The sequence below is a fragment of the Klebsiella sp. HMSC09D12 genome (assembly GCF_001808475.1).
GTDB lineage: Bacteria > Pseudomonadota > Gammaproteobacteria > Enterobacterales > Enterobacteriaceae > Klebsiella > Klebsiella oxytoca.
This window is the reverse complement of sequence record NZ_KV793495.1, coordinates 56538-113568: the sequence shown is the minus strand read 5'-3', so window position 1 is coordinate 113568 and position 57031 is coordinate 56538. Positions and strand designations below refer to the sequence as shown.

Below are 57031 nucleotides of genomic sequence, written 5' to 3'. Positions count from 1 at the left end.
CGGACGGAAGCTGGCGCTGAAATCGCTGCCGCTGAAGGTGATCTATCACACGCCCTGCCATATGGAGAAGATGGGCTGGTCGCTGTATACCCTTGAGCTATTGCGGCTGATCCCCGGCTTGCAGCTGGAGGTGCTCGACTCGCAATGCTGCGGTATTGCCGGCACCTTCGGCTTCAAGTCGGAGAATTACGACTCATCGCAGGCGATTGGCGCGCCGCTGTTCCGACAAATTGAGGAGAGCGGCGCGGACCTGGTAGTGACCGACTGTGAAACCTGTAAATGGCAGATAGAGATGTCCACCAGTAAACGCTGCGAGCATCCCATCACTCTGCTGGCGCAGGCGCTGGCCTGACGCCAGCGCCAACACCGGGGGGCTAGTAGCTCCCCTTGCCCTCCGCCTGTTCGGCTACCGGCCTGAACATCGCCAGTCGTTTATCCAGCGCGCTGGTATAGAGGTTGGTATCGACGCCAACGGCAACGAAATTCGCCCCCCACGCCAGCGCTTTGTGCGCCATCTCCGGATCGACGGCCAGGAATCCGGCCGCCTTTCCCGCCGCGCGAACGCAGCGGATGCTCTGTTCAATAACCCGCTGCACTTCAGGATGACCGGCGTTATCCGGGTAGCCCAGCGAGGCCGACAGGTCCGCCGGGCCGATAAAGACGCCGTCAATCCCCTCGACTTCAAGGATCGCATCCAGATTATCGAGGGCGGTTTTGCTCTCAACCTGAATCAGCAGGCACAGCTCATCGTTGGCCTGCGCCATATAGTTCTCTACCCTTCCCCAGCGCGCGGCGCGAGCTACCCCGGCGCCGACGCCGCGGGTCCCCAGCGGCGGATAGCGCGTCGCCGAGACAATGTCCCGCGCCTGTTCTGCGGTATCGACCATGGGGATCAGCAGCGTTCTGGCGCCAATATCCAGCACCTGTTTAATCAGGCTGCGATTGCCCTCTACCGGACGAATCACCGGCTGGCTGGCGTAGGGCGCAATGGCCTGTAGCTGATGATAAAGATCCTGAATGGTATTCGGCGCATGTTCACCGTCAATCAGCAGCCAGTCGTAACCCGAGGTGGCGGCAATCTCAGCCATATAAGAGGAGGTCGAGCTCAGCCACAGGCCAATTTGTGCTTCCCCTTGCAATAACCCAGCTTTAAATGGGTTCGATAAAATTGCGTTCATAGTTCTCCCTTAAATTAATGCTGTACGCTGCCGGCCTGCGGTACCGTGCGGCTCACGCGCAGTGAAAAGATAATAACAACCCCGACAACCGCCACGCAGGCGAGCGTCAATAATCCGGCAGAATTATTGCCGAACATCGTTTCAGCCTGGACGCGTATAATCGGCGCTAAAAATCCGCCGATCGCACCAAACAGGTTGACGAAACCAATGCCTGCGGCCAGCGCCGTGCCGGATAACAGCTGCGTCGGCATAGTCCAGAAGACCGGCTGTACGGCAATGACGCCGACGGCGGCAACGCACAGCGCGATGATGGCCAGTACCGGCGACACCAGCCCGGAGACCGCAATGCCAATTGCCGCCGCCAGCAGGGTCAATGCCGCAATATTACGCCGCTCGCCGGTGCGGTCGGAGTAGCGAGGAATCAGCCAGGTACCGAACAGCGCTGCCACCCACGGGATCGCGGTCACCACCGATGCCACAAACCCCACTTTAGTGCCGAGCAGCGCCGCAACCTGGGTCGGCAGGAAGAAGATCAGGCCGTAAACCGCCACCTGAATGGTGAGATAGATAATCGCCAGCTGCCAGACGCGGCCGTTGCGCAGCGCATCGGACAAACGCGAAGTAATCTTTTTCTGCTCTTCGCTGGCCAGCTCGCTGATGAGCGCCTGCTTTTCGGCAGCGGTCAGGAAGCGGGCGTTTTGCGGCGTGTCGTCAAGCCAGAAGAAAGTGAAGAAACCCGCGCCGACCGCCAGTAAGCCTTCAATAATAAACATCCAGAACCAACCGGGATGCCCCATAAAACCGTGCATTTCCAGCAGCGCGCCGGAGAGCGGCGACCCGAGGGTCAGCGCCAGCGGCGCGCCCATATAAAATAATCCCATAATGCTGGCGCGGTTTTGCTGCGGAAACCACTGTGAGGTCAGGTAGATCATGCCCGGAAAGAAACCCGCTTCGGCGGCGCCAAGCAGGGTGCGTACCAGCAGAAATTTCGCTTCCGTATCCGCCCACGCCATCGCCGCTGAAAGAATGCCCCACAGTAAGGTGGTGCAGCCAATCCATTTTCTCGCGCCGAATTTGCGCATCAGCAGGTTGGCCGGTACCCCAAGAAAGGCGTACACCACAAAGAAAATCCCCGCCCCCAGCGCGTAAGCTTCATTGCTGAGGCCGGTATCCAGTTGATAGGTCTCTTTCGCAAAGCCGATATTCGAACGGTCAAGAAACGCCAGCACGTACAGCGCCAGCATAAAGGGGATCAAACGGGCGCGGTTTTTCTTCACCACGCTCTCAAGCAAGGTGTTGCTCATCGTAATATCCTCAACAATAGGCCGCACATCAGCGCTGTGCGGCACGACGGGATCAGTGGCTATAAGGACGTTTCAGGTTGCAGTCGCGGTTCAGCTCGACGCCGAAACCCGGTTTATCCAGAACGGTTTTATGAATGCGCCCGTTCACCGGTACCGGCTCATCAACCAGAATCGGGTCAAACTGTGGACGCATCGTTGAACAGTCCGGGCTGGTCATCAGGAATTCGCTGAACGGCGTGTTGGTAAAGGTAATGACCGCATGATGCGAATAGACCGACGAACCGTGCGGCACCACCAGCTGGCCGCGCGATTTGGCGATCGCCGCAATCTCCACCAGCGTGGTCAGACCGCCGCACCAGCCTACGTCAGGCTGCATAATATCGATGCCGGTTTCCGACAGCGTGCGGAAGGATTGCAGCGTGCCGTGGTGCTCGCCGCTGGTGACCATCATTCCGGCCGGGGCATTGCGTTTCAGCTCGCGATAGCCTTCATACTGCTGCGGCGGCAGGCACTCTTCGATCCACTTAAGGTTATAGGGCGCGCAGGCGTGGGCCAGTTTAGTGGCGTAGTTAACGTCCTGGCTCATCCAGCAGTCCAGCATTAGCCAGAAGTCCGGGCCGCATTTTTCGCGCATATCGGCCACCATGGCGGCATCTTTGCGGATCCCCGCATCGCCATCGTGCGGGCCCCAGTGGGTCGGCATCTTGCCGCCAATAAAGCCCATCTCTTTCGCCAGGTCCGGACGGGCCCCGGTAGCGTAGAACTGAATTTCATCGCGTACCGCGCCGCCCAACAGTTTGTATACCGGTAATCCCACCACTTTGCCGAACAGATCCCACAGCGCCAGGTCGATACAGGAGATGGTATTCATCACCAGGCCGCCGGAGCCGGAGTAGTACATGGTGGCGTTGAGCATCTGGTCATGGATCAGTTTGATATCGCTGACGCACTTCCCTTCGATAAAGCGGTTCAGGTGCTTTTCCACAATAAAACAGCCCATCTCGCCGGCGGTTGATACCGCAAAGCCGGTCTGGCCGTTTTCGGCTTCGACTTCAACAATCAGCGTGCCGAGAACGTTGATGCCAAACGACTGGCGGGACTGTTCATACTGTTTATATTTGCTCATCGGCGTGGCGATATGATCGTCAATCCAGTGGTTTGCTCCCTGGTCATGATAGTCGCCGCCGCCAGCGCCTTTCTCTGCGGTAGCGCCGCCGATAAACCAGGCGCGGACGTGTTTAATTTTCGGTAGGGTCATGATCTTCTCCTTATTATGAGGCTTGTTGTTCGAAGGGGCTTTTCCACCCCAGCAGACGAGAAATGTCCTTGGCGCAGGCAATCGCCCTGCCAGCGAGATAATCGCGATTGTCTTCATTGATTTGCAGACGAGTACCCACCACGGAGATGGCGGCGGTCAGCTCGTTATTGGCATTAAAAACCGGCGCCGCCACGCAGCGAACTTCGGGATAATCTTCGCCGTTATCGAAGCTCCAGCCGCGGGCGCGAATACGCCCCAGTTCATCGCGAAGCAGCTGGGCGCTGGTGATGGTGGTTGGCGTTGCCCTCTCCCACTGCAGCTCGCTGATAATTGACTCCTGAACCCGCTCGGGCTGCCAGGCAAGCAGGCATTTACCGATACCGGAGCGGTACAGCGACAGGCTTTTACCTTCGTGGGAACGCACGCTGATGGTGGCCGGGGATTCAATCTTCAGAATGTAGTAGGCGTTACCGCCATCGATAATGCCCAGATGGCAGAGCAGTCCGCACTGATCCATTAGCTGCGTCAGGCGCGGACGCGCCAGTTCGCGCAGATCCATTTTGCTCAGCGCGTGACCGGCCAGCTCAACCAGTTTGGTCCACAGACAGTAGTTGTCCTGATTATCCATGCTGAGGAAGCGCTGTTTTCTCAGTTCTCCCAGCAGCAGGTAAGCGGTGCTTTTCGGAATACCCAGTTCGTCAATAATGGTCGCCGCGCTGCACGGACCAATGCGGGCGATCAAATTGAGAATATCGATGGCGCGGGTTAGCGCCGGGACTTTGCTTGATTCCAACATACTGGACTCCAATCCTGAATACTGGAATCAGTGTTGCGGTTGTCGGGTCTGTAAATTGTGAGCGACTTCAAATGACGACGCTATTCCAGCAGGGTGGACGTTCAAGGGGACAGAAATGCGAGATAGTGCACAGAATTTTTAAAAGCAAGTACAGCAGGTTGGACTGATTGCGCGTCGGGTAGGGCTCCCGACGCGGTGTTTTATCTAAACGGCGAGATAGTCAACGACGTTAATCCAGCCGTGTTCACCGGCCACGGGCTGGCCATTCAGCCAGCGGCGCAGCATGTTGAGAGCCATCATCGCGCAGACCTCCTGACGCACCTGCACGCTGTGGCGGTTGGTCGCGAACTTCACCCGCAGCGCGTGGGTGCCGTCCGGCGTGGAAAGCGCAAAGTTCAGGTGATCGCTCTCCTGACCACTCACCGCCAGCGCCAGACCGGCAAAGTGTTTTTCGCGCCGTTCCGCCGCCCAGCGCGCAGACTGCGCCAGGGTCTCCTCCTGCGCCGGAATGACTTCGCTGGCCAACAGCGGGGCATTGACCCGTGAAAGCTGTAGCGCCAGCAGACCGCCGGTGAACTGCTCGCTTAGCGTCAGGCTTAGCTGGCGCTCCTGCAGACGACGGGCGATCTGCGCCGGCAGGCCTTCGGTGCCTTCGAAAACGATGCTCTCTCCGGCCACTTTTTGCACTTCCGGCCACAGCGCCAGCATCGCCTCGCGCTGTTCGGCAGGCCCGGTCAGCTTCAGTTCGATAATCGGCATTGAGGAGCGATAGCCCATCACCACGCCCGGCGGCAGTTGTAAATGCTCGAGGCTCTGCGCCAGCTCGCTTTCGGAACGACCGAAGGTGGTCAGACGCAGACACAGCGGCGCGGCGGGCAGCGGAAAACGTTCGCGCAGGCGCGGTAAGATTTCCTGCTCGACCATTATCTTAAATTCAGACGGCACGCCGGGAGTGAAAAACATCAGGCAGCGGTTTAGCTGCACGGCAAAACCGCAGGCGGTTCCGACCGGATTGTTGATCATCTCGGCGCTTTGCGGAATTTCCGCCTGTTTACGGTTGCTGGCGGCCATAGGCCTTCCGCGCTCGGCAAAGAAGCGGGTCATGGTTTCCAGCCACGCTTCATGCAGAATCAGCCCTTCACCTTTGGCGGTCGCTGCGGCAAGCGCACTTAGATCATCGCTGGTCGGGCCCAGACCGCCGTTGACGATCAGCACGTCGGCATGCTCGCTGCGCTCACGTAAAATCGCCACCAGGGAGTCAAGATCGTCACCCACGGTATGGCGACGCTTTAAAGGTAATCCTTGATTAAAAAAGAAATCCGCCAGCCACGCGGCATTGGTATCGATGATTTGCCCATGCAACACTTCATCGCCGGTGGACAGCATTTCCACGTTTAACATTGTCAACTCCAGCCTGATAAGTAGAAATACTATATCGCAAAGCGGCTGGCGAAAAAGCCTGAAAATCAGGCGCGGCGGAATACCGCGCCGAAGGGGTTAGAAGCTGGCGTTAACGCCGACGTACGGGCCGTCCGCGACCGCGTTATCGCGGTTGCCGTCTTTACCCGCCAGGTTAAGGTAGCGATAACCGGCTTCAATGCTCAGAGGACGCATAATGGTAAAGCGCGCGCCGGCATTAGCTTCCTGATAACTGTCGATACCGCTGGAGAGCGAATCAGGAGAATAATAATATTCGCCGAACAGGCGGAAGCTGTCGCCGATCTTCCACTGCAGGCCGCCGCCAACCGCCGCTGCGTAGCCCTCATCGCCGTTATTCGGATTGGTATAAACCCCTTTACCGCCAACGGTGGCAAGGAATGGACCTAAAGGGATGTTCAGCCCCAGTCCCAGGCCTGCCGCATCGCCGTCGTCATCGTTATGCAGCCAGTTGCCGGTTACCGCCAGGCCGGTAGATTCCGTGCCAAATCCGACGCCAAGGTTCGTGTAGTGCTCGCCGGCCTGTCCGCTGAAACTGATCGCATGCGCCGCCGTTGAGACGAACATCATGCCAGCGAGGGCCGCAAATATACTTTTTTTCATTTTTACTCTATCCAACAAACAAGAATTAAAAAGTCCCAAAAAACCGCGAAATTGTACTGCCGAACGTTAAGGAATCAATGCGATAAGACGAGCTTTACCATTGTGATTGTAACCAGTTGCTACCGGAGCCAGGCCAACGGACGCGGGTATCAAATCGATAGCCAGAGCCAGATTGTCCGTGTTGGATATTTATTCTACAAATAGCGCTCAGCTTATTCTGCCCTTGCGGGAAATGAATAAGTTACATAAAACTTTGTCAGGAGATAAAGATGAGCAAAAAAGGATTAACCACCGGCTCCGGCGCGCCGGTTGTCGATAATAACAATGTCATCACCGCAGGTCCTCGCGGCCCGATGCTGCTGCAGGATGTCTGGTTTCTGGAAAAACTGGCCCACTTCGACCGGGAGGTTATCCCGGAACGCCGAATGCACGCAAAAGGCTCCGGCGCTTACGGTAAATTAACGGTCACTCACGATATCAGCCGCTACACGCGCGCAAAAATGTTCGCCGAGGTCGGTAAAACCACCGATCTGTTCCTGCGCTTTTCCACCGTTGCCGGAGAACGCGGCGCCGCAGACGCCGAGCGCGACATCCGCGGCTTCGCTATCAAGTTTTATACCGAAGAGGGCAACTGGGATCTGGTAGGCAATAATACCCCTGTTTTTTATCTTCGCGACCCGCTGAAATTCCCGGACCTGAACCACGTAGTGAAGCGCGATCCGCGCACCAACCTGCGCAACCCTACCTGGAAGTGGGATTTTTTCTCCCTGCAGCCCGAAACGCTGCATCAGTTGACTATCGACTTCAGCGACCGCGGCATCCCGCGCTCTTATCGCCATATGCACGGCTTCGGCAGCCACGCGTTCAGCTTTATAAATGCCGACAATCAACGTTTTTGGGTGAAATTCCACTTTAAATCCCAGCAGGGGATCGCCAACCTGATGGATGATGAAGCAAAACGTCTGGTGGCCGAGGACCGCGAGAGTTCGCAGCGCGATCTCTATGAGTCGATTGAAAGAGGCGATTTTCCGCGCTGGACCTTTTACGTGCAGATCATGCCGGAAGCAGAAGCCAGCCGGGTCCCTTACCATCCTTTCGATCTGACCAAAGTATGGCCGCATAGTGATTATCCGCTGATTGAAGTGGGGGTACTTGAGCTCAACCGCAACCCGGACAACTATTTCGCCGAGGTTGAGCAGGTTGCGATGAATCCGGCTAACGTGGTGCCTGGCGTCAGCTTCTCTCCGGATCGCATGCTGCAGGGTCGTTTATTCTCCTACGGCGACACCCAGCGCTACCGCCTGGGCGTTAATCATCATCAGATTCCGGTCAATGCGCCGCGCTGCCCGTTCCATAACTACCATCGCGATGGCGCGATGCGCGTCGACGGCAATAGCGGCAACGGCGTCACCTATGAGCCAAACAGCTTCGGCCTCTATCAGGAGCAGCCGGACTTTAGCGAACCGCCTTTAAATCTTGAAGGCGCGGCGGCTCACTGGAATCATCGGGAAGATAACGACTATTTTAGCCAACCGCGCGCGCTGTTCGGGCTATTAAGCGAAGACGAGCATCAGCGTATGTTCCATCGAATCGCCAGCGATATGCGGGATATCCCTGAATTTATCCAGCAGCGACAAATTGGCCTGTTTAGTCAAGTCCATCCCGACTACGGCGCGGGCGTGGCCGCGGCGCTGAAAGTCTTACAGAAAACCCTGTAAACACAAACGGCAGCCCAAGTGCGGCTGCCGTTTGACGAAAACGTTTTAGGGGTTAGTGCTGAAGCTTAGCGAGCTGCCGCAGCGACAGTCCGGTTAGCTTTGCGACCTGGTCACGCTCAAGCCCCTCTTCCAGCATCGCCCGGGCGATGCGTTTTGTCGCCGCTAGTTGCCCTTCATTTCTGCCTTCATTACGACCTTCCTGTCGGCCCTTGCGCAAACCTTTTTCTATCCCCGCCTTCATTCCCTGAAGCATCCCCTCTTTGCGACCTCGCTCTTCGAGAAAATGAGCAATATTCATCAGCGTCTCCTTATGCGGCTTGAGTGACGTCTTTTGCGCTAGCTTGCGTAAAAAAGCCACCGGATCGGCGGCGTTGCCCGCCTGAAGCATATAATTCAGCAACGTTTTAAACTGCCGACGGGTAGTGTATCCCGGGGGGATATTCTGACCAGTTGCTCTGAGATGTCCATCCTATCCCGCTGCCGAATATGCTTTTGCAACAGTTCCAGCATAGCGACCCGCCGGTGCTGTATCAGCTGGTCATCTGAGATCTCAGTCACGTCTATTAGTGGAAAGTTCTGGCTATAGAGCCGCTCGGCCACCTCTGGTAGAGAAAAACCGTCCAGCCAGCGCGTTGAGTGCGGGTAGGGACTGATTCTGCCGTGATAAAACAGCAGAGGAATAACCAGCGGCAGCTAATGATGGCCCCAACCCATTAACCTGCGCTCACCCTACCACCGCTCGCGCTCAACGCGTATTTTCGCTTGCGGTTTGCCGAGGCAGCTCGCAAACTGGACCATCCCGTGATATATCCCTGCCACCATTAAGGAGAAGTTATGCGTCAAAGGACTATTGTCTGCCCGCTCATTCAACATGAGGGTCACTATCTGTTGTGCAAAATGGCCGACGATCGCGGGGTATTTCCCGGGCAGTGGGCGCTCTCCGGCGGCGGCGTCGAGCCCGGCGAACGCATCGAAGCGGCGCTGCGGCGGGAAATTCGCGAAGAGCTGGGCGAAAAACTGCAGCTAACCCACATCACGCCGTGGACCTTTAGCGATGACGTACGGGTTAAAACCTACGCCGATGGCCGTCAGGAAGAAATATATATGATTTATCTTATCTTCGACTGCGTCAGCGCCAATCGCGAAGTAACCATCAACGAGGAGTTTCAGGACTACGCCTGGGTAAAAGCGGAAGATCTTCCCCACTATGATTTGAACGAGGCGACCCGGAAGACGCTCACCTTGAAAGGCCTACTCTGAACCCACAGTCAAAAAGCGCAGCCTGACCATCAGCCCGCCCAGCGTTTCGCTACGCAGCAGCTGCGGATGGCTGCGATGCAGGCGTGCAATATCGCTGACCAGCGCCAGTCCGAGCCCGGCGCCGGGGTTATCACCAACGTTTTCCAGACGGTGGAAAGGCATGAGCGCCTGCTGGATCTGCGCATCATCGATTCCCGGCCCGCTGTCTTCAACATCCAGCAGCACCGCCTCCCCTTCACGATGCAGGCTGACCGTGACGATACCGCCCTGCGGCGTATAGCGGATCGCGTTATCCAACAGATTTGCGCACAGCTCGCTCAACAGCACGCCATCGCCGGCGATAGTCACCGTTGAGGGTTCCCCCTCATAGCCGAGATCGATAGCTTTGCTCCGCGCCTGCTGAAGACGGGAAAAGCAGCTGTTGTGGACGATCTCATACAGATCCACCGGCGGAAACGCGTGTTCTCCCTGCTCTTTACGTTTGATGGTAGCCAGCTGTAGCAGGCGTTCGGTAAGCAGAATCGTACTGTCCAGCGTGCCGCTCATCGCCTCCAGACTCTCTCGCCACAGCCGGGGATCGCCGCTCGCCAGCGCCACCGAAGCCTGGGTTTTCAGCACCGCCAGCGGCGTTTTTAACTGGTGAGAAGCATCGGCGCTAAACCGCTCCTGCCGGGAGATCATCGCCCGCAGCCGGTCGATATAGCGGTTAAAAGCAACAATCAATAAACGGGTTTCCGACCACGGCAGCAGTTCCGGCAGCGGCGTCAACAGGCCGGGTTCGCGCCGCACCATGAGCGCCGAAAGCCGACGCATCGGCCGCAGCACCCGACGCAGCAGCCAGCCGGTGAGCACCAGCGTCAACAGCACCAATAGCCCCTGCGAGATCCACGATGAAAACAGCAGCTGTCCCGCCAGCCAGCGCCGCGACTGCAGCGTTTCGGCGATATAGATTTCCGCCATTCCCACAACGCCGCCTTCGTTAACCGGCTGCAGCAGCCGCGCCACGCGGATGGCCTGACCGCGATATTCGGTATGATAAAACCACGCCAGCGCCGGATAGAGCTCGGTACGAGAGGTTGAGGGCGGCATCGATGGCAGATCGTCAAAACCGGAAATCACCCGCTTACCGGGATCGAGTACCTTATAGTACAGGCGATCGTTCATATTCAGCTCGAAGCTATCGAGCACCACCCAGGGGACATTCACCTCCAGTCTGCCGCCGCGTACCACCAGGCGTTCCGCCACCGTGCGGGCGGAGGAGAGCAGCGTACGATCGTAAGCCTGAGTCGCCGCCTGCAGAGCGCTGACGTAGCTATTGAATGCCGACAGCCCCCACAGTAACACCAGCGGCAGGCCAAGAAACAGCAGCAGCTGAGCGAATAACGACTGCGGCTTACCCCACCTCATCGGCGAGCTCCAGCACGTAACCCAGGCCACGCAGGGTCACAATTCGCACGTTGCTCTCCTGAAGTTTCTTCCGCAGACGATGGATATATAGCTCGATGCTTTCCGGGCTGACGTCATCGTTAAGGCTGAAGACCTGTTCAAACAGCTGCTGGCGCGACACCGGACGCGTGCGGCGAAACATCAGCACCGTCAGCAGCGCCTGCTCGCGCGGGGTCAACGATAGCGTCTGTCCGCGCAGTAAAAAATAGCCTTCATCGCGATATTCCAGAGAGCCGATCTGCTGAATCTCATGCACCTGGCCTTCGCTACGCCGCAGCAGTGCGCGCAGCCTGGCGTCCAGCTCTTCAAGTTCAAACGGTTTTGGTAAATAGTCATCGGCGCCGACGTTGAGCCCTTTTACCCGATCCGCCACCGCGCTGCGTGCGGTCAGCAGCAAAACGGGAAGGGTTTGTCCGCGCTTTCGCAGACGCTGCACGACTTCCAGGCCATCGAAGCCCGGCATGCCGATATCCAGTACCGCCAGCGCGTATTTTTCGCTTTGCAACAGATGATCGGCCGCCCGGCCATCAAATACGCAGTCCACGGCAAACCCGCCCTGTACCAGCGCTTTCTCCAGCCAGTGAGCCAGCTCACGGTTATCTTCTGCCAGTAAGAGACGCATATCACATCCTGTAAAGTTGCTGCCGCATTGAAAGGGAAATGAAAGGTAATTGTTTTAACAATCACGCAACCGAATAGCCACAAGCCGGTTCACATAATCAAAAAAACGTCCCCTGTATCTGACTGAGGAAGCCTATGAATATCCCGTTCCTTCGCCCTCTTAGCGCTATCGCGTTATGCCTTTTTACCGCCTCTGCCTGGGCCGCCGAAGCGCCTTCCCGTACCGAATGTATCGCGCCCGCCAAGCCCGGCGGCGGCTTCGATCTCACCTGTAAGCTGATTCAGGTGAGCCTGATGGAAACCGGCGCCATCCAAAAACCGATGCGCGTCACCTATATGCCCGGCGGCGTAGGCGCAGTGGCCTATAACGCTATCGTCGCCCAGCGCCCCGGAGAACCCGGCACCGTTGTCGCCTTCTCCGGCGGCTCGCTGCTCAACCTGGCGCAGGGCAAGTTTGGCCGCTACGGCGTGGATGATGTCCGCTGGCTGGCCAGCGTCGGCACCGATTACGGCATGATTGCCGTCCGCGCCGACTCGCCGTGGAAAGATCTGCCGTCGTTTATGGCGGCAATGGAAAAAAATCCCGCCAGTATCGTCATCGGCGCCGGCGCCTCAATCGGCAGCCAGGACTGGATGAAAGCGGCGCTGCTGGCGCAGAAAGCAAACGTCGATCCGCACAAAATGCGCTACGTGGCGTTTGAGGGCGGTGGCGAACCGGTCACCGCGCTGCTGGGTAATCACGTGCAGGCAGTATCCGGCGATCTCAGCGAAATGGTGCCTTATCTCCAGGGCAATAAAATCCGCGTGCTGGCGGTCTTCGCTAACGAAAGGCTGCCCGGCGCGCTCGCCGATGTCCCTACCGCCAAAGAGCAGGGCTATGACCTGGTGTGGCCGATTATTCGCGGTTTCTTCGTCGGCCCGAAAGTCAGCGATGCCGATTATCAGTGGTGGGTGGCGGAGTTTACTCGACTGCAGCAGACCGACGCGTTTAAAAAACAGCGCGAGCTGCGCGGCCTGTTTGAATTCAATTTGAACGGGAAAGAGCTGGACGCCTACGTCAAAGAGCAGGTGGAAGAGTATCGCCTGCAGGCGAAATCTTTTGGCCTGGCCAAATAACCCACGGAGGCTGCGATGAGCGATCGTATTTTTGCCGGAATATGGCTGCTGCTCTGCGTAGGGGGGATATTTATCGCCTGGCAAATCCACAGCGAATACGCCTATGAACCCGTCGGCCCGCGCCCCTTTCCGGTCGGCATTATCGGCCTGATGCTGCTGTGCTCCGTTTTGCTGCTACTGCGGCGGCCCGACGCAATCTCCTGGCCCGGGCGTCTGGTTTTACAACGGCTGTTGACGATGGTCGTGGCATTGGCGGTTTATGCGTGGGGTTTTGAATGGCTGGGGTTTCCTCTGGCCACCGCGCTGCTGACCGCTGTTTTTGGCCTGCTGTTTGGCGCCACCCTGCCCGCTGCTGGGGTAGCAGGCGTCGCGATGGGCATCGCGCTGTGGTACGTCTTTGACGCCCTGCTTGATGTCACCCTGCCGCTCGGCGTCTGGTTAAGTTAACGGAGAAGGTTATGGATATCTGGATTTATCTGTCGCAGGGCTTCGCTGTCGCCATGACGCCGGGCAACCTGACGATCGCGCTGATCGGCTGCTTCGTCGGCACCATCGTCGGACTCCTGCCGGGTCTCGGCCCGATTAACGGCGTGGCGATCCTGTTGCCGCTGGCCTTTGCCCTGCACCTGCCCGCAGAATCGGCGTTAATTCTGCTGGCTACGGTCTATATTGGATGTGAATACGGCGGGCGTATTTCGTCGATCCTGCTCAACGTGCCCGGCGATGCCGCCGCCATTATGACCGCCATCGACGGTTACCCGATGGCGCAGCAGGGACGCGGCGGCGTGGCGCTGTCGATCTCTGCCGTGAGCTCCTTTGTGGGTTCAACGATCGCTATCGGCGGGATCATCCTGTTCGCGCCGGTGCTGGCGCAGTGGTCGCTGGCGTTCGGTCCGGCGGAATATTTCGCCCTGATGATTTTTGCCATCGCCTGCCTCGGCAGCATGATGGCGCAAAATCCGCTGAAATCGTTTCTCGCCGCGTTAATCGGGTTGGGGCTGGCGACGGTGGGCGTTGATGCCAATACCGGGGTGTACCGTTTCACTTTCGATAGCGTTCATCTTTCCGACGGCGTGCAGTTTATCGTGGTGGTGATTGGGCTCTTTTCGGTTTCGGAGATTTTGCTGATGCTGGAGAGCACCAGCAGCGGACAGAGGCTGGTACGGAAAACCGGGCGCATGCTGTTTAACGCCAAAGAGGCGGGCCAGTGCGTGGGCGCGACGCTGCGTTCATCGGTGGTGGGCTTTTTTGTCGGTATTCTGCCGGGCGCGGGGGCGACCATTGCCAGCGCCATCACCTATATGACCGAGAAAAAGCTCAGCGGTAACAGCGATACCTTCGGTAAGGGCGATATTCGCGGCGTGGCGGCGCCGGAGGCGGCAAATAACGCCTCCGCCTGCGGATCGTTCATTCCGATGCTTACCCTCGGCGTCCCCGGCTCCGGAACTACCGCGGTGATGATGGGTGCCCTGACCCTCTACAATATCACTCCGGGTCCGGCGATGTTTACCGAGCAGCCGGATATCGTCTGGGGATTAATTGCCGCGCTGCTGATCGCCAACGTGATGCTGCTGATTATGAACATTCCGCTGATCGGTCTGTTCACCCGCATGCTGACGATCCCGCTGTGGTTTCTGGCCCCGGCCATCGCCGCCGTGTCCGCGGTCGGCGTCTACGCGGTACACAGCACCACCTTCGACCTGCTGTTGATGGTTGGGCTGGGCGTGCTGGGCTACATTATGCGTAAGATGCACTTCCCGATGTCGCCGTTGATCTTAGGGTTTGTGCTGGGCGAGATGCTGGAGCAGAACCTGCGCCGCGCGCTGTCCATCAGTAACGGCAACGTGGGGATTTTGTGGCAAAGCGGCGTAACTAAAACGCTCCTGGTGTTAGCCATCGCGGTGCTTGTTGTCCCTCCGCTGCTGCGTTACTGGCGCAAACGTCAGCTTAACACGCAGGGCGACCTGCCCTCTTCCTGATGCGCAACGAAACTGGCGGTCGCTCAGCGCCGCCAGTCTCGGTATACGTTGAATTTTCACCGCACCTGCCTGATAGTTAGGGTTTTAACTTTCTGGTGATCCGTTATGACCGTCGCAGCATCCCGCTCGGGGTTAACATTCGCAGCGCTGGCGCTGGCCCTGATTCTTATTTATACCGGTATCAGCGCAGGGGAAAAGCTTACCTGGCTGATGGAAGTGACGCCGGTGATTATCATCGTTCCGCTTTTGCTGGCCACGCGCGCTCGCTATCCGCTGACGACGCTGCTCTATGTGCTGATTTTCTTCCATGCCATCATTTTGATGGTCGGCGGTATGTACACCTACGCGAAAGTGCCCATCGGCTTTGATGTCCAGGCGTGGCTGGGTTTGAGTCGTAATCCCTACGACAAGCTGGGGCACTTTTTCCAGGGGCTGGTGCCAGCCCTGGCGGCGCGGGAGATTCTGCTGCGCGGCGGCTACGTTCACGGGCGTAAAATGCTCGCTTTCGTGGTCTGCTGCATTGCGCTGGCGATTAGTGCCGTCTACGAGCTGATCGAATGGTGGGCGGCGCTGGCGCTGGGACAGGGGGCGGATGATTTTCTCGGCACCCAGGGCGATCCCTGGGATACTCAGTCCGATATGTTCTGCGCCCTGCTCGGCGCGCTGACCACCGTTTTTGCGCTGGGCCGCTGGCATACGAAGCAGCTACTGCACGTCCAGCGCATCTGAGGCGGAGCTCTGCTGCTGGTTGACCCAGTCACGTAACGCCCGGCGGGAAATTTTAATTCCGCCGGTTTTCAGCGATTCAGGCAGCCGTAACCAGCGCACAGGCTGCTGAAAGCGCGCCAGCTTATCGGCGCACCAGTCAGCCAGCACGGATGGGTCGCCATGATCGCGACACTCTACTACCGCCACCGGCCGCTGGCCAAACTCCGCATCATCCTGCGGCACGATAAAAACTTGCTCAATCAACGGGTGTGCGCCGATAACCCGCTCGACTTCCTCCGGCTGAATGCCTTCTCCGCCGCTAAAAAAAAGATTATCCATTCTCCCGAGGATGGTCAGCCTGCCGTTGTCAAGCCGACCCCGATCGCGGGTGGCGAACCAGCCATCGGTGTTGGTGAGCGGTATCGTTTGGCCGCCTCGCCAGTAGCCTGCGGCCATGCTGTCCGATCGAAGCCACACTTCGCCATCCACGATGCGCAATTCGCGCCCCGGCAGCGGCAGCCCGACATCCGCCAGGCCATCCGCTTCCTTGGCGCATACCGTGGAGGCAAACTCGGTCAGTCCGTAGCCACACCAGCAGCGGATACCGCGCCTGCGCGCCTGTTCGGTTAGCGCCACCGGGATGGCCGCGCCGCCGAGCAAAACCGCTTTTAACGACACCTCGTCATCGCCGCTCAGCAGCCGCCAGAGCTGGGTTGGCACCAGGGAGGCGTGAGTACAGCCGCGTAGCGCCAGCGCCAGCGGCTGTTTATCGCGCACCGTCAGGCCTGCGCCGGCAACCAGCCAGCGCCAGAGAATCCCCTGGCCGGAGACGTGAAACAGCGGCAGCGACAGCAGCCAGTCGTCCTGCGGCGCAAAGGGTATCAACGCCAGTACCCCTTCAGCGCTGGCAATATGGGCGCGAAAAGCGTGTACCGCCGCTTTCGGTAGCCCCGTCGACCCCGAAGTCAGCGTCATGGAAGCCATACGATCCTCTCGCCAGTCAGCCGCGCGCTCGCCATTGACGGGGGACAGAGTCAGTGGATTAAGCGTTACCGGAAGATCGCCGCCGTTCAGCACCAGCGCGTGGCGCAGGTCCAGGGTCGGCAGCAGTTCAGCCAGCAGTGGCCCGGGCAGCTGCGGATTCAGCGGCAACACGCGCGCACCGCACTGCAGGAGCGACAGCCATGCCAGCAAAACATCGGGCTGGTTGTCAGCCCGCAGCAGTACGCCATCACCATCGCGAACGCCCTGGGCGTGCAGTCCTGCCGCCAGCGCATCGATTTGCGCGCACAGTTCCCGCCAGCTTAGCCGCCGCTCGTTCAGGCGCAGCGCATGCGCCTCCCCTCGCTGCTGGCGCCAGTGGCGCCAGGGCCAGTCGCTAAAGGTCACAGCAGCGGCTCCAGTTCATCGACGGTCAGACACGGCAGCTCGCTTTCCGGCCAGCAGCGAACCAGCTGGCCGCGCATGAGGCTCAGGGTATCCAGACCGGGAATGGTATTCGGCGTCAGCCAGGCGGCAATTCGCGCCAGCTGCGTCAGGCCAAGGCTGGACTCAATGGCTGAACTGATAACCGCCGTCAGCCCCAGCGCATGAGCCTGCGCGACCTGCTGCTGGACCTTTTGCAGACTGCCGGTCAACGTCGGTTTAATCACCACCGCGCGCAGACCCGGCTCGGCAGCAAACGTAAAGTCCGCTTCGCGCAGGCTCTCATCCCAGGCGATAGCGATGCCCGTTTGTTGGGCAAACGCGCGCGAATCATCGCGGTTTTTGCAGGGTTCTTCGAGAAAGGCGATACGGTTGCGATAGTGCGGGCTCACGTATTTAGCGAACTGCTGCGCCTTCAACGGCGTCCAGGCGCGGTTAGCGTCGAGACGCAGCGTCAGATCGGGAATCGCTTCCAGCAGCAGATTGACCACCATGCCGTCGCGCACCGCCTCATACAGGCCGACCTTGACCTTGGCGACCTTCTCGCCGGGCATCTGCGAAAGCCTGGCGAACAGTTCATCCGGATCGCCGGAACAGAGCGGCGCGGCGCGATAATCCGCCGCCAGCGGCAGCTCACCGCCCAGCTCCGCCAGTGCGCAGCTTATCCCGAAGGCGGCTGAAGGCGGCGTCGGCAACGCGCCATCCTGGCCTTCGCGCCAGGCGTTCGCCCATGCCAGCAGCGCTGCCTGCGCCTCATCCAGCGTTTCCAGACTGAATCCAGGCAGGGGAGAAATCTCCCCCCAGCCTTCGCGCTCGCCATCGCGCAGCTGCAGAAGCAAGCCATCGCGGGTTTTTAACCGCCGTTCACGCAGCACCACTCCCGCGTCCATCGGTAGCTGCCAGCGGTAGACCTGCGCCTGCCGCATTACGGATTCCGTTTAAATTTGCTGAAGTCCGGCTGGCGCTTCTGGTTGAAAGCGTTGCGTCCCTCCTGACCCTCTTCGGTCATGTAAAACAGCATGGTGGCATTGCCCGCCAGCTCCTGCAGTCCCGCCTGACCATCGCAGTCGGCGTTCAGCGCGGCCTTCAGGCAGCGCAGCGCCATCGGACTGTTCTGCAGCATTTCACGGCACCAGCGCACGGTCTCTTTTTCCAGATCCGCCAGCGGCACGACGGTATTGACCAGCCCCATATCCAGCGCCTGCTGCGCGTCGTACTGGCGGCACAGGAACCAGATCTCACGGGCTTTTTTCTGCCCGACAATGCGCGCCATATAGGAGGCGCCCCAGCCGCCGTCAAAAGAACCAACTTTCGGGCCGGTCTGACCGAAGATTGCGTTTTCCGCGGCGATGGTCAGATCGCACATCATATGCAGAACGTGGCCGCCGCCGATGGAGTACCCCGCCACCATCGCCACTACCGGTTTCGGACAGGTGCGGATCTGGCGCTGAAAATCGAGTACGTTGAGATGATGAACGCCGGAGTCATCCTGATAGCCGCCGTAGTCGCCGCGGACTTTCTGATCGCCGCCGGCGCAAAAAGCTTTATCGCCTTCACCGGTCAGGACGATCACGCCGATATTGTCGTCATAGCGGGCATCCGAGAGCGCCTGAATCATCTCTTTGACGGTCAGCGGACGAAACGCGTTACGTACCTGCGGGCGGTTGATGGTTATTTTGGCAATCCCGTCCGCCGATTTGTGGTAGCGAATATCGCTGTAGCCTTCGGAGCAGTCCTGCCATTCAATCGGAGCGTAAAGCATTGCTTCATCAAGAGAGATCATAAAGTGTCCTTCGGTTAACTCGCTAAAAACTGCGCCAGACAAGCCACGACTGCATCGGGGTTTTCCCGATGCGCGTTGTGTCCGGCATGATTAATCACGTGCGTGATGGCGGATAGCTCATCGGCGATGGCGCGAAACTTGCCGTCGCGTTCGCCGCAAAGGTAATGGAATGGGAAATCGCGCGCCCGTAATGCCTCGCGCAGATCGGGCTGTTCAGCCAGTGAGCAGGCCTGCAGCATCGCGGCTAACGCCCTGCCGTTGTTGCAGCTGCGTAGCGCAACCAGCGCCGCACGCTGCGCTGCGTCCAGGGAGGCGAAGACCGGCTGCTGATACCAGTCGGCAAAGACCTGCGTAAGCGGTTCTCGGCGAAAGCGTTCAGCCCAGGCGGCATCGCTGCGCCGGCGCTGCGCACGCTGATTATCGTCCGCCAGACCCGGATGCCCTCCCTCGACGACCAGCCCGCAGAGCCCCTCATGCGACTGGCTGGCATAATACATCGCCACCCGTCCGCCGAGGGAGTACCCCACCAGCCAGTACTTATGCATGTTGTAACTAATTAGCGTATTCTTAATCAGCTCGCTGACATCCGTAAAACGGTTAACTGCCCTATCCGCCGAGCCGCCGTGGCCCGGCAGGTCAATATAGAGACGCGGATACGCGCCGAACGCCTGCCCCACCGCCCGCCATTCGAGGCTATCGCCGGCAAAACCATGCAAGAAGACCAGCCAGGGATAGCCCGGCAGCCCGCGTTCCGCATGCGCGTGCAGAATCATAGCTGACTCACCTGCGCAAGCAGCTGCTGGAGGGTTTGCGTACCGTCGGTTTCATTAACCACCAGCTCGATCAGCGTTGCGCCGGGCGCTCGCCAGGCAACGTCCAGCGCGCGCTCCAGCTCACTCCAGTCCGCGGGGCAATGATAAGTCAGATCGAACATCGCCGCCGCGTGCGCAAAATGGATATTCTGCGGCATCAGATAGAACTGGCTGCGCTGCTCCTGCGGCGTTGGCAGCAGGGAGAAAATCTGCCCGCCGTTATTATTGACGACAATCAGCACCAGCGGCGCGGAGGCCTGACGCAGCAGCGCCAGCGAATTGAGGTCGTAAAGCGCCGAGAGATCGCCGACGATGGCCAGGGTCGGACGCGCGCTGGCACGCTGCACGCCGGCCGTCGTCGCCAGCAGACCATCTATTCCGCTGGCCCCGCGATTGCTGTAGACCGGGTAGCCTGCGGGAAGCTGCGACAGGGCGTCAATTAAGCGCACCACCAGACTGTTGCCGACAAACAGCTGGCCCTGATCCGGCAGGTAGCGACGGATTCGCTGCGCCAGCTGGGCCTCGCCGAAATCCTCGCTGCTGGCGACAGCCGCCTGCCATGCCTGGCGTGAAAGCGCAGGAATGACGGTAGCCCACGGCTGCCGCTTTTCCGCCGGATGCTGTTCAAGCCAGCGGTCGATGGCGCACACCAGTCGGCGACCACGATGTTGGGCGGGATCCAGACGACCCGGCAGGTTGTCGATCAGCCAGTACTCTTCAGGTTCGCAGGTGGCCTGCCACTGCAAAACGCGTTTGCTGGTCAGGCTGCTGCCCAGCTGAACGATAATTTGCGCCTGCGCCAGTTCGCTAACCGCTTGACCGTTACCGAGCCACAGATCGGCGCAGGGGAGCGGCTGCCCGGTTTGCGAAAGGACATCGCCAATCAGCGGCCAGCCGAGCGTTTTCGCCCATTCGGCAACCTTCAGGCCCTCTTCCGCGCTCATTCGTCCGGCAACCACGACGCCGCGTTTTTGCCGCCAGAAAAACCAGTCGCGCTGCTTTTCGCTTTCCAGATGCAGATTGTGACTCAGCCAGGGCTTGTCGCTCTGCCACCAGTCGCCGAGCTGCTGCTGCCACGCGACCCCGGTGTCGTCCATATCGCCGTACAGCGGTTCGGCAAAAGGACAGTTGATATGAATGCCGCCGCAGTGCAGCGCGCCGAGCGCCTGGTCGAGGATCGAGACCAGCCAGCGGGCGGAGATATCCTGCGATGGGCGCGGCAGGGCCAGGGTCTGCGACGGATGCGAAGCAAACATGCCCGGTTGACGAATGGCCTGGTTCGCACCGCAGTCGATGAGCTCCGGCGGCCGGTCGGCGGTCAGTAAAATGAGTTTTTCGCCGGTCAGACCCGCTTCTATCAGCGCGGGATAGAGGTTGGCCGTGGCGGTGCCGGAAGTGACAATCACCGCCACCGGCTGGCCGCTGGCTTTTGCCAGCCCTAACGCCAGATGGCCAAGGCCGCGTTCATCAAAGTGGGTATGGTAAATAAACGCGCGGTTTTCCGCCGCAGCCAGGGTCAAAGGGGTCGAGCGCGATCCGGGCGCAATGCAGATATGCTGCACGCCGTGGCGCGTTAAAGCTTCGAGGATCACCGCCGCCCAGCGTCGGTTAAATGCGCTTACTGACATGAATTTGTCCGATATCAAATATTGACGCTAAGTATAGATAAAGCCCGTTATTGCCGTTTTGATATGCATCGTTTTATCTCTGCTTCTGTGAGCAGTAACGAACGCAATCCTGCAGCTTTATTTTCAATTTCCTGCCACTCTTGCTCCGGGTCAGAGCCGCTGACGATGCCTGCTCCGGCGTAGAGCCTGAGCGTATGCTGCCGTACCTTCGCCGAGCGTAGCGAAACGCAAAATTCGCTTTGCGCCAGCGACAGATAACCGGCGGAGCCCGCATACCAGTCGCGGGTAAAAAGCTCGTTCCGGGTGATAAAATCCAGCGCCACCTGACGCGGCAGCCCGGCGACCGCTGCCGTGGGCTGGAGCTGGCGCAGACAGCGGGCATCATCGGGGACGTCCAGCTCGGCCCATATACAGCGCCGCAGATGCTGCACTTTACGCAAACGGACGATCTGCGGCGGCAGCACCTCCAGCGCGCGCGTCTCCGCCTGCATACGCTGACAGATGTCCTCAACTACCAGCATATTTTCCCGCTGGTTCTTGTCATCGCCCATCAGCCAGTCGCCCAGGCGCTGCGCCTGGCGATCGTCCTCATGGCTGGCCGCTGTTCCCGCCAGCGCCTCGGTACGCATCAGCGCGCCGCGCCGTCGCCATAGCCGTTCCGGCGTTGAGCCGAAGAAGGCTTCTTGCGGATTAAAGGCCATCAGATAATGAAAACAGTGCAGATTGCTGCGGCGGCTGGCGGCCATTATCGCCCCGGCGTTCAGCGGGGCGGCAAACTGCAAATCGGTGGCGCGCGCCAGCACGACTTTATCCATCTCCCCTGCCGCTATCGCCTGTGTCGCCTGTGCAACCAGATCTCGCCACTGCGAATAAGCCGGGAAATGCTGCTCACTGAGCAGAGAAGGAAGCGTGCCGGGCTGCGCTTGCCGGGTCGTCAGCGAGCGGAGAAACTCGCGCGCCGCGCAGGCATCGTCACGGAGTGAGGTATCGCTATACAGCGTCAGGCGTAGCGTGGCGTGACCGCCAAGCCGACGCCACTCCAGCCTCGGCAATAGCAGCATGCCGCGCTGCGGATCAAACGCATTAAGGCCGCAAATCCGCAGATCGTCACGCGCTTGTTGCTGAAGAAAAGCGTGCGCCTGGGGCAGAGAGGAAAAGATTTTTACCGCCCCCAGAGCGGCCAGCTCTTCATCGCCGCTGCGCTGCTGCCAGTAGAACTGCGGCCACTGCTGCTGATGGGTACACCACAGAAGCGGATCAAAAGCGTCATTCAGCGCGAAGGGGATATCGAAGATGCGCCAGCCGGGCGATGGCGGAAACGCTTCATCCAGGCAGCGGTACAGGCTTTCCAGCGCGGTGGACACAGACAGCACGCAAACCTCCACGGAGTAAAAACCCCACATTATACGGGGTACTGCTGCGGAATAGCAGTACCCACGATGAGGGAGCGGCTTTTAATCAGCCCGGCGGCTAGTGGGTGGCGATTTCGTATGCCATGCCAATATGGTCGATGCCGTCCTCGTCGTAGACATCGGTCACCGGCACAAAGCCGAAGCTGGCGTAGAATTTTTGCAGATGCGCCTGGGCGCCAAGATAGATGGCCTTTTGCGGCCAGTGTTGACGGCAGCTGGCCAGCGCCTGCTCCATCAGCTGATAGCCCAGCTTTTCGCCGCGCACCGCCGGGCTGACGATCACCCGGCCAATCACGACCGGCTCATATTCATCATCGCTCTTGAGAATGCGCGCATAGGCCACCAGTTCATCGCCGCGCCAGCCGAGAAGATGGCGGTTCTCACCTACCAGATCGTCGCCGTCGATATCCTGATAGGCGCAGGTTTGTTCGACAACGAACACCGCACAGCGTAATTTCAGCACAGCATAGAGCTGGGGGACGGTCAGTTCAGCGTGGTGAAGATCCTGCCATGTCATCATCTGCGGTTCCTTAGTTGGTATACTTTGTTTTTTGACCCACGCCCTGAGGACACTGGACGATGGAATTACTCTTTTTGGGGACATCCGCTGGCGTGCCAACCCGTACGCGTAATATGACGTCGATGGTGCTGAATTTGCAACAGCCAACTATGGCGGAGATGTGGCTGTTCGACTGCGGGGAGGGAACGCAGCATCAGTTTCTCCACACCCCTTATCATCCCGGCAAGCTGAATAAGATCTTTATTACCCATTTACATGGCGATCATCTTTTCGGTCTTCCCGGCCTGCTGTGCAGCCGCTCAATGCAGGGTAATTCTCTGCCGTTAACGCTGTACGGGCCAAAGGGGCTTAAGGAGTTTGTGGAAACCGCCCTGCGTCTTAGCGGTTCCTGGACCGATTATCCACTGGCAATCGTCGAAGTCGAACCGGGTCTGGTATTTGATGAAGCCGGTTTCCGGGTCACCGCCTGGCCGTTAAACCATCCGGTTGAGTGCTACGGCTATCGGATCGAACAGCATGATAAGCCGGGTCCCCTTGATGCCGCACAGCTTATCGCCGAGGGCGTGCCTCCCGGTCCGTTGTTCCACCGCTTAAAACTGGGGCTGACGGTTGAACTGGAAGATGGTCGGTTGATTGACGGCAGCCGCTACCTTGGGCCGGCAACGCCGGGTAAGAAGCTGGCGATTTTCGGCGATACCGCCCCCTGCCCGGAGGCGCTGGAGCTGGCGCGCGGCGTGGACGTTATGGTTCATGAGGTTACGCTCGAACAGGCGATGGCGGAAAAAGCCAACGGTCGCGGGCATTCATCCAGCCAGCAAACGGCGGCGTTAGCGAGGGAAGCAGGCGTCGGGACGCTTATCGCCACTCATTTTAGCTCGCGCTATGATGCCGAAGGCTGTCAGCGGCTGTTGGCTGAGTGTCGGGAGGTCTTTCCCCCTACCGTGCTGGCGGAAGATTTTCTGGTTTATAACATCGAATAAAAAAACAGGCGTAACGCGGGAGATGAACGCTACCCGCGATTACGCCAAAAATTACTCTTCAACATAACCGTTATAACGCAGAATAGATTTTAAATTGCGATAGCCCAGATAATCCTGGATAGAGTCATCATCTATGCCTTTTTTACCCAATTCATATCCGCAAGCATGGCGCAGCATCCGCGGGTGAATATTTTGCTTCAGTTTCGCCAGCTCACAGCATTCACGAATGATTTGATAAAAACGCTGGCGAGTCATCTGATTTCCCCGCGAAGAGATAAAGAGTAAATCATTATGGGCTGGATAACACTCTCTGGCCAACAGCCAGCGCTGTAATGAGATAATCTCTTTGGGTTGTAATGGATGATACCCCGAGATACCGTGACGCGCCCGGCGAATATAAATTCGTTTTCCCGGCAGGTCGACATCCCGCAAAGTTAATGCGGTAATTTCATTAATCCGACAACCGTGCAAAAAGCACATTTGGATCATGCAGCTATTTCTCTCGGGGTGCGCACAATAATGTGCGGCAAGCACCAGGCGCTCAACGTCTTTAACGCTCAGATATTCCGTCTCATCCTGCATATGACATTCCTTTTCATCCATTTAATACATACAATTACTGATAGGTAAAAGTCAGCTGCACCACCGACTCGAATTTTCCCACTTTTGCTCCGCCCTGCGTTGAATATAAGCGCGCGGCCAGCGGGAATTCGCCTTTGCCGGTGCTACCGTTAATAGCAATAGTCATCCGATCCTGGTTTTTATAGGTTGTGGAATGATCGGTATTGGTTATCTGCAGCGCGATATTTTGCGCCGCATCGCTGGCGGCCATATTGGCGAAATGCGTGGCATCATCGCCGTCGGTCACGCCATCAAATTTCACCGTCGCTTTCGTCGTACCCGCCGGGCAATTTTCAACGTTCAGGCTAAAGGTTTTCCACGCTGAAGCAGTGCCGGCAGTTTGAAAATCGATATTCAGCAGCGTGCCGAAATTCACCTCCTGATACTTCGTATCGGTGCTGACGTCGCAGGGGAGATAATAAATATTACCCTTCACGTTCAGAGGGATGCCGCCCCAGGATGAAAAAACAGGCAGCAGCAATGCCAGCCATAGCGCCTTTTTCATTATTCACTCCTGCTATTCGATTTCTGCTTGAATGGTTGCCGTCGCCGTAAATCCGCCGCCATCGGGTACATTCCCGGTGGTATTAATCGGATAGATTTTCATGGTCGTGTCCCCTTGCTGGGTCGCGTAATTCAGATTGACCGGCAGCATTCCGGATATAACGGGAATTTTGACACCAGTAATATTTTCAATACGAACCGCAATATCACTATTCGTGGTCGCCAGCGCGGTACTGTCATTCGTATCCGCCGTCCCCTGGAAGGAAAGCGCAATTTTTACTCCTGAGGAAATATTAGTGCAGGCTACCGTCATATTGACAACATGCGGCGTAAAGCCCGTCGGCATCTGACCTGAAGTTTTAAAGTTATTCGCGGCAATATCGCCGAAGTCGATATTAATCGGCTGACCGGTATTAATCTCGCAGGACTGCGGTACTGTTACCGAGCCGCTCATTGAGATCTGCGTGAGAGGAATACTGCTATAGCTCCCCGTTTTCCGCGACCCGTAAACGTTCAGGATCACCGTTGGCGGGATCGTCACCTGACCGACGAACGGCCGGGTAAAGTAGAGCGAGATATATCCCACTGAACCGGTATTAAACAGCGTACCGCCCGGGTTACAGGCATAACCCTGATTATTTAGATTGCTTTTATCCTGAATGGGCGTCGGTAAATACTGATTCACCCCGCCGGCAATAAATAGCTCGCTGGCGATTTCCAGATATTTATTCAGCTGATAATAATTCAAGCCGCTTCGGGTTTGCGTCGCGACTAATCCCGGAACAGTGGCTCGAAAATACGTAGTACCAGTAACATCGCTACCGCAATCACATTTCGCTTGATAGGTTCCCCCGGTAGTCCAATGGTACAGACGAGGGAACGCCATTCCGGCCTGGTTTTGCGAAGGGTTAGTAAAAGTTTCAATAAATGAAAAGCTGTCCTGGAAAGGAGCTCCGCCATTACCCGTATTCTGACACCAGCCCGTTTCCGCCATAATCTGCGGCGATATCGCCAGCGCCGCCAGACCGGTCAGTAATCCCCATGAAAATCGTTTCATTGTCTCTGCATCCTTTCGATTAACGGCATAGCCCCTGGGCTACGATAATGCCGGTGAGGCTTTTCCCTGACGGCAGCGCATACTGGACCCGGCAGCGATCTTGCGCGCTGGCCCCCCACTTCACGTTAAGTACGCCGCTAGATTCCAGCCCGGTCAGATAGACCTGGCCGCTATCGCCAACGATAAAAGCTTGCTCAGATGACGCGGCTCCAGGAATGCTGACCATGGCGCCAAAAGGCACCGGCCGCCCGTTATCCTGACGCACCGTCATCAGCACCCGGCTACCGACGCTGGTAGCGTAATTAGCGCGCACTACCGCCCCGCGGGTTGGCACCACCGTTTGCGTCGTTAGCTCAAGGTCGACATCATCCGGCATCGTGCTGGTATCAAGCGTTAAGGTGTTTTTACGATACGGCGAGGTGTAAGGCACCAGGGCATAGCCCCGCCAGTCGGTTCTGACGCCGGTCTGGTTGTTGATGCCAACGCCAGCGGCGCCTGGTGCTTTAACTAAAGCGAGGGTTTCACCAAATGGCTGCCCGAGCGTCAGCCCATTCTCATGCGCCAGAACTCCGCCGCGCAGGGCGTAGTTAAGGCGGTGGCTATATTTATCATGACTGTAGCCGCCGGTCAGTTCCGCGTAGGTCGCACGCCAGTCGGCGTTAACGCTACCGCTCTCCCCTCTTCCCTGGCTGGTGTAACCTTCCTGTACGCTCCAGCTCAGGTTGTTACGCTCCAGCAAGGTACCGGAGAGGCCCAGGTTGTTGGTCGTGGAGCCATTTTTGCTGCTGTTAAGGGAGTAGTTGGCATAGACCGGATTAGGTAGCCAGTCGCCCAGCGGTATGCTGATGCTTAAGGCGAACAGATGGTCTTCATCATTACGTTTACCGGTGTTCTGATCGGTGGTATTGCGATTGTAGCTATAGTTCATGCTATAGCTGATGCCGCGCCAGCTATTGTTGTAACCGACGCCCACGGACTCCATGGTACGACCGGTGTTCCAGTAGTCCTCGCGAATATAGCTTAGCGATAGCGACCCCATCTCATCGCCAAGACTCTGGCTGATCGTCACCTCTCCCCGGTTGCGCCGCCGTTCCACTGAAGGCGTATAGGCGTCATCGCGATAGGTATCCAGCACCTCCTGCATATCCCAGTAACCGCTGGTGGCATAGCGATATCCTGCCAGGCTGACGTTGGTCCCTAATCCCGGAAGATCTTTGCTGTAACGAAGACGAACCGACTGACCGCTCTCTTTATCTTTATCCTGGCGATTCGACCAGGCCTGGGTAACGTCGGTCGACACGGCTCCCAGTTCGCCGAGGTTTTTGCCCATACCCAACGCCAGCGACTGATATTTGCTACTAAACTGACCGCCGCCGTACAACGTCCATCCCCATGGCAGACCGTAGATGGCCGTTGCCTGAGAGAGAGGCGTCTCGTCAATACTGTTGTCGTAGGCGCGATACACCCCAGTAGTTACGCTATATTTCAGACGCCCTTCACGCTGCAGAACGGGGAGTGAAGCATAGGGCACGATCAGGTTCTGCTCGCTGCCATCGGCCTCTTTGATAGTCACCGACAGATCGCCAGAACCCCCGGTCGGATACATATCGGTGATTTCAAATGCCCCGGGGGAGACATAGGTCTGATAAATCTCATAGCCGTTCTGGCGAATAATGACCTGGGCGTTAGTCCGCGCGATCCCGCGCACAACCGGCGCATAGCCGCGCAGGCTTTCCGGCAGCATATCGTCATCGGAAGCCAGCATCGCTCCGCGAAAGGGAATGCCTTCAAAAACGTCGGCGTCGGTGCTACTGTCGCCCAGCGTCATCACCCCTTGCAGAGCATTAATATTGCGCTGCGCATAGGTGTAAACCGTATCCCAGCTGTTACTCGACTCGCCGCCGCCGCTGCTGCGGGTCCAGGTCGTGTAGTTACGCAAACGCCACGGTCCGATGTTAATACCGGGACGGAGGTTAACGTATTGATTATCGCTATCCGGCGTGTCGTTCTTGCGCGACCAGTTGTTGGCTCCGCTAAAAGCGTAATTCAGCAGCAGCGCCGTCACCCCGTCATCCCACTGTTTAGGATCGACCCAGCCCCGGGCTGCGCTGGACACTGCCGCCTGAGGGAAGCTTAATAACAGCCGCTGTTGGCTGAAACGAAACTCGGCTTTCGCCTGCGGTATGACGCTCATATCCGCACAGTTTGCTGACTTACGCCCCAGGTCTGGAAACCGGGAGACGCGCACGCCCCATTCCGCAAGCTCTTCAACCTTCAGGCACGGCTGCAGTTCCGTTTTCCCGGCGCCTTCCCCCTGCTGAAAAGTCACATCGCGGGTATCCATAAAAACGTTATTAAGGTAAATATCCACCCGATAGCTGCCCGGCTGCTGGCCTCCGACCTGCTCATAGGCTGATAAATCCCTGATGCCCGTCTGAGGTCCATCCATTTCCAACAGGGCCGGGTTGAAAACATCCCGCGCCAGGACCTCGTCACACAGCGGTAACAGCGCAACGGCCAGAGCTCCGGCTATCCGGTTAAGCCGCCATTTTTTATGATTATTTTTCATTTTCTCTGGAACTCCCTGGCCAGACAGCCTCTACAAATTAGCGCGGTGCTGCGCGCCGATTCCGCCGTAATCGTTAATCAGCTTCCACTGCAAAGCGCCGGCGCTGCCGCGCGGTAGTTCAAAGCGCGCCGTTTCCCCTGGCCCCACCCAGTTGGCGTCCTTGACTTCGGCCCCGCCTATTTTGACCTCGGCGAAATTCATATAGAACGCGGTCGGATTGGTTACCTGGAGCGTGTTACCGCTACGCGCCCAGCGAAGCTGTTCCGTTACCATCTCCGGCGAACCCACGACGGATTTAGGTCGATAGATGAGTTTGATGCGCGTTTTGATCGCGATCTGCAGGGTGTTGGCCCCGGCTTTCGCTTGCGAAGAAGGAATCGCTTTGATGTTCATCCAGAACATGCTCTCTTTGTTTTCCGGCAGGCCGCCGCTATAAATCACCCGCAGACGGGTTTGCTGCTCGCCATCCAGGCGAAATAAAGGCGGAGTCAACAGAAAAGGGGCGGCCCCCTGCGCAGCTTCTACCCAGCTTTGAATGAGATAAGGCGTAGCATCGGTATTGGTAACGCTCAGAGAGGATTCTTTTTTGCCCCCGGGATATATCAGGCGAGTGCCCCCGGTGACGACGCCCGCATGTGCCGCAGCGCCCACTAACAGCCATCCAGCCATTAGCACTTTCAGGTATCGTTTCATCTCCAGCTCCCTGGAAAAGCGAGCCACGCAGGGCTCGCTAACACTGTCATACAAACGGAGAATCAGTTGTAGCTGATAGTGAAGTTCGCGCTACCGTCTGCCTTACCGGCAACCACTGTGGTATCAGTCTGGATATAACGAACGCGGAACGGCAGATCGATTTTGCCGGTAGCCGGAATATTCAGGCTGGTGGAACGGGTGAACAGCGGCAGGGTATTGTTGTTGCTGCCATCAACCAGCTGCAGGGCCACGCCTTCGGCAACGTCAGGATCGGTACCGGCGCCGGTCAGCTCCAGTTTTTCATTATCACCGTTGACGTTAGGGCCGGAGAACAGTACCGATGCTTTGGCGACGGTCGTCGGGCAGTTTTCCAGTTTGATCGAGAAATCCTGTTCAGCCGCAGTAGAACCGGTACCGCTAAACGCGGTCTTGGCAATCTGCCCCATATGAACTTCCAGCGGGTTGGTCATGTCGTTAACCACGTCACAGCCAGCATCGATGATTTCGCCGAGAAACTTCACCTGACCGTCATCCGCCAGCGCAGCACCAGAGAACGCCGCGCAACCGGCAACTACAGCAGCAAGTAATGTTTTTTTCATGATTTATCCTTTTCAATGCAGTCAATGCATTAATTTAAAAGCGCAATACTGAGCGCATCCTTTTATTTACGCTTGATATTAATAACGCTTCAAAACATTGACCCATGAATGGATATAATATTTTGAAGTGGTCATTTTGTATCAATTTGACCACTTCAATTAATTGAAATATAAATTGCCAGGGAAGGCATATTTGATTTTATATTTGCCAGGTGAAACCTTAATAAACACGATAAAACACTAAGGGTCGAAAGGAGAGACAACTCATGCATTAAACTAATTTAAATAACCCCAAGAATAAATGACACCAATATATAATTTAAGCATATGAAAAACATAACAAAAAATATTGTTAATCATAAATTGACATTGTTACCACCTGTGGATAGCATAGGAGACAGTTTGATACAAAATGACTATTTCATTTACCAAACCTCTCTAAATCTTGCATCATTACTTGCTGTATAAATGACCGTATGCTGAATATTCCTGTGCCCGAGAAAATCCTGGATTAATCGCGTATCGACACCGTTGTTAGCCAGCGCAAAACCGCAGGCGTGGCGCAGCATATGGGGATGAGCGCTGATCTCCAGCTGGGCGACAAGACTCAGGTTCTTCATCATCTGATATATTCGCTGCCGGGATAAAGGTTGACCATTGCGCGATAAAAAGAGCCAGCCGGAATGATTACCGGGATAATCCTTACGCACGCGCAGCCATTCATTAAGAACTTTCACCTCTTGTTTATATATGGGATGGGTCGTTGAAAAGCCATTTTTTAACCGTCGAATATAAATAACCCCGCTTTGAATATCGATATCCGAGAGCTTCCAGTGACGAATTTCACTCACCCTGCATCCATGATTAAAACACATCCACAATAAACAGACATCGCGTTCCGGGTTAGCCCCCCGCCTGGCTGCATCAACCAAACGCTGAACTTCACCGACAGTCAAATGCTTACGCCTTGTTTTCATTCACTTTCTCCATCTACAGAACACAACAGTGTGCGTATCAATAATAGTACGGAAAATAAGAGGATGAGTGGAAACGTAAAGTGAGATTAATATGATAAAAAGCATGAATAATACGAAAAATAGGCAATATTAAAGAAAATTCCCATCGCTTGCTGGTAGAGATAAAAAAAGGACCGCCGAAGCGGTCCTTGTTCGTTCCCAATCTGCGTGCAGCATTACATCAGCGGCGTCGCCAGCTGTACGATGTTGATGAGCGGTTGCGGCCACACGCCGAGCACCAGCACCAGCAGCGCGGAGATCAGCACGACGATGCCGCCGGCGCTGTACTGCCAGTTAGACGGCGCATCGCGATTCAGTTTCTCCGGCGCGCTGAGGTAGAGGCTCACCGCCACGCGCAGATAGTAGTAGAGGCCAATCGCCGAACCCACGACCACCGCCCCGACCAGCCACCACAGGTGCGCATGCACACCCACCGCCAGCACGTAGAACTTACCGATAAAGCCCAGCGTCATCGGGATACCGGCAAGAGACAGCATCATCACCGTCATCACCGCCGACAGAATAGGTCGGTGCCAGAACAGGCCGCGATAGGAGTAGAGCGAATCCGCATCCGGTCCGCGATACGGGCTGGACATCAGGCTCACCACGCCGAAAGCGCCGAGGCTGCTGAACAGATATCCGGCCAGATAGACGCCCACCGCTTCCATCGACATCTCACCGCTCTGCAGGGCAATCAGCGCCACCAGCAGATAGCCAAGATGGGAAATGGAAGAGTAGCCGAGCAGACGTTTGATGTTGGTCTGGCTCAGGGCCATCAGGTTACCAAAGATAATCGATGCAAAGGCGATCAGACCCAGTACCACCCGCACTGCCTCGCTGTCACCCACCGGCATGTAAAGGAACAGACGCATGACCACACCGAAGATAGCAATCTTGCTGGCGGTGGCCAGAAAGGTCGATACTGGGGCAGGCGCGCCCTGGTAGACGTCCGGCGTCCACAGATGGAACGGCACCAGCGACAGCTTAAAACCAAGACCGACAATCATCAGGCCGAGACCGGCCAGCAGCAGCGGCTCATGCAGCATGCCATCCGTCAGGCTCTTACCGAGCGCCAGGAAGGAGAGGTTACCGGAATTTGCATACACCAGCGCCATACCGAACAGCAGGAACGAAGAGGCAACGGCGGACAGGATCGTATATTTGATACTGGCCTCCAGCGAACGTTTCTGGCGGAAAGCGTAGCCGACCAGGCCAAACAGCGGCAGCGAAATCAGTTCAATGCCGAGGAACAGCGCCGCAAGATGGTTCGCGCCCGCCAGCAGAATGCCGCCCAGCGCGGCAATCAGCACCAGCAGATAGAACTCTTCTTTATTGTCCTTGTAACCCTCAAGCCACGGGTAGGCAAAGGTGCAGGTTGCCAGGCTGGCCAGCAGCACCAGGCCGGTATAGAGCATGGCGTAGCCGTCAACGCGGATCAGCGGCGTGACGTCCATCGCCCCGTTCTGGCCTACGAACCAGAGTGAGATCAGCGCGGCGTTAAGGCCGAGAACCGACAGCGTGGCATTAAGGAAATGATTGCGTCGCCACGCAATGGAGAGCATCACAACCACCACCGTCAAGCCGACGATCAGCAACGGTAGCAGTGCGATCAGTTGTTGTGGAGTTATTGTCATGGCGAATTACGGCCTTGTAGTAGAAACAGAATTAACAAACCACTGCTGAATGTTGCTCATCGCAGAGTGCGAGGTGTCCAGAATCGGCTGCGGGAAGAAGCCCAGCAGCACCAGCAGAACAACCAGCAGCAGGATGATCGACAGTTCACGCAGGGACATTCCCGGCAGCGCTTTGGCGGCGATTTCGCTTTTTGCTTTACCGAAGTACGCGCGATGCAGCATCGACAGCGAGTATACGGAAGCGAACACCAGACCAAAGGTAGAAATAACGGTAATCACCGGCACGGTCTTATAGCTACCGAACAGAATCATAAATTCGCCGACGAAGTTACCGGTGCCCGGCATCCCGAGGGTCGCCACCGCAAAGAACATCGACAGCGCCGGCAGCCACTTAATTTTGCTCCACAGACCGCCCATCTGGCGCATATCGCGCGTATGCAGACGCTCGTAAAGCTGACCGCAAAGGATAAACAGACCGGCTGCTGACAGACCATGAGCGATCATCTGAATCACCGCCCCCTGGTAAGCCAGCTGGCTGCCGGTGTAGATAGCAATCAGCACGAAGCCCATATGGGAGACGGAGGTGTAAGCGATCAGACGCTTAATATCGTACTGGCTGAAGGCCATCCACGCGCCGTAGAAAATACCGATGACGCCAAGCCACATCGCGATCGGCGCAAATTCGGCGGAAGCGTTCGGGAACAGCGGCAGCGCAAAGCGCAGCAGGCCGTAGGCCGCGGTTTTCAACAGGATCCCCGCGAGGTCAACGGAACCCGCGGTCGGCGCCTGAGAGTGCGCATCCGGCAGCCAGCCGTGCAGCGGAACCACCGGCATTTTTACCGCGAAAGCGATAAAGAAGCCCAGCATCAGCAGGTATTCCACGCCGTGCGACATCGGCGTCTTCAGCAGCTCTTCATAGTTGAAGGTCCATACGCCGGTAGCGTTGAAGTGCACAAACGCCAGCGCCAGGATGGATATCAGCATCACCAGACCGCTCGCCTGGGTATAAATGAAGAACTTGGTTGCCGCCGTGATACGCGTTTTACCGTCGGAAGCCTTATGGCCCCACAGCGCGATCAGGAAGTACATCGGCACCAGCATCATTTCCCAGAAGAAGAAGAACAGGAACAGGTCGATAGCCAGGAATACGCCGATCACGCCGCCGAGGATCCACATCAGGTTAAGATGGAAAAACCCCTGATATTTCTCGATTTCGCGCCACGAACAGAGCACCGCCAGCACGCCGAGCAGCCCGGTCAGCACCACCATCAGCAGCGACAGACCGTCGATAGCCAGATGAATGCTAATCCCGAAGCGTGGGATCCACGGCATCACGAATTCCGACTGCCACTGCGGAATACCGGTAGATTGCGTGAGAGAATAGCCGCCCTGCATCCACAACTGCAGGCCAAGCATAAACGTCAATCCCATAGTGATCAGCGCGATCCAGCGCGGCACCTTTACGCCAAAGCGTTCAGTCTGCCAGCACAGGAAGCCGCCGATGAAGGGAATTAATATTAGCCAGGGTAATAACATGGCGATCTTTATTCCTTGTTAAAGTCCCGTTCAGGACCGATTTTCAACGAATTCTCACAGAAAATTCACTTCGGATTGCGGGTGTTATTGCCCGGCAGCGCTATGCTTGCCGGGCCTACTGCTTGTAAGTCGGGTTAACCGACAACGCCCACAATCCTCAAACTCAGCGCAATACCATCAGTAACGCCAGCACCACGACAGCGCCAATGCCCATTGAAGCCACATACCAGCGCAGATAGCCATTCTCGCTTACCACCAGGCCTTTACCTGCGAAGCGGGAAAGGATCGCCGGAATGTTCATCAGCGCATTCAGCGGATCGCTCTTCAGCAGCCACGCCACGCCGAGGAACGGCTTGACGAACACTTTGTCGTACAGCCAGTCAAAGCCCCAGGCGTTGTACCACCAGGTCCCGAGCAGACGACCCGGCGCGCTGTTGGCAATCGATGTGACCAGCGTGCGTTTACCCAGCCACAGCCAGGCGGCAATCAGAATACCGGCGATGGCAATCACTCCGGAGGCAATCTCCAGGGTCATGACGCGTCCATGCTCAAGCTCGGTGGTCTGCGGCAGTACGCCATCCAGCGGCGGCACAATCAGCGCGCCAACGAAGGTTGAGAGCACCAGCAACACAATCAGCGGCAGATGATGGGTAATCCCCTTCCCTGCGTGAGCATGAATTTGTTCTTTGCCGTGGAACACGATGAAAATCATACGGAAGGTGTACAGGGAGGTCATAAATGCCCCGACCAGACCGGCCACCATCAGATTCAGATGACCGTTCGCCATCGCGCCCGCCAGGATCTCATCCTTACTGAAGAAGCCTGCCGTCACCAGCGGCAGTGCGGACAGCGCCGCGCCCCCCACCAGGAAGCAGACGTACACCAGCGGAATAGACTTACGCAGGCCGCCCATCTTGAAGATATTCTGTTCGTGGTGGCAGGCGAGGATCACCGAGCCGGACGACAGGAACAGCAGCGCTTTGAAGAACGCATGGGTCATCAGGTGGAAAATCGCCGCATCCCACGCCTGCACGCCGAGCGCGAGGAACATGTAGCCAATCTGGCTCATGGTGGAATATGCGAGTACGCGTTTGATATCGGTCTGCACCAGCGCGGCGAAGCCTGCCAGCACCAGCGTTACCGCTCCGACGATCCCGACGAGATGCAGAATTTCCGGGGTCATCAGGAACAGGCCATGCGTGCGCGCAATCAGGTAGACGCCGGCGGTCACCATGGTGGCGGCGTGGATCAGCGCGGAGACCGGCGTTGGACCAGCCATCGCGTCCGCAAGCCAGGTCTGCAACGGCAGCTGCGCAGATTTACCCACCGCGCCGCCCAGCAGCATCAGGGTTGCCCACATCAGCATGTTATTACCGGCGGCAAAGTGCGCAGGCGCCAGCTCAACCATTTCGCGGAAGTTCAGGGTGCCCAGTTCGTTGTAGAGAATGAACAGCGCGAACGCCAGGAACACGTCGCCGACGCGGGTCACTACGAACGCTTTCATTGCCGCCGCGCCGTTCTTCGGATCGGTGTAGTAGAAACCGATCAGCAGATAGGAGCAGAGGCCCACGCCTTCCCAGCCGAGGTACATCAGCAGCAGGTTATCAGCGAGCACCAGAACCACCATGCTGGCGATAAACAGGTTGGTATAAGCGAAGAAGCGGGAGTAGCCCTCTTCACCGCGCATATACCAGGAGGCGAACATGTGGATCAGGAAACCGACGCCGGTGACCACGGACAGCATGGTCAGAGAGAGACCGTCCAGCACCAGGTTGAAGCCAACATTGAAGTCGCCCACCGACATCCAGGTCCACAGCGGAACGCTGACCGCCTGTTTGCCGTTGGCAAAGAAGTCGACGCCGACAAACGCCGTCGCCAGCGCCGCCAGACCGACCGAACCCACCCCCACGGTGGCGGATAAATTCTCCGACCAGCGTCCGCGAGAGAAGGCCAGCAAAACAAAGCCAATCAATGGCAAAAGAATGGTTAGGGTAAGCATGTTCATCCGCGCAACTCACTTACTGAATCGATGTTCAGGTTCTGGCGACGACGATGGAGCTGCAGCAGCAGCGCCAGGCCGATACTCGCTTCCGCGGCGGCGAGGGTGATGGCGAGGATATACATTATCTGGCCATCGGTCTGGCCCCAGTAGCTTCCTGCAACCACGAAAGCCAGCGCCGCGGCATTGATCATGATCTCCAGGCTAATCAGCATAAACAGCAGATTGCGGCGGATAACCAGCCCCGTCAGGCCGAGGACAAACAGGACAGAGGCGAGGATCAGTCCATGTGTTAAGGGGATCATGCGTGTTCCTCCGTTTTTCTTTTATCGCTGTCGTTCGGGCGGTTGCTCAGCACTTCCCCGGCGCGCTCTTCGCGGCCGATATGGAAGGCAACAACCAGGCCCGCGAGCAGCAGCATGGAGGCCAGCTCCACCGCCAGAACGTACGGACCAAACAGCGCAATACCGACCTCTTTGGCGTTAATCGCCGCACCGTCAATTCCCTGATCGTTAATACCGAGGATGGCGTAAACGATAACCACCAGCAGTACCGCAGAGAGGATGGCGGGGCCAATCCAGATCCCGGGTTTCAGCCACTGGCGCTCCTGCTCAATTTCGCTGCCGCCCAGATTGAGCATCATCACCACGAACACGAACAGCACCATAATGGCCCCGGCGTAGACGATAATTTCCAGCGCACCGGCAAAGTAAGCCCCTAGCGAGAAGAACACCCCGGCAATCGCCAACAGCGAAATGATCAGGTACAGCAGCGCATGCACCGGATTGGTATGGGTGATCACCCGCAGGGTAGCGAGGATGGCTATCAGGCCACAGATATAAAAAGCGAATTCCATTGCCCTCTCCTTACGGTAACAGGCTCTTGACGTCGATAGGCTTAGCTTCGTTCTCTGCTTCGCCCTTATCTTTGCCGTCGATTGCCATACCCGCCATCCGGTAGAAGTTATATTCCGGGTATTTACCCGGACCGGAAATCAGCAGATCCTCTTTTTCGTACACCAGATCCTGACGTTTGTATTCGCCCAGCTCAAAGTCCGGGGTCAACTGAATCGCCGTCGTCGGGCATGCTTCTTCGCACAGACCGCAGAAAATGCAGCGTGAGAAGTTGATGCGGAAAAACTCCGGATACCAGCGGCCGTCTTTAGTTTCGGCTTTTTGCAGAGAGATACAGCCTACCGGACAAGCTACCGCACACAGGTTACAGGCAACGCAGCGCTCCTCGCCGTCCGGATCGCGCGTCAGCACGATGCGGCCACGGTAGCGCGGCGGCAGATATACCGGCTCTTCCGGGTACATCCGAGTTTCACGTTTGGCAAAGGCGTGCATCCCGATCATGCAGATACTGCGGACCTGGGTGCCAAACCCTACCAATAATTCTTTTAAGGTCATGGTCAATTCACCCCTTATTGCGCCTGCCAGAGAATGACAGCCGCCGTTACCAACAAGTTGATCAGCGTTAACGGCAGGCATACCTTCCAGCCAAAGGACATTACCTGGTCATAGCGCGGACGCGGTAATGATGCGCGGATCAAAATGAACATCATCATAAAGAACGCGGTTTTCAGCGCGAACCAGATGAAAGGAGGTAACCATGGGCCATTCCAGCCGCCGAAGAACAGCGTCACGATCAGCGCCGATACGGTAACAATCCCGATATATTCACCGACGAAGAACAGACCGAACTTCATGCCGGAGTATTCGATGTGGTAACCGTCAGCCAGCTCCTGTTCCGCTTCCGGTTGGTCAAACGGGTGACGGTGACATACCGCCACGCCCGCAATCGCAAAGGTCACGAAACCAAAGAACTGCGGGATGACGTTCCACAGATGCGCCTGGTTATTGACGATATCGGTCATGTTGAATGAACCGGCCTGCGCCACTACGCCCATCAGGGAAAGGCCGAGGAACACTTCGTAGCTCAGGGTCTGGGCAGAAGCACGCATCGCGCCAAGCAGCGAGTATTTGTTGTTGCTCGACCAGCCGGCGAACAGCACCGCATAGACCGCCAGGCCCGCCATCATCAGGAAGAACAGGATACCGATGTTCAGATCGGCCACCACCCACGTCGGGCTGACCGGCACGATGGCGAAGGCCAGCAGCAGCGAAGTAAAGGCGATCACCGGCGCCAGAGTAAAGATCACACGATCCGAGAAGCGCGGAACCCAGTCCTCTTTAAAGAACATTTTGATCATGTCGGCGACAAGCTGCAGCGAACCGCCCCAGCCCACGCGGTTAGGTCCGTAGCGGTTCTGGAACAGGCCCAGCAGACGACGTTCGCCAAAGCTCATAAACGCGCCGCAGGTGACCACCACCAGTAGAATCACTACCGCCTTAAGGATGCCTAACAGAATGTCGATGAGATCGGGAGTTAACCAACTCATGCTTTCGCCTCCTGCAGAGTATCAATACGCGCTCCGGTCAGCACCGGCGCAATCCCTGGCAAGCCCATCGGTAAGCCAACCTGCCCTGCCGTCAGCCCCGCCGAGATTACCAGCGGCAGGCTAAGCGCCTGGCCATCAACGCTGAAGGAAACCATCGCCCCTTCGTTCACGCCAAGCTTCGCGGCATCTGCCGGGTTGAGCTTAACGTACGGCTGCGGCATGCGGCTCTGGAATACCGGAGCACGCTGCGACAGCTCGTCGCTGCCGAACAGATGGTAGTAAGGCGCGATACGCCATTTCCCTTCTTCAGCCTGGAAGCTTGCCGGTACCGCGGTAAAGTACTCAAGACCGCTGGCTGAGGCTTCAATCAGACGCACGCCCGGATCGCCGTGGCGCAGTTTACCGCCCACTTCATCCTGGAACTTGTTCCACGCCTGAGGGGAGTTCCAGCCCGGAGCCCAGGCAAACGGAATTTGCGAACGCGGCGCGGACGGCTGGTTGTTCCCTTCCATAGAGAAGGCGAACATGGTGTCTTTATCCTGCGGCTGACGCGGTTCATGCACGCTGATGTTGGCGCGCATCGCCGTACGTCCGCTGTAGCGGTGCGGTTCACGAGCCAGCTTCTGACCGCGAATGCGGAAGGTCGCATCCGGCGCGGCGTCTTTGATCCCGGCCAGCTGCGGCAGGGCGGCAATGGCGGCGTCAATCACGTGGTCCAGCTGCGTCCAGTCAACCTGACGATTGTTCACTGTGCTGTGCAACGAGTGCAGCCAGCGCCAGCTTTCCAGCATCACGGTTTTCGCATCGTAATAGGCCGGGTCGTAAACCTGGAAGAAGCGCTGGGCGCGACCTTCGTTGTTGACCACGGTGCCATCGCTTTCCGCAAAGCTTGCCGCGGAGAGCACCAGATGCGCTTTTTCCATAATCGCCGTACGCTGATGGTCAACCACCAGCACCAGCGGCGCTTTCGCCAGCGCCGCATCTACGCGGGCGGCTGAAGCGTGGCGGTGCAGATCGTTTTCCAGCACGATAACCGCATCAGCTGCGCCGGTTTCCAGTTCACTCAGCGCCTCTTCAAGCGAGCCGCCGCCGATCATCCCGAGACCAACGCTATTCACTGCCCGGGCGACCATGGTCACGCCAACATCGGCGCCGCGGCCTTTCAGGGCTTTCGCCACGTTCGCTGCAGCCTGAATCACCTCGATGCTGCCGGCGTTAGTTCCGGAAACAATCAGCGGTTTTTTCGCTCCGGCTAACGCCTGAACGATCACCTCGATTTTGCCTTTCAGCTCGCTGCTCAGGCCTTCGACCGCCGGCGCGCTATCGTCCAGCGCGTGGGCAATGGCGAAGCCAAGACGCGCCTGATCTTCCACCGGCGCGCGATAGGTCCATGCCGCAATGTCATCAAGACGGGTGTCGTCGATGTTGGTCACGAACAGCGGATGCTTTGCACGCTGGCCGATGTTAAGGATCGCGGCGATCTGCCAGTCGGCGACCTTCTGCGCCGCCGCCATTTCGCGCGCTTTGCCTTTCACCGCCTGACGCACCGCCAGCGCGATACGCGCGCCGGTCTGGGTAATATCTTCACCGAGGATCAGCACCGCATCGTAAGATTCGATCTCGCGCAGCGCCGGGGTATGAATACCGCCTTCGCGCAGCACTTTCAGCATCATCTGCAGGCGTTCCTGTTCGCCCTTCGCGATGCCGGTATAGAAGTTGTCGGCGCCGACCAGCTCGCGCAGCGCAAAGTTGCTTTCAATGCTGGCGCGCGGGGAGCCGATACCAATCACTTTCTTCGACTGGCGCAGAATATCTGCCGCCCCCTGCATCGCCTGCTCGGCGTTAAGGGTAATCAGATCGTCGCCGCGACGCTGAACCGGCTGACGCGGGCGATCTTTCAGATTCACATAGCCGTAGCCAAAACGTCCGCGGTCGCAGAGGAAGTAACGGTTAACGGTACCGTTATAGCGGTTTTCGATACGACGCAGTTCGCCGTAGCGCTCGCCGGGGCTGATGTTACAGCCGATGGAACACTGTTGGCAGATGCTTGGTGCAAACTGCATATCCCATTTACGGTTATAGCGCTCGGAGTGTGTTTTATCGGTAAAGACGCCGGTCGGACAGACTTCAACCAGGTTGCCGGAGAATTCGCTCTCCAGCACGCCGTCTTCCGGGCGACCGAAGTAGACGTTATCGTGAGCGCCATAGACGCCCAGGTCGGTACCGTCGGCATAGTCTTTATAGTAGCGAACGCAGCGGTAGCAGGCGATGCAGCGGTTCATTTCGTGGGAGATGAACGGCCCCAGATCCTGGTTACGGTGGGTACGCTTGGTAAAGCGGTAGCGACGGAAGCTATGACCGGTCATCACGGTCATATCCTGTAAGTGACAGTTGCCGCCCTCTTCGCACACCGGACAGTCGTGCGGGTGGTTGGTCATCAGCCACTCAACTACGCTTTCGCGAAACTGCTTCGCTTCTGCGTCGTCGATAGAAATAAAAGTGCCGTCGGATGCCGGAGTCATACAGGACATCACCAGGCGGCCACGCGTGTCTTCCGCGTTCTGATATTGCTTCACCGCACACTGGCGGCAAGCACCAACGCTTCCCAGCGCCGGATGCCAGCAAAAGTAAGGAATATCAAGACCCAGAGAGAGACAAGCTTCTAACAGGTTGTCCGCTCCGTTGACCTCGTACTCTTTGCCGTCTACATGAATCGTAGCCATTAGCGTGCTTCCAAAGTAAAAAAATCTTTTCCACTTCTTCATTCAGGCGGCCTCTGCGTTGGCTGCCTTCGTTCACCCCGGTCACTTACTGTAGTAAGTCCTGGGGGTTCACTCAGTTGCCGCCTTGATGCAACCTGAATGATCTTGTGGATACATTACCAGCGCGTCTTAAGCAGGTTCGGCTGAATCCCGTTGATTGCATGGGTATTGCTGAACTGCTGTTTAATGCCAGCTTCGAATTCTTCGCGGAAATATTTAATCGCGCTCTGTAGCGGCTCAACCGCACCCGGCGCGTGCGCGCAGAAGGTTTTACCCGGTCCGAGGAATCGACACAGTTGCTCAAGCGTCTCGATATCCCCCGGCTGCCCTTCGCCGCGCTCGAGAGCGCGCAGAATTTTCACGCTCCACGGCAGACCGTCGCGGCAAGGCGTGCACCAGCCGCAGGACTCGCGGGCGAAAAACTCTTCGAGGTTGCGCACCAGCGATACCATGTTGATCTCGTGGTCAACGGCCATCGCCAGCGACGTCCCCAGGCGGCTTCCCGCTTTACCGATGCTTTCGAACTCCATCGGCAGGTCAAGATGCGCTTCAGTCAGGAAGTCGGTACCCGCGCCGCCCGGCTGCCAGGCCTTGAACTTCAGGCCATCGCGCATGCCGCCGGCGTAATCTTCGAGGATCTCGCGCGCGGTGGTGCCGAACGGCAACTCCCAGACGCCCGGATTTTTCACTCGCCCGGAGAAGCCCATCAGCTTGGTGCCGGCATCTTTACTGGTGGAAATGTTCTGATACCACTCAACGCCGTTAGCCAGAATCGCCGGCACGTTGCACAGGGTTTCAACGTTGTTAACGCAGGTCGGTTTGCCCCATACGCCGGAGCTGGCCGGGAACGGCGGCTTCGAGCGCGGGTTCGCGCGGCGGCCTTCGAGAGAGTTAATCAACGCGGTTTCTTCGCCGCAAATATAGCGCCCTGCCCCGGTATGGACGAACAGCTCGAAGTCAAAACCGGTGCCGAGTATGTTTTTGCCGAGCAGGCCCGCTTCGGTCGCTTCGGCAATCGCCCGGCGCAGATGCTGAGCCGCTTCAACATATTCTCCGCGCAGGAAGATGTAGCCGCGGTAAGCTTTCAGCGCAAAAGCGGAGATCAGCATACCCTCCACCAGCAGGTGCGGCAGCTGCTCCATCAGCAGGCGGTCTTTATAGGTACCCGGCTCCATTTCATCGGCGTTACACAGCAGATAACGGATGTTCATGGATTCGTCTTTCGGCATCAGGCTCCACTTCAAACCGGTGGAAAAGCCCGCGCCGCCGCGCCCTTTCAGGCCAGCGTCTTTTACCGCCGTGACGATTTCATCCGGCGCCATCCCGGAGAGGGCTTTACGCGCCCCGGCGTAGCCATTTTTGCTCTGGTATTCATCCAGCCAGACCGGCTGCTTGTCGTCGCGCAGCCGCCAGGTCAGCGGATGGGTTTCGGCAGTACGAATAATGGTTTTCATTTATACCGCTCCAGGAGGTCAGGAATCGCTTCCGGCGTCAGATAACTGTGAGTGTCCTCATCAATCATCATCGTCGGCCCCTTGTCGCAGTTGCCCAGACAGCAGGTCGGCAGCAGAGTGAAGCGGCCATCAAAGGTCGTTTGACCCGGTTTGATATCCAGCTTCTTCTCGATCGCCGACTGAATGCCCTGGAACCCGGTAATATGGCACACCACGCTATCGCAGTAGCGAATCACGTGACGCCCTACCGGCTGGCGGAAAATCTGGCTATAGAACGTCGCCACACCTTCTACGTCGCTGGCCGGGATCCCCAGCACATCGGCGATAGCGTAGATTGCGCCGTCCGGCACCCAGCCGCGCTGCTTCTGAACGATCTTCAGCGCTTCAATGGACGCCGCACGCGGGTCTTCGTAGTGGTGCTTCTCGTGCTCAATCGCCTCACGCTCTGCCGCACTCAGCTCAAAAGCCTCGGTTTGTGGTTGTTGATTCTCGTGCATAATTAGCGGTCCACGTCTGACATAACAAAATCGATACTACCCAGATAGACAATCAGGTCAGAGACCAGACTGCCGCGAATGGCGGCCGGGATCTGCTGCAGGTGCGCGAAGCTCGGCGTACGCACGCGGGTACGGTAGCTCATGGTGCTGCCGTCGCTGGTCAGGTAGTAACTGTTAATCCCCTTCGTCGCTTCAATCATCTGGAAGGATTCCTGCGCCGGCATCACCGGGCCCCAGGAAACCTGCAGGAAGTGCGTAATCAGGGTTTCGATATGCTGCAGCGTGCGCTCTTTCGGCGGCGGCGTCGTGAGCGGGTGATCCGCCTTGAACGGGCCTTCCGGCATGTTATCGAGGCACTGCTGAAGAATGCGCAGGCTCTGGCGCAGCTCTTCCACTTTCAGCATCACGCGGGTGTAGCAGTCGGAGACGCCACCGCCGGTCGGGATCTCAAAGTCGAAGTTTTCATAGCCAGAATAGGGACGCCATTTACGTACGTCGAAGCCGATGCCGGTGGCGCGCAGGCCCGCGCCGGTGGTGCCCCACTCCAGCGCTTCTTTCGCATTATAGGCGGCAACCCCTTTCGAACGACCGATCAGGATAGTGTTGCGTAGCGCGGCTTTCTCATAGGAATCCAGACGCTTCGGCATCCACTCGAGGAATTCGCGCAGCAGGCGATCCCAGCCGCGAGGCAGGTCGTGCGCGACGCCGCCGATGCGGAACCAGGCCGGGTGCATACGGAAACCAGTAATCGCCTCCACCAGATCGTAGATCTTCTGGCGGTCGGTAAAGGCAAAGAATACCGGCGTCATCGCCCCGACGTCCTGGATAAAGGTGGAGATGTACAGCAGATGGCTGTTGATGCGGAACAGCTCGGAGAGCATCACGCGGATCACGTTGACGCGGTCCGGCACGGTAATACCCGCCAGTTTCTCTACCGCCAGTACGTACGGCATTTCGTTAACGCAGCCGCCAAGATATTCAATACGGTCGGTATAAGGAATGTAGCTATGCCAGGACTGGCGTTCGCCCATCTTCTCCGCGCCGCGGTGGTGGTAACCGATATCGGGCACGCAGTCGATAATCTCTTCGCCATCGAGCTGCAGAATAATACGGAACGCACCGTGCGCTGAAGGGTGGTTCGGGCCGAGGTTAAGGAACATGAAGTCCTCGTTTTCGGTCCCGCGCTTCATGCCCCACTCTTCCGGTTTGAAGGTCAGCGCTTCCATTTCCAGATCCTGTTTGGCTTTGGTCAGCTCAAACGGGTCAAATTCGGTGGCGCGCGCCGGATAGTCTTTACGCAGCGGATGGCCTTCCCATGTCGGCGGCATCATGATGCGCCTGAGGTTCGGGTGGCCGTCGAAGGTCACGCCAAACATCTCCCAGGTTTCACGCTCATACCAGTTAGCGTTAGGGAACAGTTTGGTGAAGGTCGGCAGATGCAGATCGTTTTCAGACAAGGCAACCTTGAGCATGATGTCGCGGTTGCGGTCTATTGAAATCAGGTGATAGAAAACGGAAAAATCCGCGGCGGGTAAACCGTCGCGGTGCGTGCGCAGACGTTCGTCCATGCCGTGCAGATCGAACAGCATCACGTAAGGCTTCGGCAATTTCTTCAGGAAATCACCCACCTCAAGCAGCTGTTCGCGCTTAACCCAAACCACCGGAACGCCGGTGCGGGTAGGCTGAACGGTAAAGGCATCCGGCCCAAAACGGTTGCGCAGTTCGCCGATCACCGGGTCATCAAGGTGATCGCGGGTTTGCCAGGCTGGTGCGGCGTCATGCGCGGTTAAATCGGTCATATTGTTCACCATTGCAAAAGGTCCGTGGTGACTGCTGGCGAGGCTTCGCGCTGTAGTAGATTGATTTGCGAAGTTTTTATCCCGCCCGCAGGCGCAAGTTAAATCTCGTCCGGAGTCCGCAGATTGGTCACTGCAATACGCTCGCCGCGTTTACGCTCGCGTTCCGACTGCATATTGGCGCGGTACACGCCCTGATCGCCTACCACCCACGAGAGCGGACGGCGTTCTTTACCAATGGATTCCTGCAGCAGCATCAGCGCCTGCATGTAAGCTTCCGGACGCGGTGGACAGCCCGGGATGTAAACATCGACCGGAATAAACTTATCCACGCCCTGGACGACGGAGTAAATATCGTACATTCCGCCGGAGTTGGCGCATGCGCCCATCGAGATAACCCACTTCGGCTCCAGCATCTGGTCATAAAGACGCTGAATGACCGGCGCCATTTTGGTGAAGCAGGTCCCCGCAACCACCATCAGGTCAGCCTGACGCGGGGAGGCACGTAATACTTCTGCACCAAAGCGCGCAACGTCATGCACCGCGGTGAATGACGTCACCATTTCCACGTAGCAGCAAGAAAGGCCGAAGTTATAAGGCCAGATTGAGTTCTTACGGCCCCAGTTCACCATGTCATGCAAGGCGTGTTCGAGTTTCCCCATATACACGCTTTTATTGACTTCTTGCTCCAGGGGGTCGGTTACGATCTCCTGTTTTTGCAGGGGGTAACGGTCGTTCTCACCGTTAGGATCGATGCGGGTGAGCGTATAATCCATCTTATTGCCTCGCTTTTACTGCGTATGACGGTTAGTGGGACTGTCTGTTTCCGGGTTAACCAGCGTGCGACGGGAGCGCGCAGGCGTCCAGTCCAGTGCGCCGATACGAACGAGGTAAACCAGACCAGCCAGTAGCACTAAAATGAAAATTGCGGCTTCCACAAAGCCGACCCAGCCGCTTTCACGGATAGAGGCCGACCATGCGTAGAGATACAGGGCTTCCACGTCGAAAATCACGAAGAACATGGCTACCAGATAAAACTTCGCAGAAAGACGTAAGCGAGCCGAACCGACGGAGTCGATCCCGGATTCAAACGGCGTGTTCTTGCTACGCGCGCGCGCGCGTCCGCCAAGATACCAGCCGCCGACAAGCATCAGGCAGCACAGGCCGATAGCGATGATGAGAAATATAGCGAATGCCCAATGATGAGCGATGACTTCAGTGGATGTTGACATACGCATTGCTTAACCAAAAAAGTGTAGCGCTAAAACCCTCTGCTCTTACTGGCAGATGAACGCCACAGCGTTTCACGGGGAGGAATAAAAAAAATGCCGTGCAAAAAAGCGTCCCTGGGTGATGTGGAAGGCCAGTTGCGGTGGCTTTTTACTCCTTTCATTAACCTTTTGTCAACTTTAACAAAAGTTTTCACAACATTAATTTACATTGGATTTTTTTCATTAACATTAAATGCCCTTTCATGCGGAATAACCTTGCATACTGTTCGGCTTTAGTGTTGTTGAATCGTGTCCGTTTCCGCCGTAAATCAAAATTACCCGTCTATTTTGACAGGATTCAGACACGATTCCTCCCCCTAAGGAGGGGTATTTTCTTGATCTGCGACACGCTTTTGTTAATTCAACCAAGAAAACAGCAACAAACCAGATGGTTTTTTAACATTAGCAGGAAGTATTGAAAGTGCAGAGAAAAGTGGAGAAATGAGAGGAAGAGCAGAACTAAGCCACTGATTTAGATGCAAAGAAACCAACAAAACATTTAATTCATCAATAAAATTTGAAAAAAACGAACCACAGTGGCGATTTTGCAGGTCTGTGGTTCGTTTTTGCACTTACATTTTGTTACCAGTTTTTGTGATGTTTGTTAGCTTTTTCCCTTCAGGAAACAAGGGAATTATCTCCCCCTTCAGGGGTATAAATGCGCTGGCTAGACCATGGCTGGTACTCCGTGCTCAATGACTGGAAAATCGCCTGAGTGAGCTCGCTTGCCTTCTGAGGGTTACAGTTCAACATGTAGTGGGTATCCGGCAGCACCGGTAACCCGTCGCTTCTGCCCGGCACGCGAAACTCCGGGCTCATCATCTCTACCGGCTGCGCGGTTACGCCAAGTCCGGCTTTCACCGCCGCTTTGACCCCAGCCATTGATGACGCCGTATGGGACAGATGCCAGGGAACCCGGGCAACATCGAGTACCGTAGTGATATCTTCGCGAAACGGATCTGCGGCATCCAGCAATACAAGCGGGACCGACTCGCCCTGCGGGAGAACGTAATCCGCCGCGCAGTACCACAGGGTTGGCGAAGTGCGCAGCGTCAGCATTTCCGAACCCTTCGTTGGTCGGGTCGTTAGCGCGAGATCGATCGCCACATTGTTCAGCATATCTACTATATCGGGATGATTGAGGACTTTAATTTCAAGGGTCAGCTTGGGATAAAAACTGCCGATCCGATTTAATAAGAACGGTAAAATGGTATCCGCTGTCTCATCAGAAGCACCCACTGTCAGCGTCCCCTGGAGGCTGCCGAACATGAGCGACATACAGGCTTCATCGTTAAAACGCAGAATCTTCCGCGCATAGCCTAACAGCTGAATACCCTGTTCTGTCAGGATTTTATTGCGCCCGTGGCGAGCAAAAAGTTCTTTGCCGACCAACTGCTCCAGCCGCTGCATCTGCTGGCTTACCGCTGACTGAGTCCGGCACACCGCAACGGCGGCAGCGGCAAATGTACTGAGATCGGCGACGGCAACAAAGGTTCTCAAGAGGTCGAGGTCTAAATTTAGTATCGAACGATTTTCATTTATCATATTTGCTTCACTTTCAGGCGGCTAATGCTTACCTGCCTTGTTGATGCTGTGCTCCAGGCTTCCGGCTAATCCTTCAGCTTCGCGTTATCCGCCAGGAGAGAGGCGAATGAACAACTGGACGAACGTTATTGCATTAGAAAGCACTCATCCGCAGCAAATGTGCGGAATTTCTGAGTAATATTTTGTTCGTAGGCCTAAGCGCTTTTAATTACGACGCGCTGGCTTTTTGTGATGTGACGCAAAAAAACAGCCAGCGATGGCCATCTTCGGCATCCTCACGGGCGACAAACTTGCCATAGCCCTCAGGAAGATAACAAAAACCTGCAATAACAATGTATTAATAAAAAGACTAGCTACCGGGTATAGCTCTACGTCCGTATTAACGGCGATATTCTAACCGAAAACCACAATATTTATAAGAGTTAATCAGTATTAACTCAGCTAATTTTAAACGCTTTTCAGAACCTTAATTAAATTAACAAATCTAAGAATATTCCTTATGTAAAATAAAACTCATTTATCGATTAAATACTTTCATTAAAAATAGCGCGTCAAGTTGTTACAACCTGCTGTGTATTGTGAAATAAACGTTCTCATTTAAGAGACGCTTTATTGCGCAAAAAATAATCCGCTCATCCTCCAAGCAGAAAAAACCATATAAACGTTCGCAAAAACACGACATCACACAATATAAGACCAATTATAAAACCAGAGAAGGCATAATGTATAAACAAAATCGCCTGACGCCAGGGAAATTGATTAAACCAAAAAAACATGAATAGCAAAATCTTCTCCTGTTAACCCTTCAAAACAGCGGGGATGCGGAGTACATTGTTCCGTGCTGACTTCCACGGCAGGGAGTGGCGATAACAGCTAAAAGGTCAAGGTTCATGTCCCCCATCGAAAAATCCAGCAAGTTAGATAACGTCTGTTACGACATCCGCGGCCCGGTTCTGAAAGAGGCGAAACGCCTTGAAGAAGAAGGCAATAAAGTCCTGAAGCTGAACATCGGCAACCCAGCGCCGTTCGGCTTTGACGCACCTGACGAAATCCTCGTTGACGTCATCCGCAATCTCCCCACCTCCCAGGGCTATAGCGATTCAAAAGGTCTTTATTCCGCGCGTAAGGCCATCATGCAGCACTATCAGGCCCGCGGTATGCGCGATGTGACGGTCGAAGACATCTATATCGGTAACGGCGTTTCCGAGCTTATCGTCCAGGCCATGCAGGCCCTGCTGAACAGCGGTGATGAAATGCTGGTTCCGGCGCCGGATTATCCGCTCTGGACCGCCGCAGTCGCGCTTTCCAGCGGTAAAGCGGTGCATTATCTTTGCGATGAATCGTCCGACTGGTTCCCGGATCTCGACGATATTCGCGCCAAAATCACCCCGCGCACCCGCGGCATTGTGATTATCAACCCGAATAACCCAACCGGGGCGGTATACTCAAAAGAGCTGCTGATGGAGATCGTTGAGATCGCCCGGCAGAATAACCTGATTATTTTCGCCGACGAGATCTACGATAAGATCCTCTACGATGATGCGCAGCACCATTCTATAGCCCCGCTGGCCCCGGATCTGCTCACCGTAACCTTTAATGGTCTGTCAAAAACCTACCGCGTCGCCGGCTTCCGCCAGGGCTGGATGGTGCTTAACGGCCCGAAGAAACACGCTAAAGGCTACATCGAAGGCCTGGAGATGCTGGCTTCCATGCGCCTGTGCGCCAACGTTCCGGCCCAGCATGCAATTCAAACGGCCCTCGGCGGTTATCAGAGCATCAGCGAGTTTATCGTTCCCGGCGGCCGTTTATATGAACAGCGTAATCGCGCCTGGGAGCTGATTAACGAAATCCCCGGCGTCTCGTGCACTAAGCCGAAAGGCGCGCTGTATATGTTCCCGAAAATCGACGCTAAACGCTTTAATATTCACGATGATCAAAAAATGGTGCTCGATTTTCTGCTGCAGGAGAAAGTCCTGCTGGTTCAGGGAACCGCCTTTAACTGGCCGTGGCCGGATCACGTACGTATTGTGACCCTCCCGCGCGAAGACGATCTTGAAATGGCGATTACCCGCTTCGGACGCTTCCTTTCCGGCTACCATCAGCTCTGATTTAGCCTGTCCAGCCGCCGGTATTTGCATCCGGCGGCGATCCCTGCGCACAATGGCACCCGACGTCGTAACTGATTAAGGGTTCCTATGAGTCAGAGTCATTTCTTTGCCCACCTCTCCCGCCTGAAACTGATCAACCGCTGGCCGCTGATGCGCAATGTCCGCACAGAAAACGTCTCCGAACACAGCTTACAGGTCGCCATGGTTGCCCATGCGCTGGCGGCGATTAAAAATCGCAAATTTGGCGGCCAGGTTAACGCTGAGCGAATCGCGCTGCTGGCGATGTATCATGATGCTTCAGAAGTGCTGACCGGCGATCTGCCGACGCCGGTGAAGTATTTCAATTCGCAAATTGCGCAAGAGTACAAAGCCATCGAGAAAATCGCCCAGCAGAAGCTGGTCGATATGGTTCCTGACGAGCTGCGCGACATTTTTGCGCCACTCATTGACGAACATCACTATAGCGAAGAGGAAAAATCCATTGTCAAACAGGCCGATGCGCTTTGCGCCTACCTGAAGTGTCTGGAAGAGCTATCGGCGGGTAACAATGAATTTCTGCTGGCCAAGGGCCGCCTGGAGAAAACGCTGGAATCGCGCCGCAGTCCAGAGATGGACTACTTTATGCGGGTATTTGTACCGAGCTTCCATCTTTCCCTTGATGAAATTAGCCAGGATTCTCCTTTATAAATCACTTCCCGGCCGGCGCGCGCCTGACCGGGAATTTTTACAGCGCTATCAAAACGGGAACAGTACCGGGATTAGCAGTACGCACACCACCATCACCATGATGGTAAACGGTACGCCAATTTTGACAAAATCGCTAAATGAGTACTTACCCGGCCCCAGCACCAGCGTGTTCACCGGTGATGATACCGGCGTCATAAACGCCGCAGAAGCCGCCATAGCCACGACCATCGCAAAGGGATATGGCGATACGCCCATCGACTTCGCCGCAGCCAGCGCAATCGGCGCCATCAGCACCGCGGTAGCGGTATTGGAAATAAACAGGCCGATAGCCGCGCACATCACGAACAGGCAGCCCAGCATCAGATAGGGCCCTTTACTCCCCGCCACGTCCATCAGGCCTTTCACAACCAGATCCACCCCGCCGGTTTTCTGCAGCGCCAGGGCAAAAGGCATCATTCCGACGATCAAAATAATGCTCGGCCAGTGGATGGCTTTATAGGCGCTTTCCGCGTTGATGCAGCGGAATTTACCCATCAGCAGGCAGGCAATGATGGCCGCTATAGGGTTAGGTATTTCGTCAGTCAGCATCAGCGCCACCATCAGCACCAGACAGAAAATGGCGTGCGGCGCCTGGCTGTGCGCCGGCGAGGCGTCATTGACCTCAATGGGCATATTCAGCACCACGAAGTCCCGCCCCCGCTTGGCCAGCAGGGCTATCTGCCGCCAGTTGCCAACCACCAGCATGATATCGCCAAGCTGCAGGGGTTCATCGGTGACTGCGCCGTCAATGGCTTTGCCATCGCGCTTCAGGCCCACGATGTTCAAATCAAAACGGGTACGAAAAGCGATTTCGCGCACCGACTTGCCAATCAGTTCTGAATCCGGGATCAGAGAGACTTCCGCCATCCCTACGTCCAGCGCCTGATCGGAAAAATATTCACCGCGCAGCACCATCGGCTCAAGCATCTGCTCGCCGCAAAACTGGCGTAAATCAACGTCCGAAGCCGACATATCGATCAGCAAAACGTCACGGGCGCGGAATTCTGATACCCCATTAACGTTCACGATAACCCGCCGAAAGCGCCGCCAGCGCTCAACGCCGATGACGTTCGCCCCATAGCGCTCGCGTAGTTTCAGGTCGTCCAGGCGCTGGCCAATCATCGGCGAGCCGGGGCGAATAGCCAGGCGACGCGCCCTGCCGGTCAGATGATAATCTTTGATGAGATCGCGAAAGGTGCTGCGTTTACGCCCATCTCTGACCTGTTCGCTTTCATCTCCCTTAAGCATAAAGCGCATCACCAGCATATAGAAAACGCCCAGAACCAGCACCACCAGGCCTATCGGCGTGACGCTAAAAAAGCTGAATCCTTGCAGCCCTTCGCGTAATAGTTCGCTGTTGACGACCAGGTTGGGCGGCGTGGCGACAAGCGTCATCATCCCGCTGATAAGCCCGGCAAAACTGAGCGGCATCATTAACCGCGAAGGCGAGGTGTTCATGCGCATTGATACGCTGAGCACCACCGGAATAAAAATGGCCACCACGCCCGTCGAGCTCATAAAAGCGCCCAGTCCGGCAACGGTCAGCATCAAAAAAACCAGCATTTTGGTTTCGCTGTTACCGGCAACCTTCACCAGCCAGGAACCCATTTTAGTGGCAACCCCGGTACGCACCAGCCCATCGCCAATAATGAAAAGCGCGGCAATAAGGATAACGTTGGGATCGCTAAAACCGGAGAAGGCCTCGCTGAGCGTCAAGGTGTCGCTGAGGACAAACGCGACAATCACCAGCAAAGCGATAGCGTCCATGCGCACTTTTCCGGTGGCAAAGAGCACGACGGCTACGGCAAGAAGAGATAACACCCAAATCAATTCACCGTTCACAACTTATCCTTGTCAGAAGATGGAGTTGGAAGTTTGGCATAAAAAAGCCCCGCCAACGCGGGGCTAAATCATGAGATTAGTTTTTAAGGCTAACATTCACCTTGCCGTCAGGCAGACGCTCAACCTGCAGGCTTTCCAGCGTCGTTAATACTAAATCCGCTTCATCAAGACGCGGTGCATCGGCGGGCACGTTGACCGCGATGGTCCGACAGCCGGCATTCAGGCCGGAAAGCAGACCGGCAGGGGCATCCTCCACGACGGCGCAATCCGCCGGGGCCAGGCCCAACAGTTCGGCCCCCAGCAGATAGGCATCCGGAGCGGGTTTCCCGTGCTTTACGCGCTCGGCAGTGACGAACACCTCAGCTTCAGGCAGACCTGCGGCACGGTGACGAGCGTGGGCCACGGGTATCGAACCCGACGTCACAATCGCCCAGGGGATCCCGGCTTCATCCAGGGTTTTGAGCAACGCAACCGCACCCGGCAGCGCCGTAACGCCATCGGTATCCGTCGCTTCTACCGTTTCCAGCAGGGTGAATTCAGCCTGAATCTCTTCTTCGCTGCGGCCGGGGAGAAAGTGACGCAACGAGGTGATTGCCTGCTTGCCATGAATGAAGTTCAGCACTTCATCATGAGGGATACTGAATCGATCCGCCCATTTACACCACGAACGCTCCACCACCGGCAACGAATCGACTAATGTCCCGTCAAGATCAAACAGGAAACCTTTACACTGCACGGGAACCTCCATCAGGCGTTGATAATTTGATTAATTTCGTTACTGCTCAGATGATACTGACGCGGGCAGGCGTGCCAGGTGCTCAGCATACGCTGGTATTTTTCCCACATCGGGGTCTGGGAGTTAAAGCCGTGAGTCCCGGCGTCAAAGTGGCTGTAGCGTCCCTCAACGTTGACCATAAAGCGAACGTAGCCGAGATAGCGAGCTTCAGTGGCAACGTCAAAACCGAGGAATGTGACCCGACGCTCGTCGATTCCGCTGGCGTCCTTCAGGTTGGTCCAGGAGACATGCAGCGCATGATACATCTCCATGATATCAATGATGGTACGACACGTTTCCTCGGTAAGCTGGCCAAACTCGCGGTCCAGCTCGCGCATCTGCAGCCCGTATCCACGCTCAATGATGGTCTGTAGACGGCGATAGCGTTCGGCGTTGTCCGGGTCGAGCATCGTCATCATCTTGTACTGATTCGACAGAATCAGACGTTGCGCATTGGTCATTTCCATTTTTGACTCCTGTTGCACTTTTTACGGCGTGAAAAAAGAAGGCGCATGAATTATGCGCCTTCTTTTATATGCGTTTTCCTGATGCAATTACAAATCATCCAGGAAAGTTTTATCCAGTTGTTTGAAGGCGCGCTTAAGCGTGTCAGCTAAAGCCTGATAATCAGGCTTACCGTCGACCGGCGTTAATGCTTGTCCGGCCTCCTGCAATTTACCGCGCACTTCATAAAACCAGTTTAAAATCGACGGCGGCAGCGGCGTCACCGAGCGCTTGCCCAACCACCATAATCCCTGCATCGGCAGGCTCAGCGCAAACAGCGCGGTAGCCACGGCCGGGCCAAGCTGGCCGCCAAGGGCGATTTGCCAGCACAGCGTGAAAATCGCTACGGGCGGCATGATACGAATCGCATAGCGCGTGGCGCGAATAATACGGTTTTCGATAAACACCGGGGCGAGGCGCTTATCCAGAGGCCAGGTCTTTGCATAATGCTGCCCGTGGCGAAACAAGCCGAAAAAACTTACAGGGCGATTTTCTGGACCAGACATGGCTTACCTCAACTTTACATATAAAACTTAAAAAATTTGTGCAAAACACCAACTGTGTATGACAACGTTCAAAAGATTTTGGCAATGGCGGCCTCAATCAGGTATTCTGTGCGCACCTGAGGGGCGGTTAGACCCTTTTACCAGGTTAGTCAAATTATCGCATATTCTGCCACTGGCTGAAAATTATGCAAAATGACATAAAATCAAATGTACTTCTCCCATCGTGCCGAAAACAGTGCAAGGCATGATGTTAATCATAAATGTCGATGTCATCCTGCGCTACGCTTTGTGACACACTGACGTTTTTTTAGCCACGTATCATAAAAGGTACTTCCATGTCGAGTAAGTTAGTACTGGTTCTGAACTGCGGTAGCTCCTCTCTGAAATTCGCTATCCTTGATGCCGTCAACGGTGACGAATACCTGTCCGGTTTAGCAGAATGTTTCCATCTTCCAGAAGCCCGTATCAAATGGAAAATGGATGGCAGCAAACAAGAAGCCGAGCTAGGCGCTGGCGCTGCTCACAGTGAAGCGCTGAACTTTATCGTTAACACTATTCTGGCACAAAAACCAGAACTGTCTGCTCAGCTGACCGCAATCGGCCATCGTATCGTTCACGGCGGTGAGAAATACACCAGCTCCGTTGTTATCGATGACTCCGTCATTCAGGGCATTAAAGATTCCGCATCTTTCGCTCCGCTGCACAACCCTGCGCACCTGATCGGTATCGCTGAAGCGCTGAAATCCTTCCCGCATCTGAAAGATAAGAACGTTGCCGTGTTCGACACCGCGTTCCACCAGACCATGCCGGAAGAATCTTACCTCTATGCCCTGCCGTACAGCCTGTACAAAGAACACGGCGTACGTCGCTACGGCGCGCACGGTACCAGCCACTTCTATGTGACTCAGGAAGCTGCGAAAGTTCTGAACAAACCGGTTGAAGAGCTGAACATCATCACCTGCCATCTGGGCAACGGTGGTTCCGTTTCCGCTATCCGTAACGGTAAATGCGTTGACACCTCTATGGGTCTGACTCCGCTGGAAGGCCTGGTTATGGGTACGCGTTCTGGCGATATCGACCCGGCAATCATTTTCCATCTGCACGATGCCCTGGGCATGAGCGTAGACGCCATCAACAAAATGCTGACCAAAGAGTCCGGTCTGCTCGGCCTGACCGAAGTGACCAGCGACTGCCGCTATGTTGAAGACAACTACCAGGACAAAGCGGATGCTAAACGCGCTATGGACGTTTACTGCCACCGCCTGGCAAAATACATCGGTTCCTACACCGCGCTGATGGATGGCCGTCTGGACGCGGTTATTTTCACCGGCGGTATCGGTGAGAACGCGGCGATGGTTCGCGAACTGTCTCTGGGCAAACTGGGCGTACTGGGCTTTGAAGTTGATCACGAGCGCAACCTGGCTGCCCGTTTCGGCAAGTCTGGCTTCATCAACAAAGAAGGCACTCGCCCGGCTATCGTCATTCCGACCAACGAAGAGCTGGTCATCGCGCAAGACGCCAACCGTCTGACCGCCTGATTCCACACCGCCAGCCATAACCCTAAATAATTCGAGTTGCAGGAAGGCGGCGACGCAGCGAATCCCCAGGAGCGTATGAGGAGTACGTGACTGGGGTGAGCAAGTAAAGCCAACGCACATGCAACTTGAAGTATGACGGGAAGCTGGTGGTGCAGTTTTGTATCCCGCCTGATACTGGCGGTAACGAAAGAGGATATATCGTGTCCCGTACAATTATGCTGATCCCTACCGGAACCAGCGTAGGCCTGACCAGCGTCAGCCTCGGTGTTGTCCGTGCTATGGAACGTAAAGGCGTGCGCCTGAGCGTCTTTAAACCAATCGCTCAACCACGCGCCGGTGGCGATGCGCCAGACCAGACGACGACCATCATTCGCGCGAACTCCGACCTTCCGGCCGCAGAACCGTTGAAGATGAGCCACGTTGAGTCGCTGCTCTCCAGCAACCAGAAAGACGTGCTGATGGAAGAGATCATCGCCAACTACCACGCCAACGCTCAGGATGCTGAAGTGGTGCTGGTTGAAGGTCTGGTCCCGACCCGCAAACATCAGTTTGCCCAGTCGCTGAACTACGAAATCGCCAAAACGCTGAACGCTGAAATCGTCTTCGTCATGTCCCAGGGTACCGATACTCCGGAACAGCTGAAAGAACGCGTTGAGCTGACTCGCAGCAGCTTCGGCGGCGCGAAAAACACCAGCATTACCGGCGTAATCGTCAACAAGCTGAATGCGCCAGTTGACGAACAGGGCCGTACTCGCCCTGACCTGTCAGAAATCTTCGACGACTCTTCCAAAGCGAAAGTCGTGAAGATCGATCCGGCTCAGCTGCAGAACGGTAGCCCATTACCGGTTCTGGGCGCGGTGCCGTGGAGCTTCGATCTGATCGCCACCCGCGCGATCGATATGGCGCGTCACCTGAACGCCACCATCATCAACGAAGGCGACATTAATACCCGCCGCGTGAAGTCCGTGACCTTCTGCGCACGCAGCATTCCACACATGCTGGAGCACTTCCGCGCAGGATCGCTGCTGGTCACTTCCGCAGACCGTCCCGACGTTCTGGTCGCCGCCTGCCTGGCCGCGATGAACGGCGTGGAA

At 56.6% G+C, this 57031-nt stretch carries 53 protein-coding genes and 1 pseudogene (2 of these 54 only partly in view); 12 read left to right on the top strand and 42 right to left on the bottom strand.

What is annotated here, in order from left to right:
* Positions 1–352: the 3' end of an anaerobic glycerol-3-phosphate dehydrogenase subunit GlpC gene (gene glpC / locus HMPREF3178_RS20190; RefSeq protein ID WP_004104007.1), read on the top strand. Its footprint begins 827 nt before the window's first position; 352 of the gene's 1179 nt are visible here — the last part of the coding sequence; its start codon lies beyond the left edge, outside the window; the stop codon is at positions 350–352.
* 22 nt (positions 353–374) lie between these two features.
* Here glpC and yfaU read toward each other — a convergent pair whose 3' ends face one another.
* The 6 genes from yfaU to HMPREF3178_RS20160 form a co-directional block, all read right to left on the bottom strand.
* Entirely contained in the window at positions 375–1178 is an 804-nt protein-coding gene (gene yfaU / locus HMPREF3178_RS20185; protein WP_070585449.1) for a 2-keto-3-deoxy-L-rhamnonate aldolase, read from the bottom strand.
* Between the two features lie 14 nt (positions 1179–1192).
* Positions 1193–2482, bottom strand: a complete 1290-nt coding sequence (locus HMPREF3178_RS20180; protein WP_023321355.1) for an MFS transporter — start codon at positions 2480–2482, stop codon at positions 1193–1195.
* 52 nt (positions 2483–2534) lie between these two features.
* Entirely contained in the window at positions 2535–3740 is a 1206-nt protein-coding gene (gene rhmD, locus HMPREF3178_RS20175; protein WP_004104015.1) for an L-rhamnonate dehydratase, read from the bottom strand.
* Between the two features lie 13 nt (positions 3741–3753).
* Entirely contained in the window at positions 3754–4536 is a 783-nt protein-coding gene (locus HMPREF3178_RS20170) for an IclR family transcriptional regulator (RefSeq protein WP_070585447.1), read from the bottom strand.
* 204 nt (positions 4537–4740) lie between these two features.
* On the bottom strand, positions 4741–5937 hold the full coding sequence (locus HMPREF3178_RS20165; RefSeq protein ID WP_004104017.1) for a nicotinamide mononucleotide deamidase-related protein YfaY: 1197 nt from the start codon (positions 5935–5937) through the stop codon (positions 4741–4743).
* A 96-nt stretch (positions 5938–6033) separates the two neighbouring features.
* Positions 6034–6576, bottom strand: coding sequence for a YfaZ family outer membrane protein (locus tag HMPREF3178_RS20160; protein WP_004114193.1), 543 nt, complete (start codon positions 6574–6576; stop codon positions 6034–6036).
* 269 nt (positions 6577–6845) lie between these two features.
* Between HMPREF3178_RS20160 and HMPREF3178_RS20155 the strand changes: the two genes are divergently transcribed.
* Positions 6846–8294: a catalase gene (locus HMPREF3178_RS20155; protein WP_070585445.1), complete on the top strand. Its 1449-nt coding sequence runs from the start codon at positions 6846–6848 to the stop codon at positions 8292–8294.
* Positions 8295–8346: 52 nt separating this feature from the next.
* Here the strand turns inward: HMPREF3178_RS20155 and HMPREF3178_RS31835 are convergent.
* A pseudogene (locus HMPREF3178_RS31835) lies at positions 8347–8987 on the bottom strand (Rpn family recombination-promoting nuclease/putative transposase); the annotation flags it as partial.
* Positions 8988–9128: 141 nt separating this feature from the next.
* Here HMPREF3178_RS31835 and nudI point away from each other — a divergent pair.
* Positions 9129–9554 carry a nucleoside triphosphatase NudI gene (gene nudI, locus HMPREF3178_RS20145; protein WP_004104021.1) on the top strand — a complete coding sequence of 142 codons (426 nt, stop codon included), beginning with the start codon at positions 9129–9131 and terminating at the stop codon, positions 9552–9554.
* On the opposite strand, the gene HMPREF3178_RS20140 is transcribed toward nudI, so the two are convergent.
* Positions 9546–10961 (bottom strand): sensor histidine kinase, encoded by a 1416-nt coding sequence (locus HMPREF3178_RS20140; protein WP_049591751.1) that lies wholly within the window; start codon positions 10959–10961, stop codon positions 9546–9548. The genes nudI and HMPREF3178_RS20140 overlap by 9 nt on opposite strands.
* Entirely contained in the window at positions 10948–11622 is a 675-nt protein-coding gene (tctD, locus tag HMPREF3178_RS20135; RefSeq protein ID WP_016809054.1) for a transcriptional regulator TctD, read from the bottom strand. Before tctD ends, HMPREF3178_RS20140 begins: the two co-directional genes overlap by 14 nt.
* Positions 11623–11756: 134 nt before the next feature.
* Here tctD and HMPREF3178_RS20130 point away from each other — a divergent pair, with 134 nt between their 5' ends.
* The 4 genes from HMPREF3178_RS20130 to HMPREF3178_RS20115 all read left to right on the top strand — a co-directional run bounded on the left by HMPREF3178_RS20130 (position 11757) and on the right by HMPREF3178_RS20115 (position 15445).
* Positions 11757–12737: a Bug family tripartite tricarboxylate transporter substrate binding protein gene (locus tag HMPREF3178_RS20130; RefSeq protein WP_004104027.1), complete on the top strand. Its 981-nt coding sequence runs from the start codon at positions 11757–11759 to the stop codon at positions 12735–12737.
* Between the two features lie 15 nt (positions 12738–12752).
* Positions 12753–13184, top strand: a complete 432-nt coding sequence (locus HMPREF3178_RS20125) for a tripartite tricarboxylate transporter TctB family protein (protein ID WP_070585443.1) — start codon at positions 12753–12755, stop codon at positions 13182–13184.
* An 11-nt stretch (positions 13185–13195) separates the two neighbouring features.
* Positions 13196–14716 carry a tripartite tricarboxylate transporter permease gene (locus HMPREF3178_RS20120; RefSeq protein ID WP_004114208.1) on the top strand — a complete coding sequence of 507 codons (1521 nt, stop codon included), beginning with the start codon at positions 13196–13198 and terminating at the stop codon, positions 14714–14716.
* Positions 14717–14821: 105 nt separating this feature from the next.
* Entirely contained in the window at positions 14822–15445 is a 624-nt protein-coding gene (locus HMPREF3178_RS20115) for a DUF2238 domain-containing protein (RefSeq protein WP_004114209.1), read from the top strand.
* Here HMPREF3178_RS20115 and menE read toward each other — a convergent pair.
* The 7 genes from menE to HMPREF3178_RS20080 all read right to left on the bottom strand — a co-directional run bounded on the left by menE (position 15422) and on the right by HMPREF3178_RS20080 (position 23004).
* Positions 15422–16813: an o-succinylbenzoate--CoA ligase gene (gene menE, locus HMPREF3178_RS20110; RefSeq protein ID WP_070585442.1), complete on the bottom strand. Its 1392-nt coding sequence runs from the start codon at positions 16811–16813 to the stop codon at positions 15422–15424. The genes HMPREF3178_RS20115 and menE overlap by 24 nt on opposite strands.
* Entirely contained in the window at positions 16810–17775 is a 966-nt protein-coding gene (menC, locus tag HMPREF3178_RS20105) for an o-succinylbenzoate synthase (RefSeq protein WP_024274512.1), read from the bottom strand. Before menC ends, menE begins: the two co-directional genes overlap by 4 nt.
* Positions 17775–18632 carry a 1,4-dihydroxy-2-naphthoyl-CoA synthase gene (gene menB / locus HMPREF3178_RS20100; protein WP_004104035.1) on the bottom strand — a complete coding sequence of 286 codons (858 nt, stop codon included), beginning with the start codon at positions 18630–18632 and terminating at the stop codon, positions 17775–17777. Before menB ends, menC begins: the two co-directional genes overlap by 1 nt.
* A 14-nt stretch (positions 18633–18646) precedes the next feature.
* Positions 18647–19405, bottom strand: coding sequence for a 2-succinyl-6-hydroxy-2,4-cyclohexadiene-1-carboxylate synthase (gene menH, locus HMPREF3178_RS20095; protein ID WP_023329881.1), 759 nt, complete (start codon positions 19403–19405; stop codon positions 18647–18649).
* Positions 19402–21072 (bottom strand): 2-succinyl-5-enolpyruvyl-6-hydroxy-3-cyclohexene-1-carboxylic-acid synthase, encoded by a 1671-nt coding sequence (gene menD / locus HMPREF3178_RS20090; RefSeq protein ID WP_070585440.1) that lies wholly within the window; start codon positions 21070–21072, stop codon positions 19402–19404. The genes menH and menD overlap by 4 nt, the downstream gene beginning before the upstream one ends.
* Positions 21073–21119: 47 nt before the next feature.
* A complete protein-coding gene (gene menF, locus HMPREF3178_RS20085; RefSeq protein WP_049593494.1) occupies positions 21120–22445 on the bottom strand; it encodes an isochorismate synthase MenF in 1326 nt (441 codons plus the stop codon).
* A 97-nt stretch (positions 22446–22542) separates the two neighbouring features.
* Entirely contained in the window at positions 22543–23004 is a 462-nt protein-coding gene (locus tag HMPREF3178_RS20080) for a GNAT family N-acetyltransferase (protein WP_004104042.1), read from the bottom strand.
* A 59-nt stretch (positions 23005–23063) separates the two neighbouring features.
* On the opposite strand from HMPREF3178_RS20080, the gene rnz reads away from it, so the two are divergent.
* Positions 23064–23984, top strand: coding sequence for a ribonuclease Z (gene rnz / locus HMPREF3178_RS20075; protein WP_064373206.1), 921 nt, complete (start codon positions 23064–23066; stop codon positions 23982–23984).
* Between the two features lie 51 nt (positions 23985–24035).
* Here rnz and HMPREF3178_RS20070 read toward each other — a convergent pair whose 3' ends face one another.
* The 22 genes from HMPREF3178_RS20070 to HMPREF3178_RS19970 all read right to left on the bottom strand — a co-directional run bounded on the left by HMPREF3178_RS20070 (position 24036) and on the right by HMPREF3178_RS19970 (position 47938).
* Positions 24036–24566, bottom strand: coding sequence for a tyrosine-type recombinase/integrase (locus HMPREF3178_RS20070; protein WP_004114230.1), 531 nt, complete (start codon positions 24564–24566; stop codon positions 24036–24038).
* Between the two features lie 34 nt (positions 24567–24600).
* Positions 24601–25110 (bottom strand): fimbrial protein, encoded by a 510-nt coding sequence (locus HMPREF3178_RS20065; protein WP_053064310.1) that lies wholly within the window; start codon positions 25108–25110, stop codon positions 24601–24603.
* Between the two features lie 12 nt (positions 25111–25122).
* The gene (locus HMPREF3178_RS20060) at positions 25123–26166 is read right to left on the bottom strand and encodes a fimbrial protein (RefSeq protein ID WP_053064311.1); all 1044 of its coding nucleotides are present in this window, start codon (positions 26164–26166) and stop codon (positions 25123–25125) included.
* A 19-nt stretch (positions 26167–26185) separates the two neighbouring features.
* On the bottom strand, positions 26186–28735 hold the full coding sequence (locus HMPREF3178_RS20055; protein ID WP_032728580.1) for a fimbria/pilus outer membrane usher protein: 2550 nt from the start codon (positions 28733–28735) through the stop codon (positions 26186–26188).
* 30 nt (positions 28736–28765) lie between these two features.
* Positions 28766–29428, bottom strand: a complete 663-nt coding sequence (locus tag HMPREF3178_RS20050; protein ID WP_004104055.1) for a fimbrial biogenesis chaperone — start codon at positions 29426–29428, stop codon at positions 28766–28768.
* Between the two features lie 62 nt (positions 29429–29490).
* Positions 29491–30027, bottom strand: coding sequence for a fimbrial protein (locus tag HMPREF3178_RS20045; RefSeq protein ID WP_004104056.1), 537 nt, complete (start codon positions 30025–30027; stop codon positions 29491–29493).
* Between the two features lie 425 nt (positions 30028–30452).
* Positions 30453–31004 carry a tyrosine-type DNA invertase gene (locus HMPREF3178_RS20040; protein WP_004104057.1) on the bottom strand — a complete coding sequence of 184 codons (552 nt, stop codon included), beginning with the start codon at positions 31002–31004 and terminating at the stop codon, positions 30453–30455.
* A gap of 215 nt (positions 31005–31219) precedes the next feature.
* Positions 31220–32677, bottom strand: coding sequence for an NADH-quinone oxidoreductase subunit NuoN (gene nuoN / locus HMPREF3178_RS20035; protein ID WP_004104058.1), 1458 nt, complete (start codon positions 32675–32677; stop codon positions 31220–31222).
* A 6-nt stretch (positions 32678–32683) separates the two neighbouring features.
* On the bottom strand, positions 32684–34213 hold the full coding sequence (gene nuoM / locus HMPREF3178_RS20030; protein ID WP_032728583.1) for an NADH-quinone oxidoreductase subunit M: 1530 nt from the start codon (positions 34211–34213) through the stop codon (positions 32684–32686).
* A gap of 163 nt (positions 34214–34376) precedes the next feature.
* Positions 34377–36218: an NADH-quinone oxidoreductase subunit L gene (nuoL, locus tag HMPREF3178_RS20025; protein ID WP_004104060.1), complete on the bottom strand. Its 1842-nt coding sequence runs from the start codon at positions 36216–36218 to the stop codon at positions 34377–34379.
* Positions 36215–36517: an NADH-quinone oxidoreductase subunit NuoK gene (gene nuoK / locus HMPREF3178_RS20020; protein ID WP_004104062.1), complete on the bottom strand. Its 303-nt coding sequence runs from the start codon at positions 36515–36517 to the stop codon at positions 36215–36217. Before nuoK ends, nuoL begins: the two co-directional genes overlap by 4 nt.
* Positions 36514–37068: an NADH-quinone oxidoreductase subunit J gene (gene nuoJ / locus HMPREF3178_RS20015; protein ID WP_004104064.1), complete on the bottom strand. Its 555-nt coding sequence runs from the start codon at positions 37066–37068 to the stop codon at positions 36514–36516. Before nuoJ ends, nuoK begins: the two co-directional genes overlap by 4 nt.
* Positions 37069–37078: 10 nt before the next feature.
* Positions 37079–37621 carry an NADH-quinone oxidoreductase subunit NuoI gene (gene nuoI / locus HMPREF3178_RS20010; protein ID WP_004104066.1) on the bottom strand — a complete coding sequence of 181 codons (543 nt, stop codon included), beginning with the start codon at positions 37619–37621 and terminating at the stop codon, positions 37079–37081.
* Positions 37622–37635: 14 nt separating this feature from the next.
* Positions 37636–38613 (bottom strand): NADH-quinone oxidoreductase subunit NuoH, encoded by a 978-nt coding sequence (gene nuoH, locus HMPREF3178_RS20005; RefSeq protein ID WP_004104068.1) that lies wholly within the window; start codon positions 38611–38613, stop codon positions 37636–37638.
* Entirely contained in the window at positions 38610–41336 is a 2727-nt protein-coding gene (gene nuoG, locus HMPREF3178_RS20000) for an NADH-quinone oxidoreductase subunit NuoG (RefSeq protein ID WP_016808372.1), read from the bottom strand. The genes nuoH and nuoG overlap by 4 nt, the downstream gene beginning before the upstream one ends.
* Positions 41337–41491: 155 nt before the next feature.
* Positions 41492–42829, bottom strand: a complete 1338-nt coding sequence (nuoF, locus tag HMPREF3178_RS19995; RefSeq protein WP_004104072.1) for an NADH-quinone oxidoreductase subunit NuoF — start codon at positions 42827–42829, stop codon at positions 41492–41494.
* Entirely contained in the window at positions 42826–43326 is a 501-nt protein-coding gene (gene nuoE, locus HMPREF3178_RS19990; RefSeq protein ID WP_004104075.1) for an NADH-quinone oxidoreductase subunit NuoE, read from the bottom strand. Before nuoE ends, nuoF begins: the two co-directional genes overlap by 4 nt.
* Before the next feature lie 2 nt (positions 43327–43328).
* Entirely contained in the window at positions 43329–45137 is a 1809-nt protein-coding gene (gene nuoC, locus HMPREF3178_RS19985; protein ID WP_004104077.1) for an NADH-quinone oxidoreductase subunit C/D, read from the bottom strand.
* 86 nt (positions 45138–45223) lie between these two features.
* On the bottom strand, positions 45224–45898 hold the full coding sequence (gene nuoB, locus HMPREF3178_RS19980) for an NADH-quinone oxidoreductase subunit NuoB (RefSeq protein ID WP_002913178.1): 675 nt from the start codon (positions 45896–45898) through the stop codon (positions 45224–45226).
* 15 nt (positions 45899–45913) lie between these two features.
* Positions 45914–46360 (bottom strand): NADH-quinone oxidoreductase subunit NuoA, encoded by a 447-nt coding sequence (gene nuoA / locus HMPREF3178_RS19975; protein ID WP_004104081.1) that lies wholly within the window; start codon positions 46358–46360, stop codon positions 45914–45916.
* 389 nt (positions 46361–46749) lie between these two features.
* Positions 46750–46965, bottom strand: a complete 216-nt coding sequence (locus HMPREF3178_RS31045; protein ID WP_105890577.1) for a hypothetical protein — start codon at positions 46963–46965, stop codon at positions 46750–46752.
* Positions 46966–47011: 46 nt separating this feature from the next.
* Positions 47012–47938, bottom strand: a complete 927-nt coding sequence (locus HMPREF3178_RS19970) for a LysR family transcriptional regulator (protein ID WP_070585438.1) — start codon at positions 47936–47938, stop codon at positions 47012–47014.
* 890 nt (positions 47939–48828) lie between these two features.
* On the opposite strand from HMPREF3178_RS19970, the gene alaA reads away from it, so the two are divergent.
* Together alaA and yfbR are read left to right on the top strand one after the other, a co-directional pair.
* Positions 48829–50046: an alanine transaminase AlaA gene (gene alaA / locus HMPREF3178_RS19965; RefSeq protein WP_004104085.1), complete on the top strand. Its 1218-nt coding sequence runs from the start codon at positions 48829–48831 to the stop codon at positions 50044–50046.
* An 87-nt stretch (positions 50047–50133) separates the two neighbouring features.
* Positions 50134–50733 carry a 5'-deoxynucleotidase gene (gene yfbR, locus HMPREF3178_RS19960; protein WP_004104086.1) on the top strand — a complete coding sequence of 200 codons (600 nt, stop codon included), beginning with the start codon at positions 50134–50136 and terminating at the stop codon, positions 50731–50733.
* A 48-nt stretch (positions 50734–50781) separates the two neighbouring features.
* Here yfbR and HMPREF3178_RS19955 read toward each other — a convergent pair whose 3' ends face one another.
* The 4 genes from HMPREF3178_RS19955 to yfbV form a co-directional block, all read right to left on the bottom strand.
* The gene (locus HMPREF3178_RS19955) at positions 50782–52614 is read right to left on the bottom strand and encodes an SLC13 family permease (RefSeq protein WP_004104087.1); all 1833 of its coding nucleotides are present in this window, start codon (positions 52612–52614) and stop codon (positions 50782–50784) included.
* Positions 52615–52690: 76 nt separating this feature from the next.
* Positions 52691–53350, bottom strand: a complete 660-nt coding sequence (locus HMPREF3178_RS19950; protein WP_016808374.1) for a sugar phosphatase — start codon at positions 53348–53350, stop codon at positions 52691–52693.
* An 11-nt stretch (positions 53351–53361) separates the two neighbouring features.
* Entirely contained in the window at positions 53362–53856 is a 495-nt protein-coding gene (locus HMPREF3178_RS19945) for a YfbU family protein (protein ID WP_004104089.1), read from the bottom strand.
* Positions 53857–53943: 87 nt separating this feature from the next.
* A complete protein-coding gene (gene yfbV, locus HMPREF3178_RS19940; RefSeq protein WP_004104090.1) occupies positions 53944–54399 on the bottom strand; it encodes a terminus macrodomain insulation protein YfbV in 456 nt (151 codons plus the stop codon).
* 335 nt (positions 54400–54734) lie between these two features.
* Between yfbV and ackA the strand changes: the two genes are divergently transcribed.
* Entirely contained in the window at positions 54735–55937 is a 1203-nt protein-coding gene (gene ackA / locus HMPREF3178_RS19935; protein ID WP_004104091.1) for an acetate kinase, read from the top strand.
* 200 nt (positions 55938–56137) lie between these two features.
* A protein-coding gene (pta, locus tag HMPREF3178_RS19930; RefSeq protein WP_004114247.1) for a phosphate acetyltransferase crosses the window boundary here: on the top strand, positions 56138–57031 show its beginning. Its footprint extends 1251 nt past the window's final position; only the first 894 of its 2145 coding nucleotides appear in the window; the start codon lies at positions 56138–56140; its stop codon lies beyond the right edge, outside the window.

What these genes read in the sequence shown, in the direction of transcription:
- yfaU (WP_070585449.1), bottom strand. Translation starts at nt 1,178, where the DNA reads ATGAACGCAATTTTATCGAACCCATTTAAAGCTGGGTTATTGCAAGGG.
- HMPREF3178_RS20180 (WP_023321355.1), bottom strand. Translation starts at nt 2,482, where the DNA reads ATGAGCAACACCTTGCTTGAGAGCGTGGTGAAGAAAAACCGCGCCCGT.
- rhmD (WP_004104015.1), bottom strand. Translation starts at nt 3,740, where the DNA reads ATGACCCTACCGAAAATTAAACACGTCCGCGCCTGGTTTATCGGCGGC.
- HMPREF3178_RS20170 (WP_070585447.1), bottom strand. Translation starts at nt 4,536, where the DNA reads ATGTTGGAATCAAGCAAAGTCCCGGCGCTAACCCGCGCCATCGATATT.
- HMPREF3178_RS20165 (WP_004104017.1), bottom strand. Translation starts at nt 5,937, where the DNA reads ATGTTAAACGTGGAAATGCTGTCCACCGGCGATGAAGTGTTGCATGGG.
- HMPREF3178_RS20160 (WP_004114193.1), bottom strand. Translation starts at nt 6,576, where the DNA reads ATGAAAAAAAGTATATTTGCGGCCCTCGCTGGCATGATGTTCGTCTCA.
- HMPREF3178_RS20155 (WP_070585445.1), top strand. Translation starts at nt 6,846, where the DNA reads ATGAGCAAAAAAGGATTAACCACCGGCTCCGGCGCGCCGGTTGTCGAT.
- nudI (WP_004104021.1), top strand. Translation starts at nt 9,129, where the DNA reads ATGCGTCAAAGGACTATTGTCTGCCCGCTCATTCAACATGAGGGTCAC.
- HMPREF3178_RS20140 (WP_049591751.1), bottom strand. Translation starts at nt 10,961, where the DNA reads ATGAGGTGGGGTAAGCCGCAGTCGTTATTCGCTCAGCTGCTGCTGTTT.
- tctD (WP_016809054.1), bottom strand. Translation starts at nt 11,622, where the DNA reads ATGCGTCTCTTACTGGCAGAAGATAACCGTGAGCTGGCTCACTGGCTG.
- HMPREF3178_RS20130 (WP_004104027.1), top strand. Translation starts at nt 11,757, where the DNA reads ATGAATATCCCGTTCCTTCGCCCTCTTAGCGCTATCGCGTTATGCCTT.
- HMPREF3178_RS20125 (WP_070585443.1), top strand. Translation starts at nt 12,753, where the DNA reads ATGAGCGATCGTATTTTTGCCGGAATATGGCTGCTGCTCTGCGTAGGG.
- HMPREF3178_RS20120 (WP_004114208.1), top strand. Translation starts at nt 13,196, where the DNA reads ATGGATATCTGGATTTATCTGTCGCAGGGCTTCGCTGTCGCCATGACG.
- HMPREF3178_RS20115 (WP_004114209.1), top strand. Translation starts at nt 14,822, where the DNA reads ATGACCGTCGCAGCATCCCGCTCGGGGTTAACATTCGCAGCGCTGGCG.
- menC (WP_024274512.1), bottom strand. Translation starts at nt 17,775, where the DNA reads ATGCGGCAGGCGCAGGTCTACCGCTGGCAGCTACCGATGGACGCGGGA.
- menB (WP_004104035.1), bottom strand. Translation starts at nt 18,632, where the DNA reads ATGATCTCTCTTGATGAAGCAATGCTTTACGCTCCGATTGAATGGCAG.
- menH (WP_023329881.1), bottom strand. Translation starts at nt 19,405, where the DNA reads ATGATTCTGCACGCGCATGCGGAACGCGGGCTGCCGGGCTATCCCTGG.
- menD (WP_070585440.1), bottom strand. Translation starts at nt 21,072, where the DNA reads ATGTCAGTAAGCGCATTTAACCGACGCTGGGCGGCGGTGATCCTCGAA.
- HMPREF3178_RS20080 (WP_004104042.1), bottom strand. Translation starts at nt 23,004, where the DNA reads ATGATGACATGGCAGGATCTTCACCACGCTGAACTGACCGTCCCCCAG.
- rnz (WP_064373206.1), top strand. Translation starts at nt 23,064, where the DNA reads ATGGAATTACTCTTTTTGGGGACATCCGCTGGCGTGCCAACCCGTACG.
- HMPREF3178_RS20070 (WP_004114230.1), bottom strand. Translation starts at nt 24,566, where the DNA reads ATGCAGGATGAGACGGAATATCTGAGCGTTAAAGACGTTGAGCGCCTG.
- HMPREF3178_RS20065 (WP_053064310.1), bottom strand. Translation starts at nt 25,110, where the DNA reads ATGAAAAAGGCGCTATGGCTGGCATTGCTGCTGCCTGTTTTTTCATCC.
- HMPREF3178_RS20060 (WP_053064311.1), bottom strand. Translation starts at nt 26,166, where the DNA reads ATGAAACGATTTTCATGGGGATTACTGACCGGTCTGGCGGCGCTGGCG.
- HMPREF3178_RS20055 (WP_032728580.1), bottom strand. Translation starts at nt 28,735, where the DNA reads ATGAAAAATAATCATAAAAAATGGCGGCTTAACCGGATAGCCGGAGCT.
- HMPREF3178_RS20050 (WP_004104055.1), bottom strand. Translation starts at nt 29,428, where the DNA reads ATGAAACGATACCTGAAAGTGCTAATGGCTGGATGGCTGTTAGTGGGC.
- HMPREF3178_RS20045 (WP_004104056.1), bottom strand. Translation starts at nt 30,027, where the DNA reads ATGAAAAAAACATTACTTGCTGCTGTAGTTGCCGGTTGCGCGGCGTTC.
- HMPREF3178_RS20040 (WP_004104057.1), bottom strand. Translation starts at nt 31,004, where the DNA reads ATGAAAACAAGGCGTAAGCATTTGACTGTCGGTGAAGTTCAGCGTTTG.
- nuoN (WP_004104058.1), bottom strand. Translation starts at nt 32,677, where the DNA reads ATGACAATAACTCCACAACAACTGATCGCACTGCTACCGTTGCTGATC.
- nuoM (WP_032728583.1), bottom strand. Translation starts at nt 34,213, where the DNA reads ATGTTATTACCCTGGCTAATATTAATTCCCTTCATCGGCGGCTTCCTG.
- nuoL (WP_004104060.1), bottom strand. Translation starts at nt 36,218, where the DNA reads ATGAACATGCTTACCCTAACCATTCTTTTGCCATTGATTGGCTTTGTT.
- nuoK (WP_004104062.1), bottom strand. Translation starts at nt 36,517, where the DNA reads ATGATCCCCTTAACACATGGACTGATCCTCGCCTCTGTCCTGTTTGTC.
- nuoJ (WP_004104064.1), bottom strand. Translation starts at nt 37,068, where the DNA reads ATGGAATTCGCTTTTTATATCTGTGGCCTGATAGCCATCCTCGCTACC.
- nuoI (WP_004104066.1), bottom strand. Translation starts at nt 37,621, where the DNA reads ATGACCTTAAAAGAATTATTGGTAGGGTTTGGCACCCAGGTCCGCAGT.
- nuoH (WP_004104068.1), bottom strand. Translation starts at nt 38,613, where the DNA reads ATGAGTTGGTTAACTCCCGATCTCATCGACATTCTGTTAGGCATCCTT.
- nuoG (WP_016808372.1), bottom strand. Translation starts at nt 41,336, where the DNA reads ATGGCTACGATTCATGTAGACGGCAAAGAGTACGAGGTCAACGGAGCG.
- nuoF (WP_004104072.1), bottom strand. Translation starts at nt 42,829, where the DNA reads ATGAAAACCATTATTCGTACTGCCGAAACCCATCCGCTGACCTGGCGG.
- nuoE (WP_004104075.1), bottom strand. Translation starts at nt 43,326, where the DNA reads ATGCACGAGAATCAACAACCACAAACCGAGGCTTTTGAGCTGAGTGCG.
- nuoC (WP_004104077.1), bottom strand. Translation starts at nt 45,137, where the DNA reads ATGGTGAACAATATGACCGATTTAACCGCGCATGACGCCGCACCAGCC.
- nuoB (WP_002913178.1), bottom strand. Translation starts at nt 45,898, where the DNA reads ATGGATTATACGCTCACCCGCATCGATCCTAACGGTGAGAACGACCGT.
- nuoA (WP_004104081.1), bottom strand. Translation starts at nt 46,360, where the DNA reads ATGCGTATGTCAACATCCACTGAAGTCATCGCTCATCATTGGGCATTC.
- HMPREF3178_RS19970 (WP_070585438.1), bottom strand. Translation starts at nt 47,938, where the DNA reads ATGATAAATGAAAATCGTTCGATACTAAATTTAGACCTCGACCTCTTG.
- alaA (WP_004104085.1), top strand. Translation starts at nt 48,829, where the DNA reads ATGTCCCCCATCGAAAAATCCAGCAAGTTAGATAACGTCTGTTACGAC.
- yfbR (WP_004104086.1), top strand. Translation starts at nt 50,134, where the DNA reads ATGAGTCAGAGTCATTTCTTTGCCCACCTCTCCCGCCTGAAACTGATC.
- HMPREF3178_RS19945 (WP_004104089.1), bottom strand. Translation starts at nt 53,856, where the DNA reads ATGGAAATGACCAATGCGCAACGTCTGATTCTGTCGAATCAGTACAAG.
- yfbV (WP_004104090.1), bottom strand. Translation starts at nt 54,399, where the DNA reads ATGTCTGGTCCAGAAAATCGCCCTGTAAGTTTTTTCGGCTTGTTTCGC.
- ackA (WP_004104091.1), top strand. Translation starts at nt 54,735, where the DNA reads ATGTCGAGTAAGTTAGTACTGGTTCTGAACTGCGGTAGCTCCTCTCTG.